This window comes from Micromonospora sp. S-DT3-3-22, assembly GCF_015354745.1.
GTDB classification, from domain to species: domain Bacteria; phylum Actinomycetota; class Actinomycetes; order Mycobacteriales; family Micromonosporaceae; genus Micromonospora; species Micromonospora wenchangensis.
This window is the reverse complement of the sequence record NZ_JACGMO010000041.1, coordinates 1-52,769: the sequence shown is the minus strand read 5'-3', so window position 1 is coordinate 52,769 and position 52,769 is coordinate 1. Positions and strand designations below refer to the sequence as shown.

Sequence of the window (52,769 nt, the reverse complement as noted above, 5' to 3'; positions counted from 1 at the left end):
GCCGCGTGGGCCCGGTCGCTGGCCCTCGCCCTGCCCCCGGCGGTCCGGGCCGCCGCCGGGCCCGCGTCGCCTTCCGCCCGCTCCCGTCCCGGGGTCGACCGGACGGCCGGGGAACGGCCCGGTCCCGAGGGGACACCCGGCTCCGGGCAGCGTGAAGGAGACGTCCCGCCCGCCGGTACCGTCCCGGACGGTCGGCGCGACGGGGTCGGTGGGCTGGTCGCGGACGTGCTGGACCTGCTCACCGATGCCGCCGCCCGCCGGGCGCTGGCCGACGTCGACCTGCTCCGGGGCGGTCGGCGCGACGGGGTGACGGCCGGGTGGCTGGCGGCGCTGACCGGCCCGCAGCGGCGGTTCACCGCCGAACCCGACGCGTTGGACACCCTCCGCGCCGAGCTGGACGCCTGGCAGCGCGACGCCGTCGGCGGCCCGGTCCGGGCGAGTTTCCGGCTGGTGGAGCCGGCCGACGACGAGATCGTCGACACCCTGACCGTGGTGCCGGCCGACCCGTCGGCGGTCGTCGGGCAGGGTGGACGGTGGCGTATCGAGTTCGGTCTCCAGGCCGCCGACGAGCCGGGCCTGCACGTCGCCGCCGGTGACGTCTGGCGGCACCCGGAGCGGCTGCCGGCGCTGGCCGGCCGGTGGGACGACCCGCAGGAGACCCTGCTGGCCGAGTTGGGCCGGGCCGGGCGGCTCTGGCCGGAGCTGGACGGGGCGCTGCGTACTCCCGCCCCGGAACAGTTGGAGCTGGACGTCGAGGGGGCGCACCGGTTCCTGCGCGACGGCGCGCCGGTGCTGCACGCCGCCGGGTTCGGGGTGCTGCTGCCGTCCTGGTGGCGGCGGCCGGCGGCGCGGCTCGGCGCCCGGTTGCAGGCCCGCAGCCGCACCGCCCCGGGCACGGTCGCCGCGGCCGGGGCGCTCGGGCTGGACGCGCTCGTCGACTACCGCTGGGAGGTGGCGCTCGGCGACGTGACGGTCGACGCCGACGAGTTGGCCGCGCTGGCCGCGTTGAAGACCCCGCTGGTGCGGTTGCGTGGCCGGTGGGTGGAGCTGGACCCGAAGCGGCTGGCCGCCGGCCTGCGGCTGCTGCGCTCCTCCGGTGAGCTGACCGTCGCCGACCTGCTCAGGATGGGGTTGGCCGGGGCGGAGACCCCGGACGCCCTGCCGGTGCTTGCGGTGACCGCCGACGGCCCGCTCGGTGACCTGCTGGCCGGGCAGGCCGAACGGCGGCTCGTGCCGCTGGACCCGCCACCGGCCTTCAAGGGCACCCTGCGGCCCTACCAGCGGCGCGGCCTGGCCTGGCTGGTGTTCCTCCAGTCGCTCGGGCTCGGCGGGGTGCTCGCCGACGACATGGGGTTGGGCAAGACGGTGCAGTTGCTGGCCCTGCTCGCCGGGGACCCGCCGGACGCCGGGCCGACCCTGCTGGTCTGTCCGATGTCGCTGGTCGGCAACTGGCAGCGGGAGGCGGCCCGGTTCACCCCCGGGCTGCGGGTGCACGTGCACCACGGCGCGGACCGGGCCCGGGACGACACGTTCGGACAGGCCGTGCACGCCGCCGACCTGGTGCTCACCACGTACGCGGTGGCCGCGCGGGACGCGGTGGCGCTGGCGTCGGTCGGCTGGCACCGGGTGGTGGTCGACGAGGCCCAGGCGATCAAGAACGCGGCCACCCGGCAGGCCGAGGCGGTCCGGGCGCTGCCCGCCCGGCACCGGATCGCGGTCACCGGCACGCCGGTGGAGAACCGGCTGGCCGACCTGTGGTCGATCATGCAGTTCGCCAATCCCGGCCTGCTCGGCCCGGCCAGCAGTTTCCGGCAGTCGTACGCGGTGCCGATCGAGCGGCACGGCGACACCGAGGCGGCGGCCCGGCTGCGCCGGGTCACCGGCCCGTTCGTGCTGCGGCGACTCAAGACCGACTCCTCGATCATCAGCGACCTGCCGGAGAAGCTGGAGATGGAGGTGGTCTGCAACCTCACCGCCGAGCAGGCGTCGCTCTACCGGGCGATCGTCGACGAGATGCTGGCGAGGATCGAGTCGAGCGACGGGATGGAACGTCGGGGCCTGGTGCTGGCCACGATGACCCGGCTCAAGCAGGTCTGCAACCATCCCGCCCAGCTGCTGCACGACGGCTCGCCGCTGGCCGGCCGCTCCGGCAAGCTGCAACGGCTGGAGGAGATCGTCGACGAGGTGCTCGCGGCCGGCGAGAAGGCCCTGCTGTTCACCCAGTACGCCGAGTTCGGCGCGCTGCTGCGCGGCCACCTGTCGGCGCGTTTCGGCCGGGAGGTGCTCTACCTGCACGGCGGGGTGGGCAAGGCCGACCGGGACGACCTGGTCACCCGGTTCCAGTCTCCGGACGGCCCGGCGCTGTTCGTGCTCTCCCTCAAGGCCGGCGGCACCGGGCTGACCCTGACCGCCGCCAACCACGTGGTGCACGTCGACAGGTGGTGGAACCCGGCGGTGGAGGACCAGGCAACCGACCGGGCGTTCCGGATCGGCCAGCGACGACGGGTACAGGTCCGCAAGTTCGTCTGCGCCGGCACCGTCGAGGAGAAGGTGGCCGCGATGATCGCCGACAAGCGGGGGCTGGCCGCGTCGGTGGTGGGCAGCGGCGAGCAGTGGGTCACCGAGCTGTCCACCGGGCAACTGCGGGAGCTGTTCACGCTCGACGCCGGGGCGGTGGTCGAGTGAGCCCTCGGGATGCCGGGGCGGAGGGCCCGTTCGCCGGGTTCGGGCCGCCGCGCCGGGTCGACGGTGGACTGAAGGCGCGCAGTACCCGGGGCGCGATCGGGGTCTCCTGGTGGTCCCGGCGTTTCCTGGAGGTGCTGGAGTCGTTCGCGTTGGGCACCCGGCTCACCCGGGGTCGGGCGTACGCGCGCCGGGGTCAGGTGCTCCGGCTCGACGTGTCACCCGGGCGGGTCGAGGCGAGCGTGCAGGGTTCCCGGCCCCGGCCCTACCCGGTGACCATCGCCCTGCCGCCGTTTCCGGACGCGCTCTGGGACCGGGTCGAACGTGAGCTGGCCGGGCAGGCGTTCTTCAGCGCCCGGCTGCTCGCCGGTGACCTGCCGGCGGAACTGGAGGAGCTGTTCGCCGTCGCGGGCGCGCCGCTGTTCCCCCGGTCGGTGGGGGAGCTGACCCAGCGGTGCGGCTGCCCCGACGTGGCGGTGCCGTGCAAGCACCTCGCGGCGACGTTCTACCTGCTCGCCGAGGCGTTCGACGCCGACCCGTTCCAGTTGCTGCACTGGCGGGGCCGCAGCCGCGACGCGTTGCTGGGCCGGCTGCGTGCCCTCCGGGCCGAGGCGGTGGGCTCGGCCGCGCCCACCGGGCGGGACGCCGGCACACCCGGCCGGACGCCGTCGGTGGTGGACGGTGCGGCGGGCGGGCCGCCGGCTCCGGTGGCGGGGGCGGCCCGGGTGCTCGCCGACCTGCCCGACGTGCCGCTCACCGGGGCGGTGGACCGGTTCTGGGTGTCGCCGGTGCCGCTGCCGGACCGGCCGCCCATCCTGGCCACCGGCCCGGAGCTGCTGCTGCGGCAGTTGGGCGCGCCCGCCGCGGCGATCGGCGGTCCCGGCCTGCTGGAACGCCTGCGTCGGGCCTACCAGGCCCTCGACCCGGGCTGACCCGGCGCACGGGTCATGATCGACACCAGCGGGGCGATGCCGGGGTGTCCCGTCGCTGCGGTGCCGCACCATCGCGACCCCTGGTGTCGATCACGGCCACGCGGGTCAGCGCCAGCGGTGCCGGAAGTGCCACATCAGGCCGGTGTTGGCCGCCAGGACGACGACGCACGCCGCACCCGCCGTCCGTCCGGCCAGGACGGTCATCGCGGGCAGTGACGCCCACAGGATGACGGTCAGCAGCATCAGCCACCGCCCGCGTCGGGCCCGGACCCTCTGGTCGAGTCGCGCGAAGAACTTCGGATCGCTCTCCCGGAGCTGCCGGGTGATCTGTTCGAACCTGCGCTGATCCTCTTTGCTGAGCATGGCGGTGCCTTCCCCTCAGGCTTCAGCGGTTCGGCGGCTTACCCGCTGCGGCGGCCGGTCACGCCCTGCTCCTGCTGCTACTTTCGGCCCCGGGCGGCGTCGGCGGGGCAGGGCCGGGAACAGCCGGGGACGCCCCGCCCGAAACCGGGCCGGCGGGCGCGGAGCACCTCAGCGCCGGCTTACCGTGGGCTTAAGTTTCGCTGTGCCGGTGAACGCCACGCCCCGTGACACGTACCGCCAAAACGTTACGGCGGGGTCGCGGCCGGACACGTCGTCCCTGCTGGGGACGGTGCGGTCCGGCCGGGGCGGAACCACCCGTGCGGCACCCTCGCACAGCGGCACCTTAAGTGCCCCCGCCGACGGCCCTGACCAGCCTTGTCGGCAGCTCAGCCCTTGGCTACCTTCCCGTGGCAACTCCTCCGGCAGCCGCCGCCGCACCCTCCGCCCCACCCCCGGTCGCAGCGGTACGGCGCATCGAAAGAAAACGGGACCGGTACATGGCCGACCAGAATGTGCCACCGCATCGACCGCACACCCCCGGCGGGCCCACCCCGACGTACGAGGTCACGGCCGCGCCGTACGGGCCGCCGCCGGTGTCCCGGGGCCCGCAGTGGGTGGGGCCCGAGGGGTTGGGCCGGCAGACGTTCCACCAGCCGGCCGGCACCGGACTGCCCCACCTCGACGACGACGGCGACGACCGCGACCGGGTCGGCCGGCGGCGCGCCCTGGTCGCGTTGGGCGGCACCGCCGCCGTGCTGGCCGGCGGCGCGGCGCTGGCGATGAGCCCCCAGGTACGCGGCCTGTTCGGCGACGACGCCGCCGGGGACGCCACCGGGGTCACCACCACCGACGGCACGCCGGCCCGCCCGAGCGGCCAGCAGCCCAGCACGGTACGCACCTACACCGAGCAGAACGAGAGCTACATGGGCTCCCGGGCCGGTGCGGCGCTGAAGAAGAACTCGCCCAGCGGGGGCCGGACCTTCTCCGGGCCGGCCGACGCGGCGCAGCGTACCCCGGTGACGGTGCGGACGGTGCTGGCCAAGGACCCGGTCCGGCACCTGGCCGGCCGGGCCACCTTCGGGGCCACCCCGAAGGTGCTCGCCGACATCCGCCGGATGGGCATCGACGCCTGGGTGCGTCAGCAGCTCGACCCGGAGAAGATCGCGCCGAGCGCCGCCGAGCTGAAGCTCGCCGAGCTGCCCACCCTCGCCCTGAGCAGCCAGCAGGTACGCGACCAGCGGGAGCAGCTCAACGAGCGGGGCGCGCAGCCGGAGAAGGAGATGGTCGACGGCACACTGGCCCGGCAGATCTGGTCGGAACGGCAGCTCTACGAGGTGATGGTCGACTTCTGGAACGACTTCCTGCACGTCGCGGCGGACTTCGACGGGGGTGAGGCGTACCGGAACTCGTTCGACCGGGACGTGGTCCGTAAGCACGCCATGGGCAGCTACCCGGACATGCTGGTGGCGGCGAACAAGCACCCGGCGCTGCTGCTCTACCTCAACCAGAACGACTCCCGCGCCGACGCGGTCAACGAGAACCTGGCCCGGGAGAACCTGGAGCTGTACTCGGTCGGGGTCGACGGCGGCTACACCGAGAAGGACGTCCGGCAGGCCGCCCTGCTCCAGACCGGCCGGGGCGTCGACGACGGGAAGTACGTCTTCCGCAACGACCGGCACTACCGGGGCAAGGTGAAGATCCTCGGCTTCAGCCACCCCAACGACTCGACCGACCCGAAGAAGGCCGACCAGGTCATCGACGCCTACATCACGTACATCGCGTTGCACCCGTCGACCGCCCGGTACGTCGCCCGCAGCCTGGCCACCCGGTTCGTCTCGGACACCCCGCCGAAGTCCCTGGTGGACCGGCTGGCCAATATCTACACGGTCAACAAGGGCTCGGTGAAGCCGCTGCTGATGTCGCTGTTCAGCTCCTCGGAGTTCTGGGCGGCGGTCGGCCAGAAGGTCCGCCGGCCGATGGAGTACCTGGTCGCCACCTACCGGACGCTGGGCGTCGGGCCGCAGGCCGGGCCGGGCTTCCGGCAGGGCGACAGCAAACGCACCGCGTTCGCCCAGGGGCTGCGCCAGATCCACGACAAGCTGCGCGAGCTGGGCCAGTACCCGATGGGCCAGCCCACCCCCGACGGCTACCCCGACGTCTACGTCGCCTGGACGTCGGCCGGCACGATGGTCAACGGCTGGAACGAGGCCGCCGACCTGATCGCCGGCAACCGCAGCCAGTTCACCTACACCCGGCCGGAGAAGCTGGTGGCCCGGCCACCGTCCACCGCCGGGGCGTACGTGGACGCGTTGGCGCAGCGGCTGGTGCACCAGAAGCTGTCGGCGCGGGAGAAGAACCTGATCCTCGGGGTGGCCGGCGTGTCCGCCACCGCCAAGGTCGACGCCACGTTCAACGGGGCCGTCGCCGCCGTCGCGCGGGCGATCCTCGCGTCCCCCCAGCACCACCTGCGGTGAGGCAGACGATGGAGAAGCCGGTGACGTACCCGATGGAGAAGACCGTGCCCGCGTTCCCCCTGCACCCCGAGTGCCCCGACCTGCGCCGGCTCGCCGACGACCCGGCCGAGGCGCTGCTGCGCGCCGAAGCCGACCTCGTCGCCGCCGAGAACGCCGCCGAGGCCGACCGGTACCGCCGGCTGGAGGACCTGGAGGAGGCCCAGCAGGACGGGCGCGGGGTGACCCGGCGGACGTTCGTCGCCGGTGCCGCCGCCACCGCCACCGCGCTGGCCACCGCCCAGTTCGTCACCACCTCCGCGTCGTTCGCGGCGACGAAGACCGGCACCCTGATCCACGTCTTCCTCTACGGCGGGCTGGACGGGCTGAGCCTGGTCGCCCCCGCCGACGACCCGGTGCTCGCCAAGGGCCGCCCCGACCTGCTGCTCGGCGGCGACTCGCTGGCCCTGGGCCGGGGCTTCAAGCTGACCAGCGCGTTCGCCCCGCTGGAGAAGTGGCTCAGATCGGGCCAGCTCGGTTTCGTCCCGGCGGTCTCCGACGAGCGGCTGTCGCGCAGCCACTTCCAGGCCGCCGACGCCTGCAACCTCGGCGGCCTGCCCAACGAGACAGGTGGCCGGGGCTGGCTGGACAGCCTGGTCGACTCCCTCGGCAAGGGCACCGCGTTCCGCAGCGTCGGCATCGGCAGCACCCTGCCCCGTTCGCTGGTCGGTACCAACGGCGCGTTGTCGCTCAACAGCGTCGGCTCGCTGCGGCTCAACGGCGACGACCGCTACCGGGCGGCCACCGAGAAGGCGATCCGGGGTCTGTTCACCGGGATCAACCACCCGGTCGAGGAGGCGGTGATCGAGGGGATGGGCGCGCTGTCGACCGCCCAGCAGCTCGCCGCCAAGCCGTACCAGCCGGCCGAGGGCGTGAGGTACGAGGGCGTCGGGTACGCCTTCCAGCAGCTCGCCCAGCTGATCAAGGGCGGGGCGAACGTCCGGGTCGCCACGGTCGGGATGGGCGGCTACGACACCCACGAGAACCAGGGCACCCGCTCCGGCGGCCAGCTGCACCGGCGGCTCGGCGAGCTGGCGGGCGCGATGGCGGCCTTCTTCACCGACCTGGGCGACCGGGCCGCCGACGTCACCATCATGGTGTCCAGCGAGTTCGGCCGCCGGGTCGCCTCCAACGGCGGCGGCACCGACCACGGCCACGGCGGGGTGGTCACCATCCTGTCCGGCCGTAAGCTCGCCGGCTCGCTGCTCGGCCGCTGGGACGGACTGAGCGATCTGGACTCGGGCGACGTCCCCGAGTACAACAACATGTTCGACGTCTACGGTGCGGTGGCGCAGGGCCGGTTCGGGCTGACCACCGCCCAGGTCGACAAGCTCTTCCCGCGGCGGAAGTACACCCCGATGAAGCTCTACGCGTGACCTACCAGGACATGCACGCCGCCGGTGGGCGTACCCGGGAGCCGTCCCGGTACGCCGGCCGGCCGGCTGCGTCCGTACCCCCGCCGCCGGCCCGGCCCCGGCGCGGCTCCGCCGGCCGACGGGTGCTGTCCGCGCTGTTCTGGGTCGGTCTGGTGGCCGCGGTGCTGCCGTGGTGGCTCGACACCCCGGCCGGCTCGTTGACCGGCACCGCCGACGTGCTCACCGCCGCCGGCCGGGTCACCGGCCTGGTCGCCGGCTATCTGCTGCTGGTGCAGGTGCTGATGATGAGCCGCCTCGGCGTGCTGGAACGCGGGGTCGGCGGCGAGCGGCTGTCCCGGGTGCACCGGGACCTCGGCGCGACGCTGCTGGTGGCGGTGCTGGCGCACCTGTCGCTGCTGGTGGTCGGCTACGCGCGGACCCAGGGCAACCCGGTCACCGCCCAGCCGGGGGTGCTGCTGCGTGACTTCGACGACATGGTGTCCGCCTTCGCCGCGGCCGGCATCCTGGTGCTCGTCGGCGGCACCGGCATCCGGGCGGTCCGCCGGGCGATGCCCTACGAACTCTGGTACCACCTGCACCTGACCAGCTACCTGGCGCTGCTGCTCGGCTTCGGCCACCAGTTCAGCAACGGCGCGCAGCTCTTCCCGCCCGGCCCGGTGCGCACCGGCTGGATCGCCGGCTACCTGCTGGTCGCCGCCGCCCTGGTGTGGGGCCGGCTGGTCGCGCCGCTGCTGCTCAACCTGCGGCACCGGCTGCGGGTGGCCGACGTGGTGGCGGAGAGCCCGGACACCGTCTCGATCTACCTCACCGGCCGCCGGCTGCACCAGCTCGACCCGCTCGGCGGTCAGTACCTGCGCTGGCGGTTCCTGGCCCGGGGCTGCTGGTGGCAGTCGCACCCGTTCTCGCTCTCCGCCGCGGCGAACGGCCGCTGGCTGCGGCTTACCGTGAAGGTGGTCGGCGGGCACACCCGGGACCTGCGTGACCTCGACCCGGGCACCCGGGTCTGGGCGGAGGGGCCCTCCGGCACGTTCACCGCCGCGCACCGCACCCGGGACCGGGCCCTGCTGATCGCCGGCGGCAGCGGCATCGGCCCGCTGCGGGCGATGCTGGAGGAACTGCCCGCCGGCGCGGCCCTGATCTACCGGGCCCGCACCCCGGCCGACGTGCTGTTGCAGCACGAGCTGGACTGGCTGGCCCAGGCCCGGCAGACCGCCGTCTGGTACGTCGTCGGCTCCCGCGACGACGCCGGCCCCCGCCAGGTGATGAACCCGGACGGGCTGCGCCGGCTGGTGCCCGACCTGACCCGCCGCGACGTCTACCTGTGCGGCCCGCAGGGGCTGGTCGACTCCTCGGTGCGGGTGCTCCGGCAGGCCGGCGTGCCCCGCCGGCAGATCCACCTCGCCCCGTTCGAGCTGTAGGAGGGCACCTGACATGCGTCGCGCGCTGCTCGCGATCACCGGGCTGGCCGCCGGCACCACCGCCCTGGTGGTGCTCAAGGGCGCGCCGGACGCCCGCCAGGTCGCCCGGGACCTGCCGGCCGGTGCGCCGGTCGGCACGCCGGACCGCGCCGACCCGGCCACCCCCGGCGCGACGCCGCAGCGGACCGCCGCGACACCCCGGCCGACCGGCCGGCCCGACGCCACCGCCGGCCGCACCCCGGCCGCGCGGCGGACCACCCCCGGCGGGGACGCCGGCACCCGCCGCACCCCGGCCGCCGACCGGACCACCGGCGTCGCGCCGAAGCCCACCACCCGCACGGTCACCGGCCCGGTGATCTCCACCGAGTTCGGCAACGTGCAGGTGCGGATCACCGTCTCCGGCCCGAGGATCGTCGACGCGGTGGCCCTGGAACTGCCCCAGGGCGGTCAGTCCGACCTGCGCAGCGACCGGGTCGACGCCGCCTACAGCGGCACCAGCGGCGACGTGGTGCGCCAGCAGAACGCCAACCTGGACACCGTCTCCCAGGCGACCGCCACCAGCGACGGCTACCGGCGGTCGTTGCAGGCCGCGCTCGACCAGGCCCGCTAGGTGGGCGCGTCGGCGACCCGGCCCGGCCTGCGCCGGGTCGAGCAGGTCATGGGTACGGCGATCAGCCTGGACCTCGCCACCGACCGGCCCGCCGCCGCCCTGCGTACGCTGGCCGACGACACGTTCCGCTGGCTGCGGGAGGTCGACGCCCGGTTCACCACCTACCGCGAGGACAGCGAGGTGCGCCGCCTCGACCGGGGGGAGCTGCCGCCGGCCGGGGCGTCGGCGGACCTGCGTGCCGTGCTGGCCCGCTGCGCCGACCTGTGGGCCGACACCGACGGCTTCTTCGACGCGTACGCCACCGGCCGGCTGGACCCCTCCGGCTACGTGAAGGGCTGGGCCGCGCAGGTCGCCTCGGACCGGCTGGTGGCGGCCGGGGCGGTCGACCACTGCCTCAACGCCGGCGGCGACGTCCGGGTACGCGGGCACTCGTCGTCCGGGCTGCCGTGGCGGATCGGCGTCCGGCACCCGTGGGACGCGGACGCCACCTGCCTGGTGCTCACCGGCACCGACCTGGCCGTCGCCACCTCGGGCGTGTACGAACGGGGGCACCACGTGCTCGACCCGCGCCGGGGCGTACCGGCCCGGGGGCTGCGCTCGGTCACCGTGGTCGGCCCGGACCTGGGCGTCGCCGACGCGTACGCCACGGCGGCGGTGGCGATGGGCGCGGCCGGCGTCGGTTGGCTCGACCGGCTGCCCGGCCACCTGCACGCGGTGGTCACCGACGACGGTCGGCTGCTGCGCTCGACCGCCCTGCCGCTGGCCGACTGAGGGGTCGACGGTGGCGGGGTCACCTGCCGGTGGGGGTGTTCACCGGGCCGTGCGGTGGGTGCCGGCCGGGCGGGAGCCGGTCGGCCGGGGGCGACCCGGTCGGGAGCCGGCCGGTCGGGTGTCCGACCAGTGGCGGGGCCGTCGCCGGTACGGCGGTTCGGTGCCGCCGGTGTGCCGCATCTCGTCCCTGGCCATGTCGTACCCCCGCTCCGGTGGCGCGTGCGCGCCGTCGTGGTGTGCAACGAGTCCGGCGTCGGCGGGGACGCTGGCGGGAACCCGACCCGGCCGCGTCCCGCCCCGCTGCGGCCGTCCGGTCGGTGGCCGTCCGGTGCGGTGGCTGGCCGGTCAGTGGCCGCGCCGGGGCAGGGGGAGCTGGCCGGGCAGCAGCTCCGGGATCAGCGTCACCCCGTCGGCCCGCAACGTCTCGATCAGGGTGTTCTGCACCAGGTACGAGTCGGGCAGCCGCCAGCGGGCCTGCTCCGGGGCGACCGCCCAGCGCACCGGGCCCTCGGGCAGCCGGGTGGGGGGCGCCGGAATCCACGAGCCGGTGCCGTGCCGGACGACGTGGAAGCAGTGTTCCAGCTCGGGGCGCAGCGGGTCGCCGGGGCGGACCAGGAACATCCACCGCCCGGTCGGGGTCACCACCACCGGGCCCCGGACGCCCGGCCCGGCGGGGTGCCCGGGTACGGCGTCGAGCAGTCGCCGGCCCAGGTGCGCCGACACCTCCAGCACGTCGAACGCCCGGCCGGTGGGCAGCAGCACCCCGTGCGGGCGGCTGCGCCACCAGGTGGCCACCCGGGCCGGGTCGGTGCTCGCCCCCCGCTCCCAGTTCTCCAGCGCGGGGTGGCAGCCGACGGTGGGACAACCGGCCCGGCCGCACACGAACCGGCTGCGTGCCAGGCAGGCGCCGGGGGTCACCTCCCAGCCGTGCAGCGCGTACCGGACGGCGATCCGGCGCAGCCGGACCCGTTCGATCGGTGCCAGCTGGGCGACCCGTGGCCCGACGTTCCCCCACATGTCCCGTGCTCTCCTCTGGCCTCGACCGGTCACCGCCACCCCTCACGTCGAGCGCCGTCACTGTCGTGATCCGGGATCGTTGACACCTGACGAACGGCTCATGCAACTTGCACGAAGCTATGAGAACTGGCTGTACGTGTGACGTACACGCTGTGCGACCAGCGGCAACCTGGGCGGACGGATCGGAGACGCCCGGCGTGGGTCGTCCGGAGCCCGACCGGACGACCCACGAGGGGGAGGAACGCGAGAAGATGGACGAGCTTCCGATCGGGCGACGGGTGGCCTACTGGCGCGGGCGACGGAAGATGTCCCAGCAGGTCTTCGCCGACCGACTCGGCAAGTCCAAGAGCTGGGTCGACAAGGTCGAACGCGGGGTCCGCCGGCTGGACAAGTTCTCCGTGCTGTACGAGATCGCCGTGATCCTCCGGATCGACGTGCAACTGCTGCTCGGCAAGGACCCGGAACGGCGTACCGACGCGTTGAGCTGCATCGACCAGTTCGAGGTGCAGGAGATCCGGGCCGCCCTGGAGCAGTACTCCTCGATGACCGCGTACTTCGACGGGGTGTCGTACCCGCCGCCCCTGGCCGACCTGCGCAAGGCCGTCACCCACGCCTGGCTCACCTACCAGTACGGCCGCTACGCGATGCTCACCCGGGCGCTGCCGAAACTGCTGCGCGACGCCCAGGCCGCCGACGCCGGCTACGGCGGCGAGCAGGGCCGGGAGGCCGCCCACCTGCTCGGGCAGGTCTACCAGATCGCCTCCTCGGTGCTGCGCAAGCTGGGCGAGTGCGAGCTGGCCTGGCTGGCCGCCGACCGGTCGATGGCGGTCGCCCAGCGGGCCGACGACCAGCTGCTGGCCGGTGTCGCCACCGCCCGGGTCTGCAACGCGCTGGTGGCGATGGGCCGGGCCCGGCCCGCGTTGGAGCTGAACCTCAGCATCGCCAACCAGCTCGCCCCCGGCGGCATGAACGACAGCGCGCCGGACCGGCTCTCCGTCTACGGCATGCTGCTGTTGCAGGGCGCGATGGCCGCCGCCCGGTTCGGCGACTCCGACGCCGTCGAGGACCTGCTGTACGGGGCCAACGAGGCGGCGCTGATGCTCGGCAGCGACCAGAACCACTACTGGACCTCGTTCGGCCCGACCAACCTGGAACTGCACCGGGCCGCCGCCGCCGTGGAGCTGGGCGACGGCGGGCGGGCGGTGGAGATCCACCAGCGCATCCCCGAGCCGAGCTTCAACGGGCTGCTGCCCGAGCGGCGGGCCCACCACCTGCTCGACCTGGCCCGGGGCTACACCCAGCTCGGTGACGTCGCGATGGCGGGGGAGATGTTGCTGCGCGGCGACCGGCTCGCCCCGTCCGAGATCCGCTGCCGACCCATCGCCCACGAAGTGATGACCGACGTGCTGCGTCGCACACGGGGTGCGTTGCCCGCGCCGATTGCGGAGTTGGCTGAGCAGATGGGAGTCGGAGTATGAACACGGCGGCGGCCGGATGAGCGGCAGCCCCCACCAGAGCAGTGAGCACCGTGGAGTGCTCTACGTCATCGCCTGCGGTTCGCCGCTGGCCCGTCACCTCGATCGACTCGTCGGCCTGGCCCAGGACGACGGCTGGGAGGTCTGCGTCGTCACCACGCCCGACGGGGCGAAGTTCGTCGACCGGGCCGCGCTGGCCCGGCAGACCGGGCATCCGGTGCGTACCCACTACAAGAACCCGGGCGACCCGGACCTGCTGCCCCCGGCCGACGCGATGCTGGTCTGCCCGGCCACCGTCAACACGGTCAACAAGTGGGCGGCCGGGATCACCGACACGCTGGCGCTGGGCCTGCTCGTCGAGGGGCAGGGCCGGGGCGTGCCGGTGGTGGTGGTGCCGTTCACCAACGTGGCGATGGCCGCGCACCCGGCGTTCCAGAGCGGCCTGCGCCGGCTGGGCGAGTGGGGCGCCACGGTGCTGTTCGGCGACGACGTCTACCCGCTGCACCCACCCGGCACGGGGGAACGGCACCTGCACGCCTTCCCGTGGGAGGCGGCGGTGGCGGCCCTGCCGGGCCGCTCCCGGGCCGCCTCGGCCGCCTGACCCGGCGACGGGCGTGGGCGTGGCCGCCACCACGCGCCGGTAAGCTGACCGGCCGTGAGCACAACCGCGCCCCCGCCGTCCGTCGCCGATGTGGTTGCCGAGCTGGATCGGCGTTATCCGCCGGTCTGGGCCGAGGAGTGGGACCGGGTCGGTCTGGTGCTCGGTGAGCCCACCGACCCGGTCCGCCGCGTCTACGGCACGGTGGACGTCGTCCCCGAGACGGTCGCCGAGGCGCTCGCCGCCGGCGCCGACCTGATCGTCGCGCACCACCCGCTGCTGCTGCGCGGCGTCTCCTCGGTCGCCCCGACCACCTGGAAGGGGCGGATCGTGCACGACCTGATCCGCGCCGGGGTGGCCCTGTACGTGGCGCACACCAACGCCGACGTCGCCGCGCCGGGCGTCTCCGACGCGCTGGCCGACCGGTTCGGGCTGACCGGTCTGCGTCCGCTCGCACCGTCCGCGCCGGGTTCCCCGGCGGCCGGCGGCGGCCGGGGCATCGGCCGGATCGGTGAGCTGCCCGCCCCGATGACGCTGGCCGAGCTGACCCGGCACGCCGCCGCCGTCCTGCCCGCCACGGTGTGGGGGGTTCGCGCCGGGGGCGATCCCGGGCGTATCGTGCGTACCCTCGCGGTCAGCGGTGGCTCGGGCGAGGGTTTCCTGGCCGCCGCGTCCGCCGCCGGGGTGGACGCGTTCCTCAGCTCCGACCTGCGACACCACCCCTCCGGTGAGCACCTCGCCGCCGGTGGGCCCGCCCTGCTGGAGGCCGCGCACTGGGCGACCGAACGACCCTGGCTGGACGACGTGGCCGCCCACCTGCGGGCCGGCTTCGGCGTCGAGACCGTGGTGTCCGACCTGGACACCGACCCGTGGACCGTGCACGCCGCCGCACCCGCGATGGACGACAAGGAGCCCCGACCGTGAAGGCTGAACCCCAGGTCCAGCGCCGCCTGCTCGACCTCCAGGCGATCGACACCACCCTCGCCCAGCTCGCCCACCGCCGCCGGTCGCTGCCCGAGCGGGCCGAGCTGGAGGGCCTGGCCCGGGAGCTGTCCGCCCTGGAGGACGAGCGGGTCCGCGCCCAGGTCGCCGTGGACGACCTGGACCGGGACATCGCCCGCCTGGAGAAGGACATCGACCAGGTGCGGGCCCGTAAGAGCAAGGACGAGGCCCGGCTGGCCAGCGGCAGCGGCCCGGCCCGGGAGCTGGAGGCGCTCCAGCACGAGCTGGTCTCGCTCAACCGCCGCCAGGGTGACCTGGAGGACGCCGAGCTGGAGCTGATGGAGCAGCGGGAGACGGCGCAGGCGACCCTCGACGGGATCGAGGCCCGCATCGCCGAGGCCCGGGACCGGCGGGCCGCCGTCGAGCAGCGCCGCGACGAGAGCCTGGCCGGGATCGCCAAGGAGGAGGAGTTCAAGCAGGGCGCGCGCAAGCCGCTCGCCGCCGACCTCCCCGCCGACCTGGTGACCCTCTACGACAAGATCCGTGAGGACACCGGCCTCGGCGCGGCGCTGCTCACCGCGGGCCGCTGCGGCGGCTGCCGGCTGGAGCTGTCCGGCGCCGACCTGGCCCGGATCCGCCGGTCGGCCCCGGACGAGGTGGTCCGCTGCGAGGACTGCCGTCGGATCATGGTGCGCACCAACGAGTCGGGGCTGTAGCCCGGTGGCGGTGCGCGCGGTCGTCGTCGAGGCCGACGGCGGGTCCCGGGGCAACCCCGGGCCGGCCGGGTACGGTGCCGTGGTCCGCGACCCGGCCACCGGCGAGGTGCTGGCCGAACGCGCCGAGTCGATCGGTACGGCCACCAACAACGTCGCCGAGTACCGGGGTCTGATCGCCGGGCTGGAGGCCGCCGCCGAGCTGGGCGCGGCCGAGGTCGACGCCCGGATGGACTCGAAGCTGGTGGTCGAGCAGATGTGCGGCCGGTGGCAGATCAAGCACCCCGGGCTGCGTCCGCTCGCCGCGCGGGCCGCCGCACTGGTCGACCGCTTCGAGTCGGTCCGGTTCAGTTGGATCCCCCGGGACCGCAACCGGCACGCCGACGCCCTGGCGAACGCCGCGATGGACACCGCCGCCGGCAAGCCGTCCCGGGCGGTGGCGGGTTCGGCCGGCGGTGAGCCGCCCCGGGCGGTGGCGGGTGCCGACTCGCCGGGCCGGGCGCAGGCCCGCGAGGTGGCCGACCGTGCCGCGACCCGGTCCACCGGCACCGACCCGGCGACCGCCAAGGCGTCCTGGGAACCGAGGCCGAGTTTCACCGCCACCCGGCTGATCCTGGTCCGGCACGGGGAGACCGAGTGGACCGTGCAGCACCGCTACGCCGGCCGCGCCGACGTGCCGCTGTCCGAGTCCGGTCAGGCCCAGGCGCGGGCCACCGCCGCCCGGGTGGCCGCGCTGGCACCGTCCGTCGCGGCCGTGCTCAGCTCCCCGCTGTCCCGGTGTACGGCCACCGCCGAGGCGATCGCCGGGGCGCTCGGCGGCCTGCCGGTACGTCCCCAGGACGACTGGATCGAGTGCGACTTCGGTGACTGGGACGGGCACACCTTCGCCGAGGTCCGCGACCGGTGGCCCGGCGAGTTGGACGCCTGGCTCGCCTCGACCCGGGTCGCCCCGCCGGGCGGTGAGTCGTTCACCGAGGTCGGGAAGCGGGTCGACCGGGCGATGGTGGCGCTGCGGGAGGCGTACCCCGGGGAGACCGTGGTGGTCGTCTCGCACGTCTCGCCGATCAAGCTGGCGTTGCGCGACGCCCTCGCGGCCGGCGACGCCCTCCTGCACCGGCTCTACCTGGACGCGGCGGGCATCTCGGTGCTCGACATGTGGCCCGACGGGGGCGTCGCGGTCCGCTCCGTCAACGACACCGCCCACCTCCCGGCCCGCTGATTACGGATCGTCCCCCGAACCGGCCCGGAAATCCCGGGCCGGTTCGTCGTCGGTCGATGCGTCACGCCGTTCGCCGTGCCGTTCGGCGCAGCCGGAACGCCGTTGGGCGCATCGTCGAGCGCCGATTGATCGTGACCGGCTGCACCGGGTCGTAGCGTCCGGCCGTTACTGGCCGGAACGACCGGAGGTAGGTCAGATGACAGCTGGCGAACCGGAGACGCCGCGTACGGCGTCGTCCAGGGCGAAGGACCACAGCCCCTGGAACTGGTTGCTCTTCATCCCGATCGTGGTGCCGCTGATCCCGGCGCTGTTCAACGCGGACGCGCCCCGGTTGTTCGGCTTTCCGCGCTTCTACTGGCTGCAACTGGTCTGGATCCTGCTCGGGGTGGCCACCACCACGCTGGTCTACCAGATGACCAAGAAGCGGGGTGACCACTAATGTGGCGCGATCATCTGACCGAGATCATCGTCTTCTCGGCGCTCTTCCTGCTGGTCAGCGGAATGGGTTTCGTGGCGGCCCGGTGGCGGGCGCCGAAGGACATGGCGCACCTCGACGAGTGGGGGCTGGGCGGGCGCAGCTTCGGCGGCTGGATCACCTGGTTCCTGGTCGGCGGCGACCTCTACACGGCGTACACGTTCGTGGCGGTGCCGGCGCTGATGTTCGGAGCGGGCGCGGCCGGGTTCTTCGCCGTGCCGTACACGATCGTCATCTATCCGCTGGTGTTCCTGGTGCTCTGCCGGCTCTGGTCGGTGTCGCACCGGCACGGTTTCGTCACCCCGGCCGACTTCGTCCGCCGCCGGTTCGACTCGCCGGTGCTGGCCCTGCTGATCGCGATCACCGGCATCGTCGCGACCATGCCGTACATCGCGTTGCAGCTGGTGGGCATCGAGGCGGTGCTCAAGACGATGGGGGTCACCGGGGACAGCGCGGTGGCGCGGCACCTGCCGATCATCATCGCCTTCGCGATCCTGGCCGCCTACACCTACCAGTCCGGGTTGCGCGCCCCGGCGCTGATCGCGTTCGTCAAGGACAGCCTGATCTACATCGTGATCCTGGTGGCGGTGATCTACCTGCCGTACAAGCTGGGGGGTTGGGGTTCGATTTTCGACGCGGCGGACGCGAAGTTCGCCGCCTCGCCGAATCCCAACGACGGCATCCTGCTCAACGCCAACAACCAGCTCCAGTACGTCACCCTGGCGTTCGGTTCGGCGCTGGCGCTGTTCCTCTACCCGCACAGCATCACCGGTGTGCTGGCCAGCCGGAACCGGGACGTGATCAAGCGGAACATGTCGGCGCTGCCGGCGTACAGCCTGCTGCTGGGGTTGATCGCGCTGCTCGGTTTCATGGCGATCGCGGCCGGGGTGAAGCCGCTGCCCGGGGCGAAGGAGGGCACCGTCGACAGCAACACGGTGGTGCCGGTGCTGTTCGACCAGCAGTTCCCGGACTGGTTCGCCGGGGTGGCGTACGCGGCGATCGGCATCGGCGCGCTGGTGCCGGCGGCGATCATGTCGATCGCGGCGGCGAACCTGTTCACCCGCAACATCTACAAGGAGTACCTGAAGCGGGACGCCAGCCCCGCCCAGGAGGCGAACGTATCGAAGATCACCTCGCTGGTGGTGAAGGTCGGCGCGGTGGCCTGCATCGTCTTCCTCGACCCGCAGTTCTCCATCGACCTCCAGCTCATCGGCGGCGTGATCATCCTGCAGACGCTGCCGGCGGTGGCGCTGGGCCTCTACACCCGCTGGTTCCACCGGGGCGCGCTGATCGCCGGCTGGGCCGCCGGCATGGGGCTGGGCATGTGGATGCTCTACCAGATCCCCAACCCGGCGTCGAAGCGCGCGCACTTCGGCGGGTCGGCGTTCCCGCTGTCCGACTTCGGTTTCGACACCAAGAAGACGATCTACGTCGGCATCGTCGCCGTGCTGGTGAACCTGGTGGTGGCGGCGCTGGTCACGCTGGTGCTGCGGGCGGCGAAGGTGGCCGAGGGCGTGGACGGCACCACGCCCGACGACTACTTCGCCGACGAGGGCGATCCCCGCGTCACCCCCGGCCCCGACCGCGACGCCGACTCCGCCCGCGAGCCGGTCGCCTGACCCCGCGCCCCGGGAGCCCGTCGCTCCCGGGCCCGCCCCCGGGTGGGTTGCGCCGGGCACCCGCCCCGGGCGGGGTGCCCCGGGCGTCCCGCCCCGGTGATCAAGAGCTTTGCGTCAACATTCCGCCGGGAACTGACCCGAACCTCTTGATCACGCGACCGACTCGGCCGTCGGGCCACCCTCCGGCCCGGTGGGGGGCGGTGATCAAGAGGTTTGGGTCAACTTTCGGTGTGGAGGTGACGTAAACCTCTTGATCACCAGGGCTGGGCGCGGGGGCGGGCGGGGTGGGATCAGCGGCGGCGGGTGCGGGAGTCGAGGGCCTGGTTGAGCCGGCTCAGGAGGGTGGCCAGGGTGTCCCGGTCGGTGGGGGACCAGTCGGCCAGGATGTCGCCGTAGAGCCGGGTCCGGGCGGCCTGGACGGCGGCCATCCGGTGCAGGCCGGCGGGGGTGGGGGAGATCACCGTGCCCCGGCCGTCCGCCGGGTCGGGGGCGCGGGCGATCAGGCCGTCGCGTTGCAGCGCCGAGACCTGCCGGGTGACCGTGGAGCCGTCCAGGTTGAGCCGGGCGGCCAGCGCCGAGACGTTCTGCGGGCCGGTGGCGTCCAGGTGGCGCAGGATCACGTACGCCGCCCGGTCGAGGACCCGGTGCTCGGCGCTGCCGGTGGCCCGGCGGGTGGCCTCGCCCAGCCGCATCAACAGGGCGACCTCGGTCTCGATCCGGCCGAGGGTGGCCTCGTCCGACTCCGTTCGCTTCGCCTGGTCGTCACTCATAGCTGTATGATACAACGGAATTACCTGTACGATACAGCTATCTGTGGCTTCGGCCCGACAGGAGGCGGAGTGGACCGGCGAACCGAGCCCCACCGCAGTGCCATCTACGCCACCACGCTGGTGGCCTTCCTCGCCATCGCCGGCATCGCCGTGGTGGACCCCATCCTGCCCGCCATCGGCACCGCGATCGGCGTCACCGCCTGGCAGGTCGAACTGCTGTTCACCGCGTACATCGCGGTGATGGCCGTCGGGATGATCCCGGCGACCCTGGCCAGCGGACGCTTCGGCTTCAAGCCGGTGCTCGTCGCCGGCGTCTCCGTGGTCGGCCTCGCCGCCATCGCCGCCTCGTTCAGCAACGACATCGTGCAACTGTCGGTGCTGCGCGGCGTGTGGGGGCTGGGCAACGCGATGTTCTTCGCCACCGCCATGGTGGTCCTGGTCAACCTCGCCAACGACCGGGAATGGGTGGTCGGCCTCTTCGAGACCGCGCTCGGGCTCGGCTTCGCCGTCGGACCGCTGATCGGCGGCCTGCTCGGCGAGATCAGCTGGCGACTGCCGTTCTTCGTCTGCGGCATGTTCATGGTGCTCGCCCTGCTGGTGGCCGCCCGCAAACTCCGTGAGCCGACCCACCGGCAGCCGCCCGTACGGCTGGGGCAGATCTTCGCCACCTACCGCCGGCCGGCGTTCATCACCCTCTGCGTGGTCACCGCCGCCTACAACTTCGTCTTCTTCGTGGTGCTCGGCTACATGCCGCTCTTCCTCGGCCTCGACGTCATCCCCCTCGGCCTCGCGTTCACCGGCTGGGGCCTCGGCCTGGCGGCCGGCATCCTGCTCATCGGCCACCGGCTCGCCCACCGGATCGGCGCGGTGCAGACCGTCGGGGTGGCGCTGGTCGGCCTGCTGGCCTGCATGGTCCTCTTCGCCACGTCGGCCGGCACCGTCGAGTCGCTGGTGGTGCTCGTCGTCGCCGGCCTGTGCATGGGCCTGGCCAACGCCAACCTCACCGACCTGGCCCTCGGCCTCGGCTCCGCCGACCGGCGGGTCGCCACGGGCGCGTTCAACCTGGTCCGCTGGGGGGCCGCCGCACCCGCCCCGATCCTCGCCGGCAAGCTCGCCGAACACGGGCTGGCGCTGCCGTTCTGGGTCGGTGCCGGGGTGCTCGCCGTCGGCCTGCTGGTCTACCTGACCTGCGCGCACCTGATGGCCGCCGGCTACGGCGAACGGCTGCTCTGGTCCCGCTGGAACCGGGCCGCCCGGCAGGTCGAGCACACCGCCGAGGAGCCGGTCGGGGAGGCGTACTGAGCGGACTCGGGGCCGCTCAGCCCAGCGCCCGCCAGAGCAGGTAGAGGCCGATCGCCGTACCGAAGCAGACGATCAGCGTCCGGAGCACCACCGGTGGCAGGCGGCGGGTCACCCGCGCCCCCACGTACCCGCCGAGCATCGTGGCCGGCGCGACCGCCGCGACCGCCGCCCAGTTGACCGGCCCGAACAGGGCGAACACCACCAGCGTGGTCAGCCCCACCACGGCCGACAGCAGGTTCTTCACCGCCGACACCCGGGCCAGCGTCGCGTCCAGCACCAGGGCCAGGCCGGCCACCAGCATCACCCCGAGCGCCGCGCCGAAATAGCCGCCGTACACCGTGCCGACCGCGACCATCGCCTGCACCGTGAGGGTACGGCGGCGCGGGCCCAGCTCGGCCGGATGCCCGACCAGCCGGCGCAACGGCCCCTGGAAGGCCAGCACCGCCGTGGCCCCGAGCACCAGGAACGGCACCACCAGGTCGAACGCCCGCGCCGGGGTGGCCAGCAGGAGCAGACAGCCGACCCCCGTGCCGAGCACCGCCGTCGGCAACAACGGCCACAGCGTCCGGCGGGGCGGCAGGTCCATCCGGCTGCCCGCCACACTCGCCGCGTAGCCCGGGAAGACCGACACCGAGTTGCTGACGTTCGCTGCCACCGGCGGGATGCCCACCGCGATCATCGCCGGGAAGGTGATCAGCGAACCACCGCCGGCCGCCGCGTTCACCGTGCCCGCGGCGAGACCGGCGACGACCAGCAGTACGGCATCGGAGAGGTCCATGGTGCCCAGAGGCTAGTAGGCCCTGATCAGAGCCCCTCCACCGGCTCAGCCGCGTACCATTTTCGGCCTCGTCGCGGCCCGGCCCGGGGTGAGATCGGTGCGGGACGCCGCGCCGTTAAGATGGGAATGCGACGGACGAGTCGACCGGGCGGTCGCGTCGGCGGGCTGCGGCCCGCCGCCGAGGAACGTCCGGACTCCACAGGGCAGGGTGGTTGCTAACGGCAACCCGGGGCGACCCGCGGGACAGTGCCACAGAAAACAGACCGCCGACCCCGTTCGGGGACGGTAAGGGTGAAACGGTGGGGTAAGAGCCCACCAGCACCCCGGGTGACCGGGGTGGCTCGGTAAACCCCACCCGGAGCAAGGCCAAGCAAGGGCCGTCACCGCAAGCTGACGACCCGGCGCAGACGCTTGAGGGCTGCCCGCCCGATGTCTGCGGGTAGGCCGCAGGAGCCTGTCGGCGACGGCAGGCCGAGATGGATGGCCGCCGCCGGTGCGGACCCCGCGAGGGGTACGCGCCGCGCACAGAATCCGGCGTACAGGTCGACTCGTCCGTCGCCCACCAGCTCAGAGCCGTGATCATGGCTCTGAGCTGGTTCTATGTTCGGGCGTCGATGGTCGTTCTTGGTCATCGTTAGGTGGCATTTGACGGCCCGGTGACGGCCCAGACGGCCCAGAGACGGCCCAGGATTCCTTGACTCCCGGGTCAGTTGGACCCGTCTTGCGGTGGCCTGCTGAGGGCTCGGTGGCGGCCTGGTCCTCGTCGACGGCGGACGGCCTGCGGGATGGGGCCGGGTACGTCCTGGCGGTCGAGCTGTTGGCGTGACCCGGCTACCCGGTGGCAAGCCAGTCCCGGGGTTGGACTGGTGCGGCAGCCGGAAGCCCCGACCACGCGACCAGGCCGACCCGCCGGCTTCCGTCACGGCCTCGCTGGGCCTTGTCCCTCTGGTTGGTGGGGGCGGTGTCCCGGCGGCTGTCGGCGGCTTACCGCCCCGGTGCCGTAGGCGTCCGGGGCGGATTGCCGCCGGCCGGGCTTGCCGCCCCGCACTGCGCGGAGCGCGGTGCCTTGATCCAGAAAAGAACAAATCGGCAATGGCTGCGATCGACTTGTCATCAAGGGGCTACACGGGATTTCGCACTACGAAGAGTGCAGCGAATGCGAAATCGCCTTTAGGAGCTACGCGTTTTTGGGCTTGCTGGCCCAATTAAGACAAACTTCCAGCGTTCAACCGAATTCTTTGCTTCGAGCAAGGGTGGCGATTGGTACATGGCGCGCATGGCGGCAACGGCGATGGAAACCGCCTCTGTTCGGTTGAGGTTGGCTGTGGCTAAGTCGGGCTCATCAGACCCATGTACAAGCCTACTTCGAAGGTCGTACATCTTCTTAAGGCGCTCGTATAGCTTTCTCCTTTTCTCGTCGTCGTCTGGTTCGAGTAGTCGTGCAAGCGATCCGCAGACTTTCAGTGCTGTATCCTGGCTATCGCCAAAGATGTTCTCCCAACACATTACTGCGTCGACGAAGCCGTCCATATCGTCGGAACGGGCCGTTGCGGCAGATAGCAACCGCCTCATTCCAATATCGAGAGAGGTTGGGTGCTGATTAATGACGCGGGTAGACCACTCCGTCACAGATGTGGCGATTTCCGTCGTGATCTCTATCGCCGGAGCTGCAGATGAGTCTTCGCCCCCTATGGGCCACACCGCAGGAATGGTTAAGGGATTGAGAACCGTGTCGCCTTGCGGAGTTCCCGTTGCGACCTGCGGTGACATGGCCAGCAGCAACGAGTATCTGAAGATGCTTCTTTCTTTCTTTCTCTTGTCCAAGCTGGTCTGAAATTTGGGCGCGTAATTTGACCATCTTTTATCGAGGATTGCTTTATCGGCATCTTCATCGCCTGTCCTGAAATTCAAACTCGCAAGCTGCTCCTCTATCTCGGAGAATACGGCAACCTCGGGCTGATCGCCATTCGCCCCGAACATCCGCATGCATGCCTGACCGCGCGAGGAAAGCGATCTGAGTTCACCTGAGCCCAGCGGAACTCTTGCGATGCCCTGCTGGAGGCGCAAGCTTGAATAACTAGAGAGGTGGGGAATGTTTACCTTTTCTCCACGTGCTAGAATTCGCGCAATTCTTAAGCCCTCCCTGCCATGTTGAAGGCAGGCGTTCAGGGATCTGTCATCATATAATGCCGCTAACCTGAAGGCGTGCTGTATCAGATTGACTGCGGCAATGCCCACAAAATTGGTCCCGCCATTCCCTGCTGTCCAATAATGGTCGGCAAAGATTCGTGATCTCTCTTTGTGGGTTTGCCGTGAGGTTGGGATTGTCTCATTCGGGTCGAGGAATAGTCTCTTGAGGTCATCGTCACCCAGCAGTGCTTCAACGAGCAGTTCGAATGCGTCTGACTCTAGGCCGAGCAAATCGGGGTATAATGGATAATCGTCTGGGGGTGGCGGAAGTAGAATAGTGGGATATGTTTCATATATGCACTCCAGCAGCCGCAACTCAGTCTCATCTTCAGAGCTGGGCCGCTGAACCTCACCACCACAGAGTTTCCGTAAGCGATAGATCATGCCTTCGGCATCTTCTCGCGCGAGGTTAGCTCGCCAGGCCAGAGAGTGTATATCTTGTGGTCGACTAATGCCGAATTCGGCTAGCTTGGCCAATTCTTCGAGGGCGGCAATGCGATCGGCATTACTATTAGCTTCAGAAAAGGGTGGTTCGACATTCAAGCAGAACGCGACCAGCTCATCCCCGAATGCTTGCAGGGCGACTTCAAGGTGGTTGGGGTTCATCTCTATTCTATCCAATTTTGAGGTTCTGTGGCTCGGCTTGGTACTTGAGCCCGGTCAAGGTACAATCGATAGGTTTGGGCGACTGCGACAACTCTGCCATTCTCTCGCGTGACACTCTCGGTCTCAACTAATAGCGCTCCAAGCTTGATGTCGAACACCGCCGCAAGGTGTGCATCGGCGGGGATCTTCCGTTGTCTTACTTCCGCACCGCCATGGCGAATCGGATTACACTCGCATAAGGTGGCGGTTGCGTAAGTGCCTCTGCCGTGCTCGGTGGCAACTAGGCCATCCTTGCGAAGCGCCGCCATGGCCTGGCGGATCGTGCCCCGACTTACTCGAAATTCCGCAACGAGAGCGCTTTCTGTCGGCAAGAGAGTTCCACGCGGGATGGTGCCGCTCTCGATGCGTTGCCTAAGTTCGTCCGCGATGACGCGGTAGCGGGGTTGTCCGTAGTGCGGGGTGGGCACCTGTTCACCGTACCTGGCACTTGTAGTACCAAGTGCCAGGCAAGCGACGTGTTTCGACGTCTAGACAACTCGTCCACTTGTAGATACGTTTCCTGGTGTGCGGCCGGGGTGACGGCTCGTGTCAGGGGTGGTCGCGGTGTCGGCCCTGGCCGCACCTATGCGCGGCGTCCTGTGGGACCGGTTGCGGTAGCCGCGTAGACAAGTTGGCTCGGCGATACCCGACCCGTCCGGCGTCGGACGGTGCGCCGTGCCTTCATCCGGGCCGGTGGCCGGCCACGAACACGCTTGTGGTCGGCCGCCGGTTCCTCGTCTACCTGTGGAGGTGCGATGTCCGGCTCTCATCGTCGACGCGGTTGGTTGTCGTCCCGGTGGCCCCGCCGACGTACGCCGATCCCGGCCACCAGCGGCAACACGTCGTCGGCGTCGTCCGGCGGATCGGCCGGCCCTGCGCCGTGGTGGTCGGTCGACGTCACGCGGGAACTGCCAGTGCTGCGGTATGCGCCGTTGATGACGGTGGCTCAGGTGCACCGGGGGCATGGCGGGCGGTGGACACGATGACCCGGCCGAGCAAGCCGGCCCCGGTGACGAGTCATCCGGACTGGTGTACGCCGGAACGCTGCGGCTACTTGGTGCCGCCGGTGATGGCGCACATGGCTCGTCGTCATCGCGGCCACATGCTGCGGGTTGGTGAGAAGCGGGCGAGTGGGCTCGTCGTCACGTACCTGATCAGTGCGGAGGCTCCCGGTGCGCCGCTGGTGTGCGTGCACGCGTCGTGTCGGGCGGGGAACGCCTGGGCGGAGTTGTCGCTGTCGGAGGCGGCCGAGTTGGTGGAGCAGTTGCGTGGGTTGCTGGCGCAGGCCGGCGGGCAGGGGGCCGGCGATGAGTGACGGCTTTCCGATGATGAACCGGCGGCTGCCGGGGTCGCCTCGGCCGGTGGTGTGTCCGCCGTGGTGTCGGGGTTGTGGGCCGAACGATCCGATGCACCGGGGGTACCTGGCCACGATCGGGCGGGAGGGGACCGGGTGGGTGAGTCTGCAACTGCTCATCGACCGGTTCACCCGCCGTGACCCGGCGATCAAGCTCGACGCGACCCACTACGGCACCACGCAAACCGTGCTCCTGACGCTCAACCACGTCGACCGGCTCATCGAGGAACTGACCCACGCCCGACAAGCCATGCAGGCACAGGCCGGGCGGCGCGGGCGGACGGGAGAAGCACGGTGAACACCAACGGCCGGCGGGGCACGGCTGCGCGTACTCCTGGTGGTCGTCGTGGGCAGGCTCCGCGTGGGGCGGTGGTGGTGCCGGCGGTTCCGGAGCGGCCGGCTGGGGGGACCACCTGGCAGACGTTGGAACGTCTAGGGGGTACGGTGACCGGTGTGCATGGCCGGGACTGGCGCCCTCGCTACCTGCAACTCGCGGAAGAGTTGCGGGCGAAGATTATGAGCGGGGAGCTTGCCCCCGGCACGCTGATGCCCAGCGAAACCGAGCTGGCCGAGTCGTCCGGGCTGTCCCGCACGAGCGTCCGCAACGCCATCCGCCAGTTGCGCGAATGGGGCCTGGTCCGGGCGGAGCAGGGGCGCGGCACCTACGTGCGGGCACCCCGCCAGCGGGTACGCCGCCGCAACACCGAGCGGTACCAGTGGGAGAAGGACCGGGTCCTGCTCGACGAGGACGAACGGTTGAAGACCGGCGCGACCGAGCACGACACCGGCCTGACCGTCGATGACCTCAAGTTCCACGCCGAGTACACCCCCGTGAACGCCGATGACGAGATGGCGGCGGCCCTCCAGGTCGAGCCGGGTACGCCACTGCTGCGCCGGGTCTACTGGACGTCCTCGCGGCACGAGAACGCGCCGCTGACCGTGTCGTACTCCTACCTGCCCTACGACCTGGTCGCCGCGAACCCGGACCTGCTCGACGCCAGCAAGGAACCCTGGCCCGGCGGCACGCAACACCAGCTCTACACCCTCGGCATCGAGCTGGACCGTATCGACGACGAGATCCGCGCCCGGCCGCCGTCGCCGGATGAGGCCGAACTGTTGGACATCGACCCGGGCGTCTCCGTGCTCACCGTACGCAAGACCTCCGTCGACACCACCGGCCGGGTGGTCGAGGTGGCTGACGTGGTGATGCCGGGGGACCGGACCGAGCTTGTCTACTCCCACAAACTCCAGCGGTGGAAAACTTGACGCAGCTCGTCTCGGTCATCACCCCGGTCCACGCGCCCAGCATCGAATACCTGGCTGGCGCGTACGCATCGCTGGCCAAGCAGGAGATGCCTCCGGGGTGGGACTGGCAATGGCTCGTCCAGGAAGACGGACAGACCGGAGCCCTGGTCGACGTACTGCCCGACGACCCACGGATCAGCCTCGGCACCGGTCGTCCTGGTGGGCCTGGTGTTGCCCGAACCCTTGCGCTGTCCCGGGTTGACGGGGAACTCATCAAGGTTCTCGATGCCGACGACCAGTTGACCCCCGGTGCGCTCGGGCGGGACATCGCCGCGTTCGACGCGCACCCGCAGATCGGGTGGACCACCTCGCGGGTGCTTGACCTGCTTCCCGACGGGTCGACCGCCGGATGGGACAAAGACCCGGCCGGCGGGGTCATCGACCGGGGCGCGGTCCTGGCCTTCTGGCAGGCCAACGACTACCGGGCATCCGTCCACCCCGCGACCCTGTGCCTGCGGCGGGATCTCGTCTTCGCCCTCGGCGGCTGGATGGCCCTCCCCGCCTCCGAAGACACCGGCCTCCTCCTGGCCGCCAACGCCGTCACCGCCGGCTACTTCACCCGGGAGTACGGCCTGCTGTACCGGAAGTGGCCCGGCCAGGTCACCAGCCAAGCCGCACACCGCGAACCCGCCGAGTATCAGGCACGCATGCGGATCATTGAGGCCAGAGCCCGCAGCCTGTCCTTGATGGTCTCTCAGGGCTTCGGCGGTTACCCTCAGGCGTAGCCAGATCCTCGGCACCCATGGGGCGCGACGACCCGTCAACCTCAGGCATGTGCCACTACCCACCCCAATCGGGCTATAAGGGATACCGGATCACCCTACGCGCCGAGTAAGCATGATCACCAATGGGGGTCAAGCACCGACACGGCGGACCGGACGCGCATTCTTCTGGCCAGACGAGCGCGCTTTAGTCGGGAGATGCTTGCAATTCGTCCGGCGCATATGGCTATGATTCAAGCGAGCCACGCTCACACAGCCCTGCGGCGCACATAATTCCGATCGCCCCTACCAAGCGGTAGGGCGATGAACGCATGTCCGCAGAGAGGTGGAGCATGGCCAAGCCCATGAAAAGACCGAAGCGTCGGATACATCGAGGCAAGGTCCAACGGGGATCAGTCCGATGGCAGTGCCGCGCGATGGATGCCCTGAGCTGGTGTTTTAGGCTCGCGGCACCGATCGTTGCGTCGCTTGCCATGGAGTGGTTCAGAGATGGGGATGGAAGCCGGCCCGCCTAAGCGGGCCGGCCCCCGGGCCTCCACCTTCGCTTTGGCCGGCAGGGTGGAGGCTCGTCTCTGTTTAGTGCGGGTGTTCTCAGTCTTGACCAACACCGCTTTGCCGCTCACTATCCAAGTCTCGCGATCCGAACTGCCATAAACATGTTTTTGACAGTGCCGGGTTAGCTTACAACGTCAGCGTTGCAGTATCTACTGAACACCTGCACGCAGTCATTGCTAGCTCTTCGACGGCCCCGAACAGCGACTTCGGTTCGTTACTGACGGCGTTGGCGACCGAGTGTTGCTAGTCGAGCTGACCTAACGAACCGGCTGACGACCAGCATGCATGCATGCATGCAACAGCCATGCGGGAACGTGCCACTGCACACGCAGGCAGCATTGAACTCCCGTAACGCTCCGATCTTCCCCACACTCCATCAGCGGACTTGCGAAGCTTGTTGACTTGTCTGCCAAGTGGCGTCTACCTTGGAGTCTCTACTTGGCAGACATGCCAACAACTTGGAGGTTGAGCGATGGCTCTGCGTGGCGGTACGAGGTTCGCCGTGCGTTGTGAGGATGTGTTCCCGGCGGGGTGCGCCCTGGTCCCCGAGTCGCTGGGTGAGGTCGAGGACTACGACGAGAAGACCGGGCGGCGTAGCCCGGCGAAGGACAAGTTGACCGGTCAGCGGGTGTGGCAGGTGCGGGTGATGGACCTGGACCCGGAGCTGGGCAAGCGGTCCCGGGAGACGACGGTCAAGATTTCCGCTGACTACCAGCCGGTTCCGCCGACGGGTGCGCCGTTCGAGGCGGTGGAGTTCGAGGGCATGACGGTGACGCCGTACGTGACGAACAACAACCGGATGGCGTACTCGCTGCGGGCGACCGGGATGCGTGCCCCGGCGGGTGTGGCGAAGAAGGCGGCGGCGTAGCCGCTGAAGGTTGGGGGCGGGGCTGTCTGGTCTTGGCGGACGGCAGCCCCGCCCCCTTGGTGTCTCTTTCCCCTGCTCTGTCGAGAGAGGTAGTGACGTGTCCAAGCGTAGGCGTTCGGCTGCCCTGGCTTCGCCTCGGTGCGAGGTGTGTCAGTCCCGGTTCGACCCGGCCACGGGTGCCGATGGTCGGTGTGCCGGGTGTGTGGGTCAGCTCGTTCTTCCGTTTCCTCCGGTCCGGGATGCGTCGGGCCGGTTCGTGTCGCTGCGGGGTGGGCGATGATGCGCCGGCCTCGTGGCGGGGTGGTGATGGTGACCGCCGGGGATCTGATGGTGGTCCGGCCGAAGCGGTTCGTCCTGCCGATGTGGCTGGTCGCGCTCGGCCTGGTGCTGCGCTGGGCCGCCCGGTTCTGCTGGTGGTGCCTGCGTCACCCGGTCACCGTGGGCCTGGCCGTGACCGCCGTCGTCCTCTACGCCGAACACGACTGGCCGGGCCTGGTCGTGCCGCTGGTCCTGGCCTTGGCGGTGTCGGCGCTGTGGCGGTGGCGCGATGAGACGTCCTGGTGGCGGTGGTGCGCCGGGCCGTTGCTCGGCCGGTTCCGTCAGGTCGTCGTCTACCGGCGGGCCTGGCCCGAGGCGATGACCCTGTGCGGCCTGGCCGCAACCTACGACCACCTGCCGGTCCTGCCGCAGTTGCTGCGGGTGCGCTCGGATCAGGCCCTGGACGTGCTGACCGTGCGCATGGTCCGGGGGCAGACTCCGGCCGACTTCCAACAGGTCACCGCGAACCTTGCGTACGCCTTCGGCCGGCGGCACGCCCGGGTCTACTCCGAGCGGCCCGACACCCCGCCGACCCGTACCGGCTACTGGGCGCTGCTGCTCGGCTGGGTGGACCGGTTGCGGTTCCGGGACCGGCCGACGCTGGTGTACCTGGTGCTCGTCCGTACTGATGCGCTGCGGCCGGTGGTGCCGCCGTTCGACACCCCGGCCGTTCCCGACTTCACGGCGTTGCCGTTGGCGCGGCGGGAGGACCTGGGGACCTGGTCGCTGCGCCTGCTCGCCACCCATGTGCTAATCGGTGGGGCCACCCGGTCCGGGAAGGGTTCGGTGCTGTGGTCGCTGGTCCAGTCGATGGCCGGTGGCATCACGTCGGGCCTGGTGCGGCTGTGGGTGATCGACCCCAAGGGCGGGATGGAGTTCGCCATGGGCCGGCCGCTGTTCGCCCGGTTCGCCTGCAAGTCGTTCGAGGCCATGGCCGATCTCCTCGACGAGGCCGTGACCGTGCTGCGGGAACGTCAGACCCGGTTGGCCGGCACGGTGCGGGTGCACACGCCGACCGAGGCTGACCCCCTGGTCGTGGTCGTCATCGACGAGATGGCCGCGCTGACGGCGTACCTGCAAGACGTCGACCTGCGTAAGCGCATCGCCGGCTCGCTGGGGTTGCTGCTGTCGCAGGGTGCCGGGGTCGGGGTGCTGGTGGTGGCGGCGTTGCAGGACCCGCGTAAGGAGGTGTTGCCGTTCCGGGACCTGTTCCCGACCCGCATCGCCCTCGGCCTTACCGAAGCCGCTCAGGTTGATCTCGTGCTGGGTGACGGTGCCCGCAACCGGGGCGCCCTCGCCGACCAGATGCCCCGATGGGCCAAAGGCGTGGGGTACGTGATCCTCGACGGCACCCCGGAACCGATGCGGGTCCGGTTCTCCTACGTCAGCGACGACGACATCCGCGACCTGGCCCACCGGTACCCGGCCCCGGCCGACGCGGCGGACATCCTCGCCCAGGTCGGCCGCGAGTCCACCCCGGAACCCCTTCGACCGGCGCTGGCCCGGCCTCGACGTGGGCCGCTGCTGCCCGACGCGCTGCGCACCATCCTCGACGCCGACCAGGGTGAGCCCCGATGACCGGCCCGACCGACGGCCGGCGCTTCTACCGGCTGCGTACCCCCGAACCGGTCACCGCCGTGTCCGTCCGCGTCGACCCCGACCGACCCGACCCGTACCCCGTTTATCTGGCGGTCGGTGCCGGCCGGCGGCGGATGTCCCTGACTCCCGATGAGGCGTGGGCGCTGTGGCGCTGCCTGTCCGAAGCCGTCGCCACGCTCGGCACCCCTCCCGACTACATCCGCACTGACATCCGTCCGGCCCGGAGGTAACCGCCATGACCACCCTCGCCCGCGTCATCAACCGGCTCCGGCGTCCGCTGCGCATCCGGCTCGTCGGCCCCGCCGACCAGACCGCCGCCGCCCTGCACGGCCTCGCGCACATGGTCAACCGCCGCCCCGACATGGCCGACCGGCGCATCCGCATCGACCTGACCATCCGCGAAAAGCCGATGCAGGAGTGGCGATGACCGAGCGCACCGAATCCGCCGTACGCCTGGTGATCCTGCTCGCCATCGGCACCATGGCCGGCGCTGCCGCCTTCACCCACGTCCACGACCTGTCCGTAGCCCACGGCCAACCCGACTGGATCGGCTGGGCCAACGCCGTAGCCGTCGAGCTGATGGCGATCTACCTCGGCCTGGAACTCCGCGCCCGCCGCCGTGCCGGTCGACCCGTCGGCCTGGTCGGCTCGCTCCTGGTCGCGTTCGCGCTGCTGTCCCTCGCCGCCCAGGTCGCCGAAGCGGAACCGTCGGTGTGGGGCTGGACCGTGGCGGCCGTGCCGTCGCTTGCGTTCCTCGCCCTGGTCAAGGTCGTCCTGTCCAACGCCCCAGCCACCTCACCGGCTCCCGCACCGGCTCAACCGCCGGCCGACCGGCGCGAGGTCCCCGAGCAGGTCATCACCGGCCCCGAACCGGAGCGGCCGGCTGACCCCGTGCCGCCGGCTGTCCCGGTCGCGGCTGCCATCTCTGCCCCGGCGGCCGTGCTGCCTCCGCGTGTCGTCCCGTCGAACCGGCCGCACGTCGTCGGGATCATCCGATGACGGACGCCCTCACCGCCGGTCGGCGGCTACCGGAACTCGTGCACGACCTCGATCAACCCGACGATGTGCGCGTTGAACTCGTCCAGTTCCTCAGCCGGAACCCACAGCTCCAGGATGGTCTTCCCGCCGGCCTGCTGGACCGGGTACCGGCGCAGGAACTCCGACTCCACCCGGAAGCGGGTGACGTAACCGACGCCGGACGCGGGCACGTTCCAGTCCCGGGCGATCATCACCGCGTAGTCCTCGTTCAGGACCGGGTAGAAGATCGGCTGATCCGGCAGACGCGGCGGCCACGCCCGCCATCCGGACTCGCGGACGAGATCCAGCTCTTTCGGTCCGGTCGGACGCCACAGCACCGTCGTACCGTCATCGCCGCTCATGTCGACCTCGCCACTCGGGTTTCTGGTGAGCCCGGACAGTACCGGCGCACCCGCACCCGGAACCACCGCATTCCATTCACGCCGGGGGTGGGCCGATGACCGCCCCGACCCTGCCGGGCCTCGAACCCGTCGCCCCGACCCCGGTTGCGCCTCCTCGGCCGGGGTCGCGGGCGGCCCGCATGGCGCTACCCCGCTCGGTCGACGTCCTCAAGGAGATCGCCGCCGAGTACGGCGTCTGCGTGCGCCCCCTCGCTATGCGCCGCACCGACCTCGACACCGGCCTGACCGAAGTCATCGACCTGCCCTGCGGTGCCACCCGGGAAGACAAGTGCGCCCCGTGCGCCAAGAAGAACCGCCGACTGCGGCAGGCCCAGATCCGGGAGGGCTGGCACCGCGACGACGAACCGTTGCCGCCGCCGGAACCGGCGACCGAGGAACAGAAGGCGCTGATCCTGCTGCGCGGGCATCTGGAGTTCTCCCGTGACGAGGCATCGCGGGCGTGCCAGTGGGACCAGGTCGAAGACCTCGACGACGCGATCCGCGAGGTGGAAGAGACGATTGCGGCCGAAGGGCTCCGGGGACGGGTCGCCCCACCGCACGCGACCGGCGACGACCAGGGCGACGACGACACCGGCCCGCGTCGGAAGCGCTCGACCCGACGTCGGCAGGATGCCCCGGAGCTGCCTCGGCGCAAGGTCGAGCGGCGCACGGTCGGCAGGACGTACACCGCTGCGGACGGCACCACCTACCGGCCGTCGATGTGGCTGACCCTCACCCCCGACTCCTACGGCCCCGTCCGCCCCGACGGCACCCCGGTCAACCCCGACCGGTACGACTATCGCCGCGCCGCCTGGGACGCCGTGCACTTCCCCCGGCTCCTCGATCGGTTCTGGCAGAACCTGCGCCGTTGTGAGGGCTGGAACGTTCAGTACGCCGGCTGCGTCGAGCCGCAACGCCGACTCGCCCCACACGCCCACTTCGCCATCCGGGGCACCATCCCCCGCGACACCCTGCGCACCGTGGCGGCGGCCACCTATCACCAGGTGTGGTGGCCAGCGGTCGACGTCCAGCGCTACGCCGCCGACCGACCCCCGGTATGGGACGAGCAGGTGGCGGCGTGGGTCGACCCGGACACCCGCGAGCCGCTGACCACCTGGGCGGAAGCCCTCGACGCCATCGACGACGATCCGGATGCGGAACCGGTGCACGTCGTCCGCTTCGGTACCCAGGTCGACGCGCGGGGCGTCATGCCCGGCACCACCGACGCGGAACGGACCATCCGGTACGTCACGAAGTACATCACCAAGCACACCGGCGACGTGCACAAGGCCACCACCGACCGGCAACGCAAGCACCTCGACCGACTCTGGCGGGAACTGCGCGTCACCCCCTGCACCGACCGGTGCGCGAACTGGCTGCTCTACGGCGTCCAACCCAAGAAGGCACACGCCAAGCTCAGGCCCGGCCGCTGCAAGGGCAAGGTCCACCAGCGGGACACCCTCGGCATCGGCGGCCGGCGCATCCTCATCTCCCGCGACTGGTCCGGCAAGACGCTCAGCGATCACAAGCACGATGTCCGGGCCTGGGTGCGGGCGCTGCTCGGGGTCACGGTCGGCCTGGATGGGGTCGACGACCAGGGCGCCACCGTCGAACCGGTCCGGCACGCCTGGGAACTCGCCCGACCCGATGACCCGGACGTACCGGCCATGGCTCATCGGTTGCTGCGGTCGATCAGCGAGCGTGCCCGCTGGCGCTCCGAACTGCTCGCCGCCAAGGACCGGGCCGCGCAGCTCCCCGACGACGGATCAGCAACAGGAACGGGCGTCACAACGGGGGAGTGGCTATGACGGTGGTGAACGACGGGCTCTGGACGGTGCGGGAGGTGTCCGCCTACCTGCGGGTGCCGCAGGAAACGCTGTACCGCTGGCGCAAGGTCAAGTACGGTCCGCCGGCTGCCCGGGTCGGCCGACACCTGCGGTACGAACCGGAATCGGTCCGGGCATGGGTACGCGCGCAGGCGGCGGCCTGATGGGGCATGTGGAGGATCGCTGGTACAAGGTGATCCGGCACCCCGGCGGCCGGAAGGAGCGGATCAAGTCGAATCTGTTCGGCAAGGGGATGCGCTACCGGGTGCGGTACATCGGCCCGGACGGTCGGGAACGCAGCCAGTCCTTCCCCGACAGGGCCAAGCGCGACGCTGACGCCTTCCTCGTCTCCACCGAGACGGACAAACTCCGGGGCTCCTACGTGTCGACCCGTCCGCCGGTCGGATCACCTTCGCTGAGTACGCGGAGAACTGGTTGCGTACCCGTGCCTTCGACGAGTCGACCCGGGAGAGCACCGAGTTCCGGGTACGCAAGCACCTGGTGCCCTTCTTCGGCTCTCGGCAACTGGCCGCGATCAAGCCGGGCCATATCCGGGAGTGGGACGCCGGGATGGTCGGCAAGCTGGCCCCGGCTACCCGGGCCGTCGTCTTCGCCCACCTGCGAACCATCCTCGGCGCGGCCGTCGACGACGAGCGGATCGCCAAGAACCCTTGCTCGGCTGCGTCCGTCAAACCGCCCCGACCGGTGCAACGTCGCGTTGTCCCCTGGCGGGCCGACGAGGTTTCGGCAATCCGCGGTGGCCTCGCTGAGCGGTACCGCCCCATGGTCGACCTGGGGGCCGGCTGCGGGATGAGGCAGGGCGAAATCTTCGGCCTGGGCGTCGATGACGTCGACCTCGTCTCGGGTTGGGTGCACATCGTCCGGCAGGTCAAGGTGGTCCGCTCCCGGCTGGTCTTCGGCCTGCCCAAGAACGACCGGGACCGCCGCGTGCCGCTGCCCGACTCGGTGGCCCAGTCACTCAAGGACCACGCCAAGAAGTACGACCCTCTTTCGATCACCCTGCCGTGGGAGGACCCGTTCAGTGATGAGAGGGTGACGGTGCCGCTGATTTTCACCACCACCCGCCGGGGTGCGATTAAGCGGGCTACCTTCGACGGCAAGAGTTGGCGTCCAGCCGTGAAGGCGGCCGGCATCGTTCCGACCCGGGCGACCGGGATGCACGCGCTTCGCCACTTCTACGCCTCGGCGCTGCTCGACGCGGGGGAGAGCATCAAGGCCCTCGCCTCGTACCTCGGGCACTCCGACCCTGGTTTCACCCTCCGGGTCTACACCCACCTGATGCCCGCCAGCGAGGAACGCACCCGCCGCGCCATCGATGATCTATTCCACTGCAGCGTGCGCCGTTTGGAGATCAAGCCATCTTGAGTTGTTGCATCGGCGGCACAGTTCGCAGGTGGGTTCCCGCCAACGAAACGATTAGGTCTAGCGAGTCGCCTGTAAAGTTGTTTAGGGTGCACGTATGAACTCTGCTAGCCAGCAGGATGCGCGAGTCAAGGTCTGGTCTCGCTTAATGGCATCAAATCCTCCTGTTTGGGTCAAAACGGTGCGAGTAATAGAATCCGCAGTTTTTGAGCGGCAGGAAATTCACCTAGAAAAAGCGACATGCATCGTTGGTTCGCATGGTGCTGGAAAGACCTTGCTGCTACGTCTCATTGAGGCAGCGCTGGGGAGTAATAGCCGAACTCCGCCCTTCGTTGGGGGAGGTAGTCATTTCGAGCCTGACGTAAAGCCGCTGACAGGTGTGGTCGAACTGGTCTTGTCGGTCAAGGGTGGGTCGGTAAGCGCCGTGGTTGACCTTTCGACGCCTGAGCGTGAACGGGCTGCAATCTGGACGAAACTCTTAGGCCCTAGTCATTGGCCTACCTTTGTTAGTTCGGCCGAATTGGCCAATGATTTCATTTGGTACTACCAGCAGTTCTCATCCGGCGTGGATCGGCCGGTGCGTGCGCGCGACTTCACGCCGGCTGAGCGAACCGCCGTTAGGGCGATCCTCGGAAGAACCTACGACTCGATTCGCATGCAGACTATTCTCCTCGATGGCAGCGATGATGGGCAATGGTTCTCTCAGGGTCCTTACGTTACTGCGGTAAGTGATGGAGTTGTTGCCGATAACACGACCTTTAGCTTGGGTGAGCTTTGGGTTTACCGGGTTCTTTGGGAGTTGGAGCGCTTGCAGCCCGGTTGCCTCTTCATGATGGATGAACCTGAGTCATTCTTGGCGTTGAGGGGGCATAGGCCCTTGGTTGATGAGGTTGCTCGCCGTGCGCTTGGCGGGAACCTTCAACTCCTCATTGCGACCCATTCGCCGCAGGTCCTATCTCGCTTTCCGGTCGCAAGCGTCCGAGTTTGTGTTCGAGGTCCCGGCGAGAAAGTGGTAATAATGAAGGCCGAGTCTTCCGAGCAAGTGCGCCGTATTGTTGGGATGGAAGTGCCGGTTGAAACGCTAATTCTGGTAGAAGATGAATTTGCGGCGTTTTTTCTCTCCGAGATATTTGCTTGCCTCGGCTTGCCTGTTGCAGGTATTGAAATTGTTCCTGCCGCCGGTGAAGGTAACGTAAAGTCAGGTGTTAGGGCCCTCTTGCGGGTATCGCGAATTCGGGTATTCGGTGTCCTGGATGCTGATCAGAGGCACTTGGCTGATGAATCCAAAAATCTCTATTCCCTGCCGGGGGAGTTTGATCCAGAAAAGGAAATTCTAGACTTTGCTCTAAAAAACCATGTTTCTGTAGCAGGTGCTTTAGGGCGGACGCCGGAATCTCTGCTGGCGGCACTCGATGGTCATCTCTTCCTTGATCATCAATACTGGCCCCGTCGTCTGGCCGTCGACCTGGGACTGGATCAGCGCTACGTCACTAGCGTTCTGGTTCGCCTCTGGCTCCAGCAGCCCGATAGGCGTCAACAGGCTCACGAGCTGGCCGTGGCGCTAGTCAAAACTGATTGAGGGCGGCCTCTCATAATTCAGACAGGGTGCGGCTGTCTGCAGCCCGGCCCAAGTCCGACGGCCTGGCGACGGCCTGTGCCGGCAGTCACCAAGCTCCGCCCCTGCTCAACACTGATCCAATACTCAGAATCCGGCGTACAGGTCGACTCGTCCGTCGCCCACCAGCTCAGAGCTTCGATCGCGGCGCTGAGCCACCTGCTTCGCGAGTTGTCGTGATGGGGTGCGACGACACGACCCGTACTCCTTCCTTCAAGACGTACAACTCCCGGCGGGCCACCGCATTGCCCTTCTCGTCCAGTCGATAGCCGTCAAGCCACGTCCAGCCGTGGTAGGCGCAAGGTTCTGTGCGGATCTTGATAAGGCGGACGAAGACCGGGCGGACGAACTGGGGGCCTGCCGCGCGGGTCAGATGCAGCACGTCACCGGGCTTCACGTCGGTGCTCCCTGTCCCGCCAGGCGCGTAGCGTCCTGCCTGCCGTGGCCAGTCGCGGGCACCCTTCGTCGGAGCACTTGGTGCAGGTGGAGCGGTGGTGGAAGTCGACGACGTAACCGGCCATCAGTACGGAGAACGGAGGCTCGGCCGGCTTCTGTGGCATGGGCACGGCTCACCTCCGACTGGAGCGCATGGCGATCCTGGCCCAGCGCCAGACGCCGGCGTTGGCCATCGTCCGCAGTTCTGCGGCCGGCACGGTGGACCGGTCGGTCCGCCGCCGCGCATCCGGACCGCTCGGGGTGGCGGCGGGTTCGACCGTGACGACGTCCACCGGTCGGTGGGGGCGCTGGAACCACTTGACTCTAGTCATGCGTAAAGAGTAGGCGACTAGAGCGTCTGGTAACTAGACCTCCATCAAGTTGATACATGCCTAGTCTACGTGTGCCTAGCGTCAGCGTCATGGGGAAGAAGCTGCGGTTGGTGGGTTCCGGGGAGATCCGGACCATGCTCGGCGGCGTTTCCCGGCAGCGCGTCTACCAGATCACCAACCGCAGGGACTTCCCTGAGCCGGTAGCCAGCCTCCAGATGGGCAACGTCTGGCTCGCCGAAGACGTCGAGGCGTGGATCGCCACTCGACGCGGGGACCTGGACTGACCCCTGCCGGCCTCCGCAGGGTCGCCGTCGCGTGCCGGGTTGACTCCACCCGCTGCCGAGAGGCCGGCCGTAGTGTCCGAATCAGTCGTGGTCGCGGCAGCCGACCTGGTCGCCGATCTCCTTCGGGATGCCGTACGGGCTGCACTCCAGCGCGCTGCCCTCGCCGATCTTCTTCCACCCGCCGGCCGAATGCGCGAACAGCAGCACCCCGTCCCCCTGCTGGGACGGGGCGACGGCGATCACCCCGGCGCTCGCCCACTGCCGGGCGCACCTGATGTGGTCGGGGTCGATGCGGTGCGTTCTGCTGTCCAGCCCCGACACCTGTTGGAGGGTCGCGGCACCGACCGGGCAGGCCGCCCGGGTGGCCGCCGGTGTGGCGGACGCCGCGCCGCGCGTCGGCGTCGGGCTGCCGGCGGAGGAGGGGGCGGCCGTGCCGCCGGGTGGGGGCGACGCGGCGTCCGAACCGGTGACCGGCCCGGGGGAGCCGGTGCCGGCCACCGGACCGGGCGTCGCGGTGTCGCAGGCGGCCAGTGCGGCCAGTGCGGCCAGCACGGCGAGAGGTACGAGGGCGCGCAGGGCGGTCGGGGACATCGTTCCTCCAGATCGGACGTCGGCGACTCTCAATGGAGTACACCCCCGGCCTGGCGGGCCAGGTCACGCCGTCGAACATCCGACCGTGGTGTCCGCGTGGTGGTGGAACGACGGGAGCGTCCGGGCGTCGCCGACGCCCGGACGCTCCCGTCCGTTCAGTTCAGGCGGTGCACACGCGACCCCCGTCAGCGGTCAGGCTGGCCAGGGAGCACACCTTCAGCAGCGGATAGTGCGGCCCCATGACGGTGGCGGCGGTCTCCGCCGAGCTGTCCATCGGCACGTTCTGGGTAGCGTGCGGGAAACCGGCCGCCGGCAGCAGGTTCCGCAGCAGCACCATGTGCGGGGCCACCGGATACGAGACGGAGAACGGCAGGAAGGTCGCGTCGTCGACCGCCTCGATGGCCGTCCGCTGCTGCTCCCGGCCGATCACGTACGTGTAGTAGCCGTGCCGGTCGAGGCGGGTGTCGTCGTCGTAGCGGCAGCCGAGGCTCGCCGGCGCGTCGGTGAACCGGTTGATCACGACGGGCTTGACCTGGCCGCCGAGGTTGGTGCACATCGAGAAGTAGCGCAGGTCGGCGTGCCGGCGCGGCCAGACGCCCGGATGGTTGCCGGCGACCGCCCGGGGGGCCCGACCCCGGATCACCAGCACCTGGTCCGCCGCAGGCGGGCTGACCCAGGTCCCGAGGTAGGCGTTGTCCGGGTTGGGGGCGAGGTTCTCCACCTCCGACGTCCGGGTGAAGAGCTTCTGCCCGGTCTCCTCCGGCAACCCCGGCCCCCCGGGTCCGCCGGGTCCGCCAGGTCCGCCCGGCCCACCAGGCCCCGGTCCGCCGGGTCCGCCCGGCCCCCCGGGCCCACCAGGCCCGCCGGGTCCAGGGCCGCCGGGATGGCCCGGCCCGCCCGGTCCGCCGGGGTGGTGTCCGGGTACGCCCGGTCCGCCGCCGGGATGCCCCGGCCCGTCACCCGGACCGCCTACGCCGGACAGTCCCGCCTCCCGGGCGTTCGTGGTCGCCGGGGTGGTGCCGGGGGTGCCGCCCCCCGATGAGCAGGGCGGCAGGGTCTGCGACACCCCGTCGAGGGTGAGGGTCATGGTGGGCAGGGCGACGGTCGCGTCACCACCGGCCGGCAGGTAGACCCGGAAGATGACCGACGCCTTCGCGCCGGCCGGGGCGTCCTCCCGGGCCAGGGGCATCCGGTTGGTCTGTCCGAAGGCCACGTCGGGGGTGATGGTGAGGGTGAACCGTCCACCCGGCGCGGCACCGGTCTGCCACGGGTTCTGGCTGCCCGCGTCCGGGGTGATCAGGTAATCCGGCATGCTGGAGCTGACGCCATTGCGGGTGAAGTACGTGGGCTTGTCGTCATACACGTTGAAAGACGCGTACCTGGCGTCGGGAAAGACTCCGGAGAGGGTGATTTCCAGGCCCGGCGTGACCGGATAGATGGTCGACCAGTAGGTGGCTGCGGTGTCCGGCCAGTAGGCGTTCAGGCTTGTCGCCCCGTACTTCGACGACCAGGCGCAGGTCGGCATGCTGACACCGGTGCCGGCGGCGCGCTCTGCCTCGGCGGGGGTGGCTACCAGGGGGGCGGTCAGCGCGATCAGCCCTGACAGCAACAGAAATGGCCGACGCGTGGCCCGCGTCGCCTGTGCGAGTACGGAGAGTGGCATGCGTCGACTTGATCAGAAACATGTGTCGACGTAGTTACTTTCACGGTCAATTATCGTTGCTGTGTCGCGCGTTTTCGGCCTATCTGTGATTACTATTTCCCGGCAGTGACGATTATTTCGGAAAAGCTACTTCCAGGGGGTCTGGTCGGCTGCTGCGGTGGAGTGTGGACAGAGGTCGGGATTCACCCGTTACCGCGGGTCTCCGTTCCGGCCGGACGGGGGCACGGCGTGCTCGGCCGCGCCCCCGCCGTGCGGCTCAGGCCTGCGTCGGGACCCGGGTCAGCAGCGCCGCGATCCGGCCGGCCACCCCCGGTGCGTGCAGGTGCAGCCGGGCGACGTTGACGGCGTCCGTGCCGATCACGGCGAGCAGGGCCTGCTCGCTGACCGCGTATACGCTCAGGTAGCCGCCCTGGTTGCGTACCGTCGACTGTTGGAAATCGCCCTGGCCGAGCCGCATGCCGACCTGCCGGCCGAGGCCGAAGGTGGTCGCGGCGAGCGCGGCCAGGTCGTTCGGGTCCACCTCGTTCTGCAGGTTGTGCGTGATGAGCAGGCCGTCGACGCCACCCAGGACGCACCCGTGCACCCCGGGGATCTCGTGCCGCAACTCCGCCAACTCACGACTGATCGCCGGGTACGGCAGCGAGCGGTCCCCGGCCAGCGACGGCGGGAGCGTCCGGGCGGCGGGCAGGGTGGCGGCGCGGGAGGAACGGCGGGGCAGGATGGTCTCGGTCTTGTCCGCGGTCACAGTTCCAGGCTCTCCTCGATGGTGCGCAGCTGGTGCCGGGCCATGGCCAGGTTGGCCCGGCTCTTGCTCACCATCAGGTAGAGGAAGAGGCCCTTGCCGGTGCGGCCGGTCAGCGGGCGGATCAGGTGGTACTGGCTGCCGAGCGTGATCAGGATGTCCTCGATCTCGTCCTCGATCTTGAGCATCTCCAGGGTGCGCATCTTGGCGCGGACGACGTCGGTGTTGCCGGCGGCGGCGACGGTCAGATCGATCTCGCCGGTGCCGCCGGCCACGCCGAGGGTCATGCCGCTGCTGTAGTCGACGAGCGCCACCCCGATCGCTCCGTCGATACTCATCGCGTTCTTCAGGGCGACGTCCAGGCTAGCCACGGTGGTGTTCTCCCGGTTCGACAGGGCGGCGCCGTCGACATCGTCGTCGTCCCGCCCAGGTGGCGGGCGGTGGCAGCGCCGCAAGAGGTCTGACGAGGCTCGCACACACCCCGGGTCGGTCGCACTCGGGGCCGCCGCATCGGGACTGTCCGGCCGACCCGGACCGGCCGGCGGTCCCGTCAAGAGGACCAGGCCGAGGGATGGTCCACTGCGGGACGAGCTGATACCAAGTACCTGGTCCAGGCGGTAGGGCCGGAAGTCCCGGATCCGTCGGCCACCGCGTGCCCCGGCCGGACGACCGTCCCGACCGTGGACGCCACGGACGACGGTTCAGCCGGACCAGGCGACGGTCCGGGCCGTCCGGTCGAAGTGCCGGGTCAACTCCGCGTCGAGGCGCTCCATCCGGCTCCCGTCCAGCGTCACCGTCGGCTCCCGCGGGGTGCGGGCGGTGAGCATCCGGTGGCGCAGCCCGGCCGGCGGCCCACCGCCTTGCCGAGCAGCTCCAGCAACCCGACGTGCCGGCGGGCGGGGGACGGCCGGAACAGGTCGGCGGCGTCACCGAGCATCGTCAGCGCGGGCTGGGTGAGCAGCATCCGGCGTACGAGCCGCCCCAGCCGGGGCCGCAGCACCACCGCCAACCCGATCAGCGCCACCCCGGGCAGGACCGCGACATTCGGAAAGGGGTGTACGCGACGAGCAGCCGGCAGCCGAGCCCGGCCAGCGCCGGCACCCCGACCGTCAGCAGCAGCGGGACGCCCGCCGTCACCACTCCCGCCGTCTGCGGCCCGGTCGACTCCAACGGGCGGTCGACGAGTACGGCGTACCGCCGACGGTTCAGCCGGGCGGCGATCCGGTGGGTACGCGTCCCCGTCATGATCACGGTATTCGATTCTGCCGGCGGCGTCCGGCGTCGTACCACCGGCTTTCCGGCCCATCCCGCGCGGCGTCGCGGCGGCCCCGCAACCCGGGCCGGCGGTGGTGTCGCCGGGGGTGGTTCCGGCGGCTTCCGGGCAGGTCAGGGTCGATTTCGCGGTTTCGCCCCGGAGGCCGCCGAGCACGTCTACTGTGGATGTGGTCGCGACCAATTGCGGCGATCCGGTGGCGGTCGGGCTGCGCCCGGTGCACAGTGATCTCATGAACGACAGCGGAAGTGGTGGGCACTACTACTGGTGCACCCGACACCACCGGGTCGAGACCGATGCCGACGTGTGCCCTGCCAAGCACGTTCTCGGACCGTATCCCTCGGCTGCCGACGCGGAGAACGCCCTGCAGAAGGTGCAGGAGCGCAACGAGGCGTGGGAGGCCGAAGATGCCCGCTGGGCCGGGGAGGGCAACTGAACGGCGCGGGACGGCCCGCGTCGAGGACTCCGTGCCTCCGTGAGGAGGCACGCGGGAGCATGTCCCCAAGGAGGGAACCGAGATGGCCGAAGCAGCAAAGGCCACCACCCGCCCGGCCGCGACGAAGACCGCCGCCGCGCAACGGACCGCAGGCGCGACCCGGAGCACCGCGGCCCGCCGCTCGACCACGACCACGGCCCGCAAGGCGTCGGCCGGCCGGGCGACGGCGAGCGCGGCGGGCGCCGGCTCGGGCCGGACCCCGTCCACCGGCACCGCCCGGAAGACGGCGACCGGCACCGCGAAGAAAGCCCCGGCCGCCAGGAGCACCGCCACCAAGGCTCCCGCCTCGAAGTCGACGGCGAAGAAGGCCCCGGCGGCCAGGAGCACCGCGTCGAAGTCGACCGCGAGGAAGGCCCCGGCGAAGAAGGCCGCCAGCAGGAGCACCGCCGCCGCCCGGAGCACCGCCGGGACGGCCAGGAAGACCACGGCCGCCGCCCGGAGCACGGCGGCGAAGAAGGCCACCGCGGCGAAGCGGACGACCGCGGCGGCGGCGAAGAAGACCACCGCGACCGCCCGGACCGCCGCCGGGAAGACCACCGCCGCGACGAAGACCACGGCCGCCAGGAAGGCGATGCCCGCCACGAAGACGACGGCGGCGAAGAAGACCACCGCCACGAAGAGGGCCACGGCGGCGAAGAAGTCGATGCCCGCGAAGAAGTCGATGCCCGGCACGCGGAGCACGGCCGCCACGAAGACCACGACCGCCAGGAAGGCGACGCCGACGAAGACGGCGGCGGCGAAGAGGACCACGGCGGCGAAGAAGGCGATGCCCGCCACGAAGGCGGCACCGGCGAAGAAGACCACGGCGGCGAAGAAGACCACGGCGGCCACGACGGCGCCGGCCCGCAAGTCGACCGCGAAGACCGCTCCCGCGTCGAAGTCGACCGCGAAGGCGGCGCCGGCCCGCAAGACCAGCGCGACGGCCACCCGCAAGGCGGCGGCGAAGAAGACCACGGCCACGACCGCCCGTAAGGCCACCGCCCGCAAGGCCACCGCCCGTACGGCGCCCGCGCGGACGGCGGCGGCGCGGGCCGCCACACCGGCGCGCGCCCGCAAGGCCACCGGCTGACCGTACGGAGCCTGCGGCCCGCCCGCCGGAGAGCGGATCACGCGGCACGCTGCCAGGATTGACCCGTGGTCATCCGACGTGTGCTCGCGCCCCGCATCGACTTCGGCGCGCTGCGCCGTGAGCTGGGACTGCCTGACGGCTTCCCGGCCGCGGCGCAGCGCGAGGCGGACGAGGCGGCCGACGCCCCACCGCCCGCCGTGGCCGACCGTACCGACGTCCCGTTCGTCACGGTCGACCCGGCCACCTCCCGCGACCTGGACCAGGCGATGCACCTCAGCCGTCGACCCGGCGGCTACCGGGTGCGGTACGCCATCGCCGACGTCGCCACCCACGTCCGCCCCGGCGGGCCGCTGGAGGAGGAGACCTGGCGGCGCGGGCAGACCGTCTACCTGCCCGACGGCAACGTGCCGCTGCATCCGCACACCCTCAGCGAGGGGGCGGCCAGCCTGCTGCCCGACGTCGACCGGGCGGCCGTGCTGTGGACCATCGACCTCGACGTCGACGGTGCCACCGTCGCCGTCGGGCTGGAACGCGCCCTGGTACGCAGCCGCGCCAAGCTGGACTACCCGGGCGTGCAGGTGGCCGCCGACGCCGGACGGCTGCCCGACCCGATCGCGCTGCTGCCCGAGATCGGTGCCCTGCTCACCGCCCGTGGCCTGCGCCGGGGCGCGGTCAACCTGCCCCTGCCCGAGCAGGACGTCGAGCCCGACGGGGACGGGTGGCGGCTGGTGCTGCGCGGCCCCGGCCCGATGGAGGACCACAACGCCCAGATCTCGCTGCTCACCGGGATGGCGGCGGCGGACATCATGCTGGCCGGCCGGATCGGGCTGCTGCGTACCATGCCCGCCCCGAAGCCGGAGGCGGTGGCCCGGCTGCGCGCGGCGGCGGCCCCGCTGGGCGTGCACTGGCCGGACGGGGTACGGGTCGGCGAGGTGCTGGCCGGGTTGGACGCCTCCCGGCCCCGGGCCGCCGCCTTCGTCGACCAGGCGGCCGAGCTGATGCGCGGTGCGGCGTACACGGCGTTCGACGGTGAGCTGCCGGAGCAGCCGGAACACGGCGGGGTGGCCGCCGCGTACGCCCATGTCACCGCCCCGCTGCGCCGGTTGGCCGACCGGTACGCCACGGAGGTGTGCCTGGCCCTGCACGAGGGCCGCGAGGTGCCCGGGTGGGCCCGGTCGGCGCTGCCCCGGCTGCCGGAGGTGATGGCCTCGACCGACCGGACGGCGGGAACGGCCACCCGGGGCGCGATCGAGCTGGCCGAGGCGGTGCTGCTGGAACACCGGGTGGGGGAGACGTTCTCGGCGGCGGTGCTGGACACCGACGCGCCCCCGAACGGCCCGGCGAAGCCCGGCCGGGTTCCCGGCGGGACGGTGGCGTTGGACGATCCGCCGGTGCGGGCCCGCTGCACCGGGGAGCTGCCGCTGGGCGAGCGGGTCACCGTACGCCTGGTCACCGCCGACCCGGTCGGCCGCAAGGTGCTCTTCGAGCGGGCCTGAGCCCCGCCCCCGGCGGGGCGGTCAGCGTCACAGCGCCTTGCGCCGCCGGTGGCGTGGCGGTTTGCGAGGATGACGCCATGGCATACGACGCGAGCACCCTCCCCGACGTGTCCGGGCTGACCGTCGGCATCATCGGCGGCACCGGCGACCAGGGACGGGGGCTGGCCTACCGGTTCGCCCGCGCCGGTCAGCGGGTGCTGATCGGGTCCCGTTCCGCCGACCGGGCCGCCGAGGCGGCGGCGGAGATCGCCGCGCTGCCCCGGCTGCCCACCGGGGTCGACGTGACCGGCGCCGGCAACGACGAGGTGGCCCGCCGCAGCGACGTGGTGGTCGTCGCGGTGCCGTGGGACGGGCACGCGGCCACCGTCGGCGCGCTGGCCGGACCGCTGGCCGGCAAGATCGTCGTGGACTGCGTGAACCCGCTCGGCTTCGACAGGCAGGGCCCGTACGCGCTGCCGGTCGCCGAGGGCAGCGCGGTGCAGCAGGCGGCGGCCCTGCTGCCCGACTCCCGGGTCTGTGCGGCGTTCAACCACGTCAGCGCGCCGCTGCTGGCCGATCCGGAGGTCGACCGGATCGACCTCGACGTGCTGATCTGCACCGAGGAACGGGAACTGGTCGACATCGTCGGCGCGTTGGCCGCCCGGATCCCCGGCATGCGCGGCATCTACGCCGGCCGGCTGCGCAACGCCCACCAGATCGAGGCGTTCACCGCCAACCTGATCGCCATCAACAAGCGCTACAAGGCCCACGCCGGCATCCGCGTCACCGACCTCTGACCCACCCACCTCCCCGCCTTCCGCCCGCGATCGTGGAGGGAATGTGCCCCCAGGAGGGCCGAGTTCCTCCACGATCGCGGCGGGCGGGGTGTGCGGTGGGGTGGTGGTCAGAAGTTGGTGTCGACACCGGCCTTCTTGCAGGCGGCGTTCGCCATCGCGCTGGTCTTCTGGAACTCGGGGGCGTCGGCGGCGGTGTCCAGGTTCGCCGCGGTCGCCACCCGGCCGGACGCGGCCCCGAACGCGGCCAGCGCGGTGACCGCCTCGCTGGTGGGGGCGTCGGTGGTGGCCTTCGCCAACTCCTGCGCCATCTCCGTGTAGGCCTTGCGGATCGTCGGCGTGGGGTCGCCACCCGACGTCGCGGCCTTCATCACGTCGGCCTTCGTCGTGTCGGCGATCTTCTTGGCCGCCGTGCAGAGCTTCTTGTCGGCCGAAGGGTCGGCGGCGGCGGTCGGGCCGCCGGTGGTCGGGTCGGTGGTGGCCGACGGGGCGGCAGCGGTGGCCGACGCGGTGGCGGACGTCGACGGCGCGGCCGTGGTCGACGGTTCCGCCTCGCTGCACGCCGCGAGGGCCAGCACGGAGACACAGGTCAGGACGACTGTTGACAAGCGAACATGATCCACGGGCGGAACCCTAGCCGCTCCCGCCGCACCATGGTGGCCCCTGGCCTGCGGCGATCAGCCCGACCCGGCTGGTTCCGCGCCTGATCCGGGCGGTCCCGTGCCCGGCCCGGCTCCGCCCGTGCCGACCGCGCCCGACCCGGGCGGTGGCTCGTTCCAGGGCGGTGGGGCGGCGGCACCGCCCCACCGCCCGTACTCAGAAGGTGTGCTCGGTGGCGGGGAAGTCGCCGCCGCGTACTTCGTCGGCGAAGCGCCGGGTCGCCTCGGTCAGCGCCCCGGCCAGGTCGGCGTAGCGCTTGACGAACCGGGGTGCCTTCCCGGTCCGCAGCCCGGCCATGTCCTGCCAGACCAGCACCTGGGCATCGGTGTCCGGGCCCGCGCCGATGCCGACGGTGGGGATCGCCAGTTCGGCGGTGACCCGCTTGGCTACCTCACCGGGCACCATCTCCAGCACCACCGCGAACGCGCCCGCCCCGGCCACCGCCCGCGCGTCGGCGAGCACCTCGTCGGCGGTGTCGCCGCGCCCCTGCACCCGGTAGCCGCCCAGGGTGTGTTCGCTCTGCGGGGTGAAACCGATGTGCGCCATCACCGGGATGCCCGCCCCGGTGATCGCCGCGATCTGGTCGGCGCAGCGCCGGCCGCCCTCCAGCTTCACCGCGTGGCAGCCGCCCTCCTTCATGAACCGCACCGCCGTCCGCAACGCCTGCGTCGGTCCCTCCTCGTACGAGCCGAAGGGCAGGTCGCCGACGACCAGGGTGTGCCGGGTCGCCCGGACCACGGCGCGGACCAGCGGCAGCAACTCGTCGACCGTCACCGGCAGGGTGGTCTCGTAGCCGAACACGTTGTTCGCCGCCGAGTCGCCGACCAGCAGCGCCGGAATCCCCGCCTGGTCGAAGATCCCGGCGGTGTACTGGTCGTACGAGGTGAGCATGGCCCACCGGTCGCCGCGCTCCTTGGCGGCGATCAGGTCGCGGGTGCGGACCCGGCGGGTGGCCGGCCCGCCGTACAGGGCGGTCACCTCGGTCGGGGTGGACTCCACCATGACTGTCTCCTTTCCTCGAGGCCGCTGTCGCGGTCCCCGGGTTCTGCCGCGATCGTCGCACCGCACGACGGGTCGACGGCAGGGAACAGTGCAGGATTTCACTCCGCCGGGCCGACGCCGGCCGACCGACGCCGGCCGACCGACGCCGGCCGACCGACGCCGACCGACCGACGCCGACCGACCGGGGCCGGCCGGCGTCGGTGCTCAGCCGGCCGGCCCGGGGTGCTCAGCCGTCCTCGCGCCAGCGGTTGGTGATCGGCAGCCGGCGGTCCCGGCCGAACGCCTTGATCGAGATCTTCGTGCCCGGCGCGGACTGCCGGCGCTTGTACTCGGCGGTGTCCACCAGCCGCAGCACCCGGTCCACCACCGCCGGGTCGTGGCCGGACTCGACCAGCCCGGCCCGGCCCAGGTCGCCGTCGACGTAGCCGATCAGGATCGGGTCCAGCACGTCGTAGTCGGGCAGGCTGTCGCTGTCGAGCTGGCCGGGGCTCAGCTCGGCCGACGGGGGCTTGCCGATGGAGTTCTCCGGGATCGGCGGGGTCTCGCCCCGGCGGGCCGCGTCGGCGTTGCGCCACTTCGCCAGCCGCCAGACCAGCGTCTTCCAGACGTCCTTGACCGGGTTGAAACCGCCGACCGAGTCGCCGTAGAGGGTCGAGTAGCCAACCGCCAGCTCACTCTTGTTGCCGGTGGTGAGGACCAGGTGGCCCTCCTGGTTCGACAGCGCCATCAGGATCACCCCGCGCACCCGGGCCTGGAGGTTCTCCACCGCCACCCCGGACAGCGAGATGTTCGCCAGGAAGGTGTCCACCATCGGCTGGATCGGCTCGACCCGGTAGTCCAGGCCGGTGCGCTTGGCGAGGTCCTCCGCGTCGGCCCGGGAGTGCTCCGAGGAGTGCTGGCTGGGCAGCGAGACCCCGACCACCCGCTGCGGCCCGAGCGCGTCGACGGCCAGCGCGGCCACCACCGCCGAGTCGATGCCGCCGGACAGGCCCAGCACCACCGAGGGGAACCGGTTCTTGTTGACGTAGTCGCGCAGGCCCAGCACCAGTGCCTGCCACACCTCGGCCTCGTCGGCCACCGGGGCCAGCGTGCCGCCGTCGGCCGCCGGCCCGGTCGGGGCCGCCGGCACCTCCTCGACGGTACGGCGTACCACCCGCATCCCGTCGGCGAGATCCTCGCTGTCGGCGGCGTGCGGGCCCGCCCCGGCCAGCTCCACGTCGTGCACGAGCAGGTGCTCGACGAACTGCGGCGCGCGGGTGAGCAGGTCGCCGTCCGGCGTGACGATCATCGAGTCGCCCTCGAAGACCAGCTCGTCCTGGCCGCCGACCATGTTGACGTACGCGATCGGGGCACCGGCCTCGGCGGCCCGGCGGCGCACCAGCGGCAGCCGGACGTCGTCCTTGTTCAGCTCGTACGGCGAGCCGTTGATGTTGACCACCAGACCGACGCCGGCCTGCCGGGCCACCGCGAACGGGCCGCCGGCCTGCCACAGGTCCTCGCAGATGGTCAACGCCACGTCCACCCCGCCCACCCGGACCACGGTCAGGGTGTCGCCGGGCACGAAGTAGCGGTCCTCGTCGAAGACGCCGTAGTTGGGCAGGTGGTGCTTGAAGTAGTGGGCCACCACCCCGCCCCGGTGCAGCAGCGCGGCGGCGTTGCGGGCCCCCCGCCCCGGCTGGGCGTCCCCGCTGACCTGCGGTGGCCCGTCGGCGTCCAGGTAGCCGACCACGACCGGTAGGTCGCCGAGGCCGTCGGCGGCCAGGTCGGCGGCGAGCTGCCGCAGCGCGGCCTGCGAGGCGGCGACGAAGGAACGACGGAAGACCAGGTCCTCGACCGGGTAGCCGGTGAGCACCATCTCCGGGAAGGCGGCCAGTTGGGCGCCGGCGTCGGCGGCCCGACGGGCCCAGGCGCGGATCAGCTCGGCGTTGCCGGCCGTGTCGCCGACGGTCGGGTTGACCTGGCACAGGGCCAGACGCAGGGTGGGCATGCCCTCATCTTGCCCCAGTGGCAGCCGGTCAATCCGGCGGCTCCGACGAGACGACCGCCACCCTTTCGCCGATCCCGGGCCGCCCGACGCCGGTGGCGGGGCCGCCCGTCGATCCGGCCGTCGGGACACCGCAGGACGGGCGACGGCAGGTCGCGTAACGTCTGCTTAACCAGGCCGGTGAAGACTGGGCGGTCAGGACGGACCGGCCGACCGGTGCCGGACGTACGTGGCGAGGGGTTGGGGAAGTGGACCGTCAGCAGGAGTTCGTCCTCCGTACGCTGGAAGAGCGGGACATCCGGTTCGTCCGGCTGTGGTTCACCGATGTGCTGGGCACGCTCAAGAGCGTCTCAGTCGCCCCGGCGGAGCTGGAGGCGGCCTTCGAGGAGGGCATCGGGTTCGACGGCTCGGCGATCGAGGGCTTCGCCCGGGTCTTCGAGTCCGACATGGTCGCCATGCCGGACCCGACGACCTTCCAGGTGTTCCCGTTCGAGGGCGGGGTCAGCGGCGAGAGCGCCCGGATGTTCTGCGACATCCTGCTGCCCGACGGCGGCCCGTCCTGGGCCGACCCACGGCACGTGCTACGTCGGATGCTGTCCAAGGCGGCCGAGAAGGGCTTCACCTTCTACACCCACCCGGAGATCGAGTTCTTCCTGCTGGAGAACGGCCCGCAGGACGGCTCGGTGCCCACCGCCGTGGACACCGGCGGCTACTTCGAGCACACCACGCACGCCGTGGCGCGGGACTTCCGCCGCCAGGCCGTGCTGGCGCTGGAGCGGATCGGCATCTCGGTGGAGTTCAGCCACCACGAGGTCGCCCCCGGCCAGCAGGAGATCGACCTGCGGTACGCCGACGCGCTGACCACCGCCGACAACATCATGACCTTCCGGCACGTGGTCAAGGAGGTGGCGCTCTCCACCGGCGTGCAGGCCAGCTTCATGCCGAAGCCGTTCACCGACCAGCCGGGCAGCGGCATGCACACCCACCTGTCGCTGTTCGAGGGGGAGCGCAACGCGTTCCACGACTCCGGCGACCCGATGAAACTGTCGAAGGTGGCGAAGTCGTTCATCGCCGGCCTGCTGATGCACGCCCGGGAGTACACCGCCGTCACCAACCAGTGGGTCAACTCGTACAAGCGGCTGTTCCCGCAGGCGTTGCCGGACCGGATCACCGAGAGCCCGGCGTACGTCTGCTGGGGGCACCTGAACCGGTCCGCGCTGGTGCGGGTGCCGGCGTACGGCAAGCCGAACTCGGCCCGGGTGGAGGTCCGCTCGCTGGACTCGGCGACCAACCCCTACCTGGCGTTCGCGGTCATGCTCGGTGCCGGCCTCAAGGGCATCGAGGAGGGCTACGAGCTGCCGCCGGGCGCCGAGGACGACGTCTGGTCGCTGAGCAGCGCCGAACGGCGGGCGATGGGCTACGAGGCGCTGCCGGAGAACCTGTCCGAGGCGATCGACGTGATGGCCGGCTCCGAGCTGGTCGCCGAGGTGCTCGGCGAGCACGTGTTCGACTTCTTCCTGCGCAACAAGCGGGCCGAGTGGGAGCAGTACCGCCGCGAGGTCACCCCGTACGAGCGGCAGCGGTACCTGTCGCTGTAGCGCGTACCGCCGCCGGCCGGGGTCGTCCGTACCCGGGCCGGCGGCGGGACGGCCCGCTTCTGCGCCGGTCCGGGTGGTGTCGGGGGTTGCGTGGTGCCGCTATCGTCTCGATCACCGTGCCGGCACCTCCGCCGGGCGCAGGAGGTCGGGAGGCCGTCGGTGCTGGAAGATCTGCTCACCGGAGCATGGCAGAGCGTCGTGTTCGGTGTCGTCGGGGTGGCGCTGATGGCGGCCGGCTTCGTGCTGGTCGACGTGCTCACCCCGGGCAAGCTGCGCGAGCTGATCTGGGTACGCCGCAACGGCAACGCGGGGCTGCTGCTGGCCGCCAACCAGCTCGGCGTCGCCGGCATCGTCTTCACCGCGATCGTGACCAGCTACGACGACTTCGCCAAGGGGCTCGCCTCGACGGTGCTCTTCGGGCTGATCGGGCTGGCCGTGATGGCGCTCGCCTTCGGTGTCCTGGACCTGCTCACCCCGGGTCGGCTCGGTGAGGTCATCTGCTCGGACGAGCCGCACCCGGCGGCCCGGGTCAGCGCCGCCACCCACTTCGGCGCGGCCCTGATCGTCTGCGCCTGCATCGCCTGAACCGGGGGCAGGGTGTCGTACCCCCGTCGTAGCGTGCGGGGGTGAACCGGACGGATCGTCTCTATGCCCTGGTGGAGGAACTGCGGGCGGTGTCGCCCCGGCCCCGCAGCGCCCGCTGGCTGGCCGACCGGTTCGAGGTGAGCACCCGCACCGTCGAACGCGACATCGTCGCCCTCCAGGGTTCCGGCGTGCCGATCTGGGCCGAGCCCGGCCGCACCGGCGGTTACGTGGTCGACCGGTCGCACACCCTGCCGCCGGTCAACCTGACCGCCACCGAGGCGGTGGCGATGGCGGTGGCCCTGCACCGGCTCGCCGGCACCCCGTTCGCCGTGGCCGGCGGCACGGCGCTGCGCAAACTGCTCGCGGTGCTGCCGGCCGCCGACGCCGCCGACGCGCGCCTGCTCGCCGGCCGGGTGCT

54 protein-coding genes and 1 other RNA gene are annotated in these 52,769 nt (G+C 71.1%); 35 read left to right on the top strand and 20 right to left on the bottom strand.

Features of this window, described 5'->3' with window-relative positions; translation table 11 throughout:
* Both H1A17_RS14530 and H1A17_RS14525 read left to right on the top strand, forming a co-directional pair.
* A partial coding sequence (locus H1A17_RS14530) for a DEAD/DEAH box helicase (protein WP_194822087.1) occupies positions 1–2,685 on the top strand: 2,685 nt, incomplete at its 5' end.
* The gene (locus H1A17_RS14525) at positions 2,682–3,614 is read left to right on the top strand and encodes an SWIM zinc finger family protein (RefSeq protein ID WP_145921140.1); all 933 of its coding nucleotides are present in this window, start codon (positions 2,682–2,684) and stop codon (positions 3,612–3,614) included. The genes H1A17_RS14530 and H1A17_RS14525, both read left to right, overlap by 4 nt.
* A gap of 105 nt (positions 3,615–3,719) precedes the next feature.
* On the opposite strand, the gene H1A17_RS14520 is transcribed toward H1A17_RS14525, so the two are convergent.
* Positions 3,720–3,977 (bottom strand): DUF3040 domain-containing protein, encoded by a 258-nt coding sequence (locus H1A17_RS14520; protein WP_194822086.1) that lies wholly within the window; start codon positions 3,975–3,977, stop codon positions 3,720–3,722.
* A gap of 497 nt (positions 3,978–4,474) precedes the next feature.
* On the opposite strand from H1A17_RS14520, the gene H1A17_RS14515 reads away from it, so the two are divergent.
* Genes H1A17_RS14515 through H1A17_RS14495 form a run of 5 tightly spaced genes read left to right on the top strand, consistent with a single transcriptional unit; the run spans position 4,475 to position 10,662 of the window.
* The gene (locus H1A17_RS14515) at positions 4,475–6,451 is read left to right on the top strand and encodes a DUF1800 domain-containing protein (RefSeq protein ID WP_145921138.1); all 1,977 of its coding nucleotides are present in this window, start codon (positions 4,475–4,477) and stop codon (positions 6,449–6,451) included.
* A gap of 20 nt (positions 6,452–6,471) precedes the next feature.
* Positions 6,472–7,863 (top strand): DUF1501 domain-containing protein, encoded by a 1,392-nt coding sequence (locus tag H1A17_RS14510; RefSeq protein WP_309236778.1) that lies wholly within the window; start codon positions 6,472–6,474, stop codon positions 7,861–7,863.
* Positions 7,860–9,281 (top strand): ferric reductase-like transmembrane domain-containing protein, encoded by a 1,422-nt coding sequence (locus tag H1A17_RS14505; protein ID WP_145921137.1) that lies wholly within the window; start codon positions 7,860–7,862, stop codon positions 9,279–9,281. Before H1A17_RS14510 ends, H1A17_RS14505 begins: the two co-directional genes overlap by 4 nt.
* A gap of 13 nt (positions 9,282–9,294) precedes the next feature.
* A complete protein-coding gene (locus H1A17_RS14500; RefSeq protein ID WP_145921136.1) occupies positions 9,295–9,891 on the top strand; it encodes an FMN-binding protein in 597 nt (198 codons plus the stop codon).
* A gap of 48 nt (positions 9,892–9,939) precedes the next feature.
* On the top strand, positions 9,940–10,662 hold the full coding sequence (locus H1A17_RS14495; protein WP_145922973.1) for an FAD:protein FMN transferase: 723 nt from the start codon (positions 9,940–9,942) through the stop codon (positions 10,660–10,662).
* A 345-nt stretch (positions 10,663–11,007) separates the two neighbouring features.
* Here H1A17_RS14495 and H1A17_RS14490 read toward each other — a convergent pair whose 3' ends face one another.
* A complete protein-coding gene (locus H1A17_RS14490) occupies positions 11,008–11,679 on the bottom strand; it encodes a bifunctional DNA primase/polymerase (RefSeq protein WP_145921135.1) in 672 nt (223 codons plus the stop codon).
* 251 nt (positions 11,680–11,930) lie between these two features.
* Between H1A17_RS14490 and H1A17_RS14485 the strand changes: the two genes are divergently transcribed.
* The 7 genes from H1A17_RS14485 to mctP all read left to right on the top strand — a co-directional run bounded on the left by H1A17_RS14485 (position 11,931) and on the right by mctP (position 18,720).
* Complete coding sequence (locus H1A17_RS14485) at positions 11,931–13,157, top strand: helix-turn-helix domain-containing protein (protein WP_145921134.1); 1,227 nt, start codon at positions 11,931–11,933, stop codon at positions 13,155–13,157.
* A gap of 16 nt (positions 13,158–13,173) precedes the next feature.
* A complete protein-coding gene (locus H1A17_RS14480) occupies positions 13,174–13,755 on the top strand; it encodes a flavoprotein (RefSeq protein WP_145921133.1) in 582 nt (193 codons plus the stop codon).
* Between the two features lie 90 nt (positions 13,756–13,845).
* On the top strand, positions 13,846–14,676 hold the full coding sequence (locus H1A17_RS14475) for a Nif3-like dinuclear metal center hexameric protein (protein WP_194822091.1): 831 nt from the start codon (positions 13,846–13,848) through the stop codon (positions 14,674–14,676).
* Complete coding sequence (locus H1A17_RS14470; RefSeq protein ID WP_145921131.1) at positions 14,673–15,410, top strand: zinc ribbon domain-containing protein; 738 nt, start codon at positions 14,673–14,675, stop codon at positions 15,408–15,410. Before H1A17_RS14475 ends, H1A17_RS14470 begins: the two co-directional genes overlap by 4 nt.
* Positions 15,411–15,414: 4 nt before the next feature.
* A complete protein-coding gene (locus tag H1A17_RS14465) occupies positions 15,415–16,626 on the top strand; it encodes a bifunctional RNase H/acid phosphatase (protein WP_194822085.1) in 1,212 nt (403 codons plus the stop codon).
* Positions 16,627–16,822: 196 nt separating this feature from the next.
* The gene (locus H1A17_RS14460) at positions 16,823–17,065 is read left to right on the top strand and encodes a DUF3311 domain-containing protein (RefSeq protein WP_194822084.1); all 243 of its coding nucleotides are present in this window, start codon (positions 16,823–16,825) and stop codon (positions 17,063–17,065) included.
* A complete protein-coding gene (gene mctP / locus H1A17_RS14455; protein WP_194822083.1) occupies positions 17,065–18,720 on the top strand; it encodes a monocarboxylate uptake permease MctP in 1,656 nt (551 codons plus the stop codon). Before H1A17_RS14460 ends, mctP begins: the two co-directional genes overlap by 1 nt.
* Positions 18,721–19,010: 290 nt before the next feature.
* Here the strand turns inward: mctP and H1A17_RS14450 are convergent, their stop codons facing one another.
* Positions 19,011–19,490 carry a MarR family winged helix-turn-helix transcriptional regulator gene (locus H1A17_RS14450; RefSeq protein WP_145921127.1) on the bottom strand — a complete coding sequence of 160 codons (480 nt, stop codon included), beginning with the start codon at positions 19,488–19,490 and terminating at the stop codon, positions 19,011–19,013.
* A gap of 69 nt (positions 19,491–19,559) precedes the next feature.
* Between H1A17_RS14450 and H1A17_RS14445 the strand changes: the two genes are divergently transcribed.
* On the top strand, positions 19,560–20,792 hold the full coding sequence (locus H1A17_RS14445) for an MFS transporter (protein ID WP_194822082.1): 1,233 nt from the start codon (positions 19,560–19,562) through the stop codon (positions 20,790–20,792).
* A gap of 16 nt (positions 20,793–20,808) precedes the next feature.
* On the opposite strand, the gene H1A17_RS14440 is transcribed toward H1A17_RS14445, so the two are convergent.
* Complete coding sequence (locus H1A17_RS14440; RefSeq protein WP_194822081.1) at positions 20,809–21,570, bottom strand: sulfite exporter TauE/SafE family protein; 762 nt, start codon at positions 21,568–21,570, stop codon at positions 20,809–20,811.
* 136 nt (positions 21,571–21,706) lie between these two features.
* Here H1A17_RS14440 and rnpB point away from each other — a divergent pair.
* Positions 21,707–22,125: RNase P RNA component class A (gene rnpB, locus H1A17_RS14435), an RNA gene on the top strand.
* Positions 22,126–22,740: 615 nt separating this feature from the next.
* On the opposite strand, the gene H1A17_RS14430 is transcribed toward rnpB, so the two are convergent.
* The 3 genes from H1A17_RS14430 to H1A17_RS35085 all read right to left on the bottom strand — a co-directional run bounded on the left by H1A17_RS14430 (position 22,741) and on the right by H1A17_RS35085 (position 25,306).
* On the bottom strand, positions 22,741–24,366 hold the full coding sequence (locus H1A17_RS14430) for a HEPN domain-containing protein (protein WP_194822080.1): 1,626 nt from the start codon (positions 24,364–24,366) through the stop codon (positions 22,741–22,743).
* 2 nt (positions 24,367–24,368) lie between these two features.
* Positions 24,369–24,833: a GntR family transcriptional regulator gene (locus H1A17_RS35830; protein WP_194822079.1), complete on the bottom strand. Its 465-nt coding sequence runs from the start codon at positions 24,831–24,833 to the stop codon at positions 24,369–24,371.
* Positions 24,834–25,171: 338 nt separating this feature from the next.
* Positions 25,172–25,306: a hypothetical protein gene (locus H1A17_RS35085; RefSeq protein ID WP_255542040.1), complete on the bottom strand. Its 135-nt coding sequence runs from the start codon at positions 25,304–25,306 to the stop codon at positions 25,172–25,174.
* An 81-nt stretch (positions 25,307–25,387) separates the two neighbouring features.
* Between H1A17_RS35085 and H1A17_RS34425 the strand changes: the two genes are divergently transcribed.
* The 9 genes from H1A17_RS34425 to H1A17_RS14380 all read left to right on the top strand — a co-directional run bounded on the left by H1A17_RS34425 (position 25,388) and on the right by H1A17_RS14380 (position 32,125).
* Positions 25,388–25,720: a hypothetical protein gene (locus H1A17_RS34425; RefSeq protein ID WP_228543540.1), complete on the top strand. Its 333-nt coding sequence runs from the start codon at positions 25,388–25,390 to the stop codon at positions 25,718–25,720.
* A 139-nt stretch (positions 25,721–25,859) separates the two neighbouring features.
* The gene (locus H1A17_RS14415) at positions 25,860–26,057 is read left to right on the top strand and encodes a precorrin-4 C11-methyltransferase (protein WP_309236777.1); all 198 of its coding nucleotides are present in this window, start codon (positions 25,860–25,862) and stop codon (positions 26,055–26,057) included.
* A gap of 146 nt (positions 26,058–26,203) precedes the next feature.
* The gene (locus H1A17_RS14410) at positions 26,204–27,025 is read left to right on the top strand and encodes a GntR family transcriptional regulator (RefSeq protein ID WP_194822077.1); all 822 of its coding nucleotides are present in this window, start codon (positions 26,204–26,206) and stop codon (positions 27,023–27,025) included.
* Positions 27,013–27,789, top strand: coding sequence for a glycosyltransferase (locus H1A17_RS14405; protein WP_309236776.1), 777 nt, complete (start codon positions 27,013–27,015; stop codon positions 27,787–27,789). Before H1A17_RS14410 ends, H1A17_RS14405 begins: the two co-directional genes overlap by 13 nt.
* Before the next feature lie 1,024 nt (positions 27,790–28,813).
* Positions 28,814–29,209 (top strand): transcriptional regulator, encoded by a 396-nt coding sequence (locus H1A17_RS14400; protein WP_104113758.1) that lies wholly within the window; start codon positions 28,814–28,816, stop codon positions 29,207–29,209.
* Between the two features lie 279 nt (positions 29,210–29,488).
* Positions 29,489–31,105 carry an FtsK/SpoIIIE domain-containing protein gene (locus H1A17_RS14395; protein WP_228543539.1) on the top strand — a complete coding sequence of 539 codons (1,617 nt, stop codon included), beginning with the start codon at positions 29,489–29,491 and terminating at the stop codon, positions 31,103–31,105.
* A complete protein-coding gene (locus tag H1A17_RS14390) occupies positions 31,102–31,356 on the top strand; it encodes a hypothetical protein (protein WP_067305988.1) in 255 nt (84 codons plus the stop codon). The genes H1A17_RS14395 and H1A17_RS14390 overlap by 4 nt, the downstream gene beginning before the upstream one ends.
* A gap of 5 nt (positions 31,357–31,361) precedes the next feature.
* Entirely contained in the window at positions 31,362–31,553 is a 192-nt protein-coding gene (locus H1A17_RS14385; protein ID WP_145921118.1) for a hypothetical protein, read from the top strand.
* Positions 31,550–32,125, top strand: a complete 576-nt coding sequence (locus H1A17_RS14380; RefSeq protein WP_194822075.1) for a DUF2637 domain-containing protein — start codon at positions 31,550–31,552, stop codon at positions 32,123–32,125. The genes H1A17_RS14385 and H1A17_RS14380 overlap by 4 nt, the downstream gene beginning before the upstream one ends.
* A gap of 26 nt (positions 32,126–32,151) precedes the next feature.
* Here the strand turns inward: H1A17_RS14380 and H1A17_RS14375 are convergent, their stop codons facing one another.
* On the bottom strand, positions 32,152–32,505 hold the full coding sequence (locus H1A17_RS14375) for a hypothetical protein (RefSeq protein ID WP_194822074.1): 354 nt from the start codon (positions 32,503–32,505) through the stop codon (positions 32,152–32,154).
* Positions 32,506–32,600: 95 nt separating this feature from the next.
* Here H1A17_RS14375 and H1A17_RS14370 point away from each other — a divergent pair, with 95 nt between their 5' ends.
* The 4 genes from H1A17_RS14370 (at position 32,601) to H1A17_RS14355 (ending at position 37,332) form a co-directional block, all read left to right on the top strand.
* Positions 32,601–34,352, top strand: a complete 1,752-nt coding sequence (locus H1A17_RS14370) for a replication initiator (protein WP_194822073.1) — start codon at positions 32,601–32,603, stop codon at positions 34,350–34,352.
* The gene (locus tag H1A17_RS14365) at positions 34,349–34,534 is read left to right on the top strand and encodes an AlpA family transcriptional regulator (RefSeq protein WP_194822072.1); all 186 of its coding nucleotides are present in this window, start codon (positions 34,349–34,351) and stop codon (positions 34,532–34,534) included. The genes H1A17_RS14370 and H1A17_RS14365 overlap by 4 nt, the downstream gene beginning before the upstream one ends.
* Before the next feature lie 271 nt (positions 34,535–34,805).
* The gene (locus H1A17_RS14360; RefSeq protein WP_228543538.1) at positions 34,806–35,756 is read left to right on the top strand and encodes a site-specific integrase; all 951 of its coding nucleotides are present in this window, start codon (positions 34,806–34,808) and stop codon (positions 35,754–35,756) included.
* A gap of 94 nt (positions 35,757–35,850) precedes the next feature.
* Complete coding sequence (locus tag H1A17_RS14355) at positions 35,851–37,332, top strand: ATP-dependent endonuclease (protein ID WP_194822071.1); 1,482 nt, start codon at positions 35,851–35,853, stop codon at positions 37,330–37,332.
* 166 nt (positions 37,333–37,498) lie between these two features.
* On the opposite strand, the gene H1A17_RS14350 is transcribed toward H1A17_RS14355, so the two are convergent.
* Both H1A17_RS14350 and H1A17_RS14345 read right to left on the bottom strand, forming a co-directional pair.
* Positions 37,499–37,765 carry a hypothetical protein gene (locus tag H1A17_RS14350; RefSeq protein ID WP_145921112.1) on the bottom strand — a complete coding sequence of 89 codons (267 nt, stop codon included), beginning with the start codon at positions 37,763–37,765 and terminating at the stop codon, positions 37,499–37,501.
* 172 nt (positions 37,766–37,937) lie between these two features.
* Positions 37,938–38,135, bottom strand: a complete 198-nt coding sequence (locus H1A17_RS14345) for a hypothetical protein (protein ID WP_194822070.1) — start codon at positions 38,133–38,135, stop codon at positions 37,938–37,940.
* 89 nt (positions 38,136–38,224) lie between these two features.
* On the opposite strand from H1A17_RS14345, the gene H1A17_RS14340 reads away from it, so the two are divergent.
* Entirely contained in the window at positions 38,225–38,419 is a 195-nt protein-coding gene (locus H1A17_RS14340; protein WP_228543537.1) for a DNA-binding protein, read from the top strand.
* 81 nt (positions 38,420–38,500) lie between these two features.
* Here the strand turns inward: H1A17_RS14340 and H1A17_RS14335 are convergent, their stop codons facing one another.
* From H1A17_RS14335 to H1A17_RS14305, 7 genes are all read right to left on the bottom strand, one after another.
* The gene (locus H1A17_RS14335) at positions 38,501–39,010 is read right to left on the bottom strand and encodes a hypothetical protein (RefSeq protein WP_194822069.1); all 510 of its coding nucleotides are present in this window, start codon (positions 39,008–39,010) and stop codon (positions 38,501–38,503) included.
* Between the two features lie 160 nt (positions 39,011–39,170).
* Positions 39,171–40,619 (bottom strand): hypothetical protein, encoded by a 1,449-nt coding sequence (locus tag H1A17_RS14330; protein ID WP_194822068.1) that lies wholly within the window; start codon positions 40,617–40,619, stop codon positions 39,171–39,173.
* A 310-nt stretch (positions 40,620–40,929) separates the two neighbouring features.
* On the bottom strand, positions 40,930–41,418 hold the full coding sequence (locus H1A17_RS14325; protein ID WP_309236775.1) for a roadblock/LC7 domain-containing protein: 489 nt from the start codon (positions 41,416–41,418) through the stop codon (positions 40,930–40,932).
* A complete protein-coding gene (locus H1A17_RS14320; protein ID WP_067306011.1) occupies positions 41,415–41,786 on the bottom strand; it encodes a hypothetical protein in 372 nt (123 codons plus the stop codon). The genes H1A17_RS14325 and H1A17_RS14320 overlap by 4 nt, the downstream gene beginning before the upstream one ends.
* Before the next feature lie 419 nt (positions 41,787–42,205).
* Positions 42,206–42,439: a hypothetical protein gene (locus H1A17_RS14315; RefSeq protein WP_194822067.1), complete on the bottom strand. Its 234-nt coding sequence runs from the start codon at positions 42,437–42,439 to the stop codon at positions 42,206–42,208.
* The gene (locus H1A17_RS14310) at positions 42,430–42,660 is read right to left on the bottom strand and encodes a hypothetical protein (protein ID WP_145921106.1); all 231 of its coding nucleotides are present in this window, start codon (positions 42,658–42,660) and stop codon (positions 42,430–42,432) included. The genes H1A17_RS14315 and H1A17_RS14310 overlap by 10 nt, the downstream gene beginning before the upstream one ends.
* A gap of 2 nt (positions 42,661–42,662) precedes the next feature.
* Positions 42,663–44,246, bottom strand: a complete 1,584-nt coding sequence (locus H1A17_RS14305) for a hypothetical protein (protein WP_194822066.1) — start codon at positions 44,244–44,246, stop codon at positions 42,663–42,665.
* A gap of 72 nt (positions 44,247–44,318) precedes the next feature.
* Here H1A17_RS14305 and H1A17_RS14300 point away from each other — a divergent pair, with 72 nt between their 5' ends.
* Together H1A17_RS14300 and npdG are read left to right on the top strand one after the other, a co-directional pair.
* Complete coding sequence (locus H1A17_RS14300) at positions 44,319–45,749, top strand: RNB domain-containing ribonuclease (RefSeq protein ID WP_145921105.1); 1,431 nt, start codon at positions 44,319–44,321, stop codon at positions 45,747–45,749.
* A 77-nt stretch (positions 45,750–45,826) separates the two neighbouring features.
* A complete protein-coding gene (npdG, locus tag H1A17_RS14295; protein WP_145921104.1) occupies positions 45,827–46,525 on the top strand; it encodes an NADPH-dependent F420 reductase in 699 nt (232 codons plus the stop codon).
* Positions 46,526–46,632: 107 nt separating this feature from the next.
* Here the strand turns inward: npdG and H1A17_RS14290 are convergent, their stop codons facing one another.
* The 3 genes from H1A17_RS14290 to H1A17_RS14280 form a co-directional block, all read right to left on the bottom strand.
* A complete protein-coding gene (locus H1A17_RS14290; protein ID WP_194822065.1) occupies positions 46,633–47,130 on the bottom strand; it encodes a hypothetical protein in 498 nt (165 codons plus the stop codon).
* A gap of 208 nt (positions 47,131–47,338) precedes the next feature.
* The gene (gene panB / locus H1A17_RS14285; RefSeq protein ID WP_145921101.1) at positions 47,339–48,184 is read right to left on the bottom strand and encodes a 3-methyl-2-oxobutanoate hydroxymethyltransferase; all 846 of its coding nucleotides are present in this window, start codon (positions 48,182–48,184) and stop codon (positions 47,339–47,341) included.
* A gap of 226 nt (positions 48,185–48,410) precedes the next feature.
* Entirely contained in the window at positions 48,411–50,171 is a 1,761-nt protein-coding gene (locus tag H1A17_RS14280) for an NAD+ synthase (protein ID WP_145921100.1), read from the bottom strand.
* Between the two features lie 245 nt (positions 50,172–50,416).
* On the opposite strand from H1A17_RS14280, the gene glnA reads away from it, so the two are divergent.
* The 3 genes from glnA to H1A17_RS14265 form a co-directional block, all read left to right on the top strand.
* Complete coding sequence (gene glnA, locus H1A17_RS14275) at positions 50,417–51,766, top strand: type I glutamate--ammonia ligase (RefSeq protein WP_088644813.1); 1,350 nt, start codon at positions 50,417–50,419, stop codon at positions 51,764–51,766.
* Positions 51,767–51,925: 159 nt separating this feature from the next.
* Complete coding sequence (locus tag H1A17_RS14270) at positions 51,926–52,351, top strand: DUF350 domain-containing protein (protein ID WP_145921099.1); 426 nt, start codon at positions 51,926–51,928, stop codon at positions 52,349–52,351.
* 41 nt (positions 52,352–52,392) lie between these two features.
* A partial coding sequence (locus tag H1A17_RS14265) for an HTH domain-containing protein (protein WP_194822064.1) occupies positions 52,393–52,769 on the top strand: 377 nt, incomplete at its 3' end.

Coding starts and splice junctions, on each gene's coding strand:
- H1A17_RS14375 (WP_194822074.1), bottom strand. CDS start 32,505: ATGAGCGGCGATGACGGTACGACGGTGCTGTGGCGTCCGACCGGACCG.
- H1A17_RS14335 (WP_194822069.1), bottom strand. CDS start 39,010: ATGTCCCCGACCGCCCTGCGCGCCCTCGTACCTCTCGCCGTGCTGGCC.
- H1A17_RS14440 (WP_194822081.1), bottom strand. CDS start 21,570: ATGGACCTCTCCGATGCCGTACTGCTGGTCGTCGCCGGTCTCGCCGCG.
- H1A17_RS14520 (WP_194822086.1), bottom strand. CDS start 3,977: ATGCTCAGCAAAGAGGATCAGCGCAGGTTCGAACAGATCACCCGGCAG.
- H1A17_RS14495 (WP_145922973.1), top strand. CDS start 9,940: ATGGGTACGGCGATCAGCCTGGACCTCGCCACCGACCGGCCCGCCGCC.
- npdG (WP_145921104.1), top strand. CDS start 45,827: ATGGCATACGACGCGAGCACCCTCCCCGACGTGTCCGGGCTGACCGTC.
- H1A17_RS34425 (WP_228543540.1), top strand. CDS start 25,388: ATGACCCGGCCGAGCAAGCCGGCCCCGGTGACGAGTCATCCGGACTGG.
- H1A17_RS14430 (WP_194822080.1), bottom strand. CDS start 24,366: ATGAACCCCAACCACCTTGAAGTCGCCCTGCAAGCATTCGGGGATGAG.
- H1A17_RS14380 (WP_194822075.1), top strand. CDS start 31,550: ATGACCGAGCGCACCGAATCCGCCGTACGCCTGGTGATCCTGCTCGCC.
- H1A17_RS14370 (WP_194822073.1), top strand. CDS start 32,601: ATGACCGCCCCGACCCTGCCGGGCCTCGAACCCGTCGCCCCGACCCCG.
- H1A17_RS14515 (WP_145921138.1), top strand. CDS start 4,475: ATGGCCGACCAGAATGTGCCACCGCATCGACCGCACACCCCCGGCGGG.
- H1A17_RS14280 (WP_145921100.1), bottom strand. CDS start 50,171: ATGCCCACCCTGCGTCTGGCCCTGTGCCAGGTCAACCCGACCGTCGGC.
- H1A17_RS14385 (WP_145921118.1), top strand. CDS start 31,362: ATGACCACCCTCGCCCGCGTCATCAACCGGCTCCGGCGTCCGCTGCGC.
- H1A17_RS14400 (WP_104113758.1), top strand. CDS start 28,814: ATGGCTCTGCGTGGCGGTACGAGGTTCGCCGTGCGTTGTGAGGATGTG.
- H1A17_RS14480 (WP_145921133.1), top strand. CDS start 13,174: ATGAGCGGCAGCCCCCACCAGAGCAGTGAGCACCGTGGAGTGCTCTAC.
- panB (WP_145921101.1), bottom strand. CDS start 48,184: ATGGTGGAGTCCACCCCGACCGAGGTGACCGCCCTGTACGGCGGGCCG.
- H1A17_RS14390 (WP_067305988.1), top strand. CDS start 31,102: ATGACCGGCCCGACCGACGGCCGGCGCTTCTACCGGCTGCGTACCCCC.
- H1A17_RS14355 (WP_194822071.1), top strand. CDS start 35,851: ATGAACTCTGCTAGCCAGCAGGATGCGCGAGTCAAGGTCTGGTCTCGC.
- H1A17_RS14490 (WP_145921135.1), bottom strand. CDS start 11,679: ATGTGGGGGAACGTCGGGCCACGGGTCGCCCAGCTGGCACCGATCGAA.
- H1A17_RS14340 (WP_228543537.1), top strand. CDS start 38,225: ATGGGGAAGAAGCTGCGGTTGGTGGGTTCCGGGGAGATCCGGACCATG.
- H1A17_RS14485 (WP_145921134.1), top strand. CDS start 11,931: ATGGACGAGCTTCCGATCGGGCGACGGGTGGCCTACTGGCGCGGGCGA.
- H1A17_RS14450 (WP_145921127.1), bottom strand. CDS start 19,490: ATGAGTGACGACCAGGCGAAGCGAACGGAGTCGGACGAGGCCACCCTC.
- H1A17_RS14345 (WP_194822070.1), bottom strand. CDS start 38,135: ATGACTAGAGTCAAGTGGTTCCAGCGCCCCCACCGACCGGTGGACGTC.
- H1A17_RS14365 (WP_194822072.1), top strand. CDS start 34,349: ATGACGGTGGTGAACGACGGGCTCTGGACGGTGCGGGAGGTGTCCGCC.
- H1A17_RS14460 (WP_194822084.1), top strand. CDS start 16,823: ATGACAGCTGGCGAACCGGAGACGCCGCGTACGGCGTCGTCCAGGGCG.
- mctP (WP_194822083.1), top strand. CDS start 17,065: ATGTGGCGCGATCATCTGACCGAGATCATCGTCTTCTCGGCGCTCTTC.
- H1A17_RS14395 (WP_228543539.1), top strand. CDS start 29,489: ATGCGCCGGCCTCGTGGCGGGGTGGTGATGGTGACCGCCGGGGATCTG.
- H1A17_RS14500 (WP_145921136.1), top strand. CDS start 9,295: ATGCGTCGCGCGCTGCTCGCGATCACCGGGCTGGCCGCCGGCACCACC.
- H1A17_RS14310 (WP_145921106.1), bottom strand. CDS start 42,660: ATGACGGGGACGCGTACCCACCGGATCGCCGCCCGGCTGAACCGTCGG.